Origin of the sequence: Paenibacillus sp. BR1-192 (assembly GCF_029542445.1) — a bacterium.
In the GTDB taxonomy this organism is placed as follows: domain Bacteria; phylum Bacillota; class Bacilli; order Paenibacillales; family Paenibacillaceae; genus Paenibacillus_AQ; species Paenibacillus_AQ lautus_A.
The window spans coordinates 824,726-882,396 of the sequence record NZ_CP120718.1; the positions used below are offsets into that span (position 1 = coordinate 824,726).

Consider the following 57,671-nt stretch of genomic DNA (forward strand, 5'->3'; position numbering starts at 1 on the left):
TGGACCAGCAAATATTTCGGAACGGACGAATTCATCCGCTTTTGCCGAGAGCTGCAGGTGGAGCCCCTGATTTGCGTGAACGACGGATCCGGCACCCCTGAAGAAGCCGCGCAGTGGATCGAATACTGCAACGGGAGCGCGGATACGCCGATGGGGGCTTTACGTGCCCGGAACGGCTTCCCTGAGCCGTATAACGTCAAGTACTGGGAGATCGGCAACGAAGTGTGGGGCCAATGGCAGGTCGGAACTTGCACGGCAGAGCGGTTTGCGGAGCGGACGATATCGTTTGCCAAGGCCATGAAGGAGGCGGACCCCTCCATCGTGCTGCTGGCCTGCGGTCATTACGAGCAGAACTGGAATAAGGCCGTGCTGGACAGGGCCGGCGAGAGCATCGATTATTTGACGCTGCATTTGTATCACGGCTACGGCCCTTTCGGCATGAACCGGGATACGCCGGCGGAGGATCGCTATAAGGCGATTGCCTCTTATCCCGAGTGGACCCGGCACCATGTCCGGCAGACGACGGAGCTGATCCGGTCCCGCCCGGAGCACAGCCATGTCAAGCTGGCGATCACCGAATACAACACGATGTATTATCCGAATACGGTGCGAAAAGGGCTGCCGAACGAGCACACGCTGGGAGCCGCGGTGGCCAATGCCGCCAACCTGAATGAAATGATGCGCTGCAGCGACATGGTGCACATCGGCAGCTTCTCTGACCTGGTGAATGGCTGGCTGGGCGGCTGCATACGCGTCGGGGACTATTATGCGGACCAGTACTGCGGCAAGCAGCCCGGCTGGAGCGGGCATCCCCTTACGATCTACGGGACGCCAACCTATGAAGTGCTGAAGCTTTACGCCAATCGGGACGTTCGGCGCGTCCTTCCCGTTCAAGCGGAATGCGGAACCTTCTCCGTGGCTTCGAGGAAGGAGACGCCTATGGCACTTGACGCGCTTCCAGACCTGGACATCGTGGCGGGGACGAATGACGACGGCAGCATCGTCACCGTGTTGATCGTAAATCGAAGCCTGGAGGCGGTTAGGGCCGTGCTGGATTTGAAGGCCTTCGAGGCTTCCGGGGAAACGACCCTTTACGAAATCACCGGCGATTCTTACGATGACATTAACTCCGTTTTCCAGCCGGAACGTATTATGTGCAAGGAAAGCAGGGTTCCGGCAGAGGCATGGAGCCAAGGCTACGACTTACGGCCTACATCCGTTTACGCGCTGGAATTCAGAGTGCAGGTGTGATGATATGAAGCTGTTCTTTTTAAAATGAATGTTTTCGTGCGAAAAAGTCGGACTGCGCTTGCAGTTCCGGCTTTTTTTTGCGCAGGGAACGGTTCCGTTCCGGCCTGAATCCATTCAGGAAGACCGTACGAATGGACACGAAATGTTACATGATTCATCGTTTAACTTATTTATGGGAAGTGTAATTAGAGACTAAATACAAGGATGGGGTGATTGAGATGGCAAACGGAACCGTTGTAAACCAGGAAGCGGTCGAAACCGTGAAGGAGATTATCAAGGATATCGAAACGGCCATGTTCTCCACGATATCGGAGGGCGGGATCAATGCCAGACCGATGCAGACGCAGGATATCGAATTCGACGGCGACTTGTGGTTCTTAACGAAGCGGGATACCAGCAAATACGAAGAAATCCTGGCGAATCCCAACGTGAATGTCGCTTATGTGGGCAAATCCTACGTATCGATCCGAGGCAAAGCCGAAGTCGTGGATGATCTGGAGAAGAAGAAGTCGCTCTGGAATGCGGCGTACGAAAAATTTCTGCAGACGTCCTACGACGATCCCAACATTATTCTGATCAAGGTGGACACGGACACCGCGGAGTATTGGGAAACCGGAAACAAAACGAAAACGGTGAAAGCCTTCTTCAAGAAAATGGTGGGCCAAGAGCCTAGGGGCGACTCGGATATAAACAAAACCGTAGATCTCCATTGATAACGAAATTCGTTCATTAGCAGTGGCAGAACCGCAGGATCCAGCATCACGATCCTGCGGTTTTTTATGTTGGCCGAACCCGCGCGCATATCCTTCAAGACGGATCCCGTGTTGGTTATGAATGGATGAGCACCGGATGGGGGGGCACTTTAATACATAACAGGGCATATTTAGCACCAAGAAGGAATATACCTCATCAAACAAGTGAGAATTATGTGAATTCGTGCTGGAATTCGCCTGCAAACCATAACGTGCAACTGGAGGGTTTGATTACAGTCATGATATAATTTTTTCATAAATATGAAAAATAGATTCCAGGAGAGGAGGTAGTACATTGGGAAGGCGTTATTGCAAATGGATCAAATTGCGGAATTAGGTTGTAATATTCTCTTCTGCGAACTACCTCTTTTTCATGGAAATATCGTATATAGAATGACCTGTTCAGATGCAAAAGCACATGGCCTTTAATTCAATCTGGAGGTGAATCCCTCTGAAGAGGGAAATCATTGGACATTATTACCATCACTAATTTAATCATACTTGCCATACTGATTGCGTTGACCGCTTTTTTCGTGGCGTCCGAGTTTGCCGTCGTTAAAATCCGCATGTCGCGGATCGATCAATTGATAACGGAAGGAAACAAGAAGGCGGTTGTTGCCAAAAAGGTAGCCGGCGATCTCGATTACTATCTCTCGGCCTGCCAGCTCGGCATTACGGTGACGGCGCTGGGGCTCGGGGCCATCGGCAAGCCGGCCGTTGAGCGTTTCATGTACCCGGTATTCGATTGGTTTGACGTATCGGCTTCGACGGCCTCGATTGCCTCTTACGCCATAGCGTTCATTCTCGTAACCTTTTTGCATGTCGTGGTAGGAGAGATGGCGCCCAAGACCTTGGCTATTCAATTCTCGGAAAAGACGACGCTGCTCCTTGCAGCCCCGCTGTATTGGTTCGGCAAGCCGATGTATCCGTTCATTTGGGCGTTGAATGGAGCCTCGCGCGTGCTGCTTCGTGCATTCGGCGTAAAACCTGCGCCGCATGAGCAGGCTTATACGGAGGAGGAACTGCGCATCGTCATGGCGCAGAGCTTTCAGGGCGGCGAGATCAATGGGACCAAGCTGGCTTACATGGAAAACGTGTTTTCGTTTGATGAGCGCGTGGCCAAAGACATCATGGTACCGAGAACGGATCTGATCACCCTGGATAAAAGCATGGAATACCCGGACATCGTCCGTATCCTGGATGAGCACAACTATACGCGGTACCCTGTCATCGAGGACGGCAGCAAGGATCGGGTGGTTGGCGTCGTCAACGTCAAGAAGATGCTGCCCCACATCGTGGCCGGACGAGACCGCAAGCTGGAAGAATTCGTTCGGGACCTCCCGGTCGTGCTTGAAATTACGCCGATCCAGGATGCCATGCTGAAGATGCAGCAGGAGCAGATGCATATGGCTTTGGTGATTGATGAATACGGCGGTACGGCGGGGATCCTGACCCTGGAGGATATTTTGGAAGAGATCGTAGGGGAAATTCGAGACGAATTCGATGAAGATGAAGTAGCGGATATCCGGAAGATCGGGGAACGCGAATACCTGATAAGCGGACGGGTTCTCTTGGAGGAGCTTGAGAAGCGCTTCGGCTTGGTATTCGAGGATAACGAGGAGATGGATACGATCGGCGGCTGGATACAGTACCAGAAAGGCACGACGGCTCAAGACGGCGATGAGATCCAGCATGGCGAGCATATATGGGCCGTAGCGGAAACCGATAATTTTCAGATCAAACACGTCATTCTCAGACACGGATGATCTAGGGCATGGCATGATCCCGTGTACATTCAGACCATAACTTTTTTGGAGGTGAATCCCTCGCAAGAGGGAAATCATTGGACGGAATAATCGCGTTGAATTTATTTTTGGTAGCCGTGTTCATCGGACTGACTGCATTTTTCGTAGGAGCCGAATTCGCCATCTTGAAGGTGCGGCTGTCCCGGATCGATCAATTGATCGCCGAAGGGAATAAACGGGCGGTCACGGCCAGGAAGGTAGCCCATGAACTGGATTACTATTTGTCAGCCTGCCAGCTTGGAATCACCATTACGGCTCTCGTGCTGGGCGCGCTGGGCGAACCGACCGTCGAAAGGATGCTGCATCCGCTGTTTGAACGATTCGACGTGCCGGCGGCGGTGGCAACGGTACTCTCTTATGCCGTTGCCCTCGGGATCATCACGTTCCTGCATGTCGTCATCGGGGAACTGGCGCCTAAAACATTGGCGATCCAATTTGCCGAGAAAATGACGCTGCTGCTGGCGTCTCCCTTGTATTGGTTCGGGAAGATCATGTATCCGTTCATCTATGCATTGAATGGAGCTTCGCGTCTCCTGCTTCGAGTATTCGGCGTAAAGCCGGCAGGGCATGAAACGGTCCATTCGGAGGAGGAACTGAAGTGGATCGTGGACCAGAGCTACGAGAGCGGCGAAATAAACCAGACCGAGATGGGATATTTGACCAATATATTTGCTTTTGAAGAGCGCACCTTGCGCGAAATCATGGTCCCGAGAGATCGGATCGTTACGGTAGAACGAGGGTGGCCGCTTGCCAATATCCTGGAGGTTCTGGGCGAGTACGACTATACCCGTTACCCGGTGACGGAATCGGGACGCGCGGAGGATTTTATCGGGTTTATCCATACGAAGGAGATGCTGACGGGCATAGCGGCGGGTAGAAACTGCAGCGTGAATGACTTTATTCACGACATGCCGCGTTTTCCGGAGTCGTCTTCGATCAAGGACGTCCTGATCAAGATGCAGCAAATCCGCGTGCATATGGCCGTCGTGACGGACGAATCCGGCACGGCGATCGGGCTGGTGACGATGGAGGACATTCTGGAGGAGATCGTGGGCGACATTCGGGACGAATCGGATCGCCGCGAGCTGCAGGGGGCGCACGCCTAAGCGATGGCGAACTAGCATCGGGCACGATTCAGGAATAGGGCTAAACGTCCTTGTGCCCACCCCTCCGTGGTGAGAGGGCATGGAATTGCCGAAACATAAAAAGAGCAGCTTCTACACGAAGCTGCTCTTTTTGCATGTGTCCTATCGAGTAGGTCAGCGTGCTAGCGTGCTGCCCCCATCGTAAAGCCGAAGCTGTACGTGCGGTTGGAGGGCAGCGTGAATTCTTCATGGATCGGCGCTCCCCAGCTGTCGTCGCCGCCGACGCCCATTTGCTTGTAATTGATGCGCAGGACGGTTTTATCGCTTGGCGGGAGCTTGTACGCATGGTCGCTGCCCTCCAGCTCCTCCGGCGTCCACGGCAGTGCGCATACCTCCATGAGGGAGGAACTCTCGAATTCCAGTCCGTCCCCTCCATTCTCCCCGGTTAGCAGTGCGAAGCGCACATCCGTTTTATTCCCGCACTCTTGAGGCCTTAGATAAGGGACGAACTGATCGGCGACCTTGCCCTCGTATCGGCCGATTTTGGCTCCTGTCTTCCGGTCCCAATAATTATCATGCGGTCCCCGCCCATACCAGCTGAGCGTATCGAGTCCATCATCAAGCAAGAACAGCATGCCGACTTCCGGAATGTCGGGCAGACCGGCGCCAGGGATCAAGGTTTCATGCACGCGGACGGTGCCGTCCGGATAGATTCGATATTCCAGCGTCAGGCTGGATGCGGGATTGGTCTCGATCCGATAGTGGCTGGATACCACGACGGCAGGGCCTTCCGCATGCCAGCGCAAAGTCAGCAGCTTTCTCCGATCATGGGCCGTTCTCCACACGCCGCTGCGTTCAGGGAGCCGGTTGCCCAGATCGTTGTCGGTGACGGCCCGCCAGAAATTCGGTCTTGCCGGCGCCAGCAGGCATTCCCTGCCGGACAGTGCGTAGGATGTCAGATCGCCGGTGCCAAGATGGAAACGCAACGAGACGGCAGAACCCCTGATGATAAGCTCTTCATCCGACTCGGCAGCTTCCAGAGCCTGCACGCTTGCAAGAGCGTCCGTTTCGGGCTGCTCGGCAATATACGGCGTCAGCACAAACTGCTCCCAAGCCTCCTCATGTCCCGCAGGCGCCCACTTGGTGCTCTCCTTCCGAACGAGGGAGACGGTGAGAATCGCTTCTTTTGCTTCGTCCTCCACGGGGGAGTACGGAACATGGATTTCCGTTTGCTCACCAGGCTGAAGCGAGAGCCCGAGCGTGCCGGATTGGCTGACTTTGCCGTTTAGCGTTACGTCCCATTGTACAAGATACGAATCGAGGCTGGTAAACAAGAAGCGGTTGCTGACCCGAATCCGGCTTGCGGCAGGATCCAGGCTTTCGAACTTGACGTTCTGGTAGCATTTTTTCACTTCGTCCAGCTTAGGGGTTTTGGTTCGGTCCGCGAAGATCAGGCCGTTCCCGCTGAAGTTGCCGTCATGCGGCGTTTCGTTGAAGTCCCCGCCGTACGCCAAATATGGTATTCCGTCCGCCGTTTGGGTGCGGATTGCTTGATCGATCCAATCCCATATAAAAGCCCCCTGCAAAATGTCGTACTTCTCAAACAGCTCCCAATACAGGTGAAGGCCGCCGCAGGAATTGCCCATCGCGTGACTGTACTCGCAAATGATATAAGGCTTGTCCGGATTGCTGTTGGCATACTTCTCCACATCCTGCGGCCTTGCATACATGGTGGATTCCATGTCGCTGGCCGCTTCGGATGCCCTGTAATGAAAGATTCCCTCGTAATGAACCAGCCGGGACGGGTCGGCTTCCTTCAGAAAATCGTGCATCGCAATGAAGTTGTCGCCTCCGAACGATTCGTTGCCAAGCGACCAGATGATGACCGAGGGGTGATTCTTGTCGCGTTGGAACATCGAATTGCAGCGGTCCAATACGTTGTCGCGCCACTCCAGCTTGCTGCCGGGCACCGTTTCTTCCAGCTCCTGCTGCCCATACGTCCAGGTTCCGTGCGTCTCCAAATTCGTTTCATCGATAACGTATAACCCGTATTCATCGCAGAGGTCATACCATACGGATTGATTCGGGTAATGGGAAGTCCGTACCGCATTAATGTTATGTGTCTTCATCAGCTCAATATCGGTGATCATGTCTTCACGGCTGAGGGCCCGCCCGGTATCCGGGGAGAATTCATGCCGGTTCACGCCTTTGAACAGAATGCGCTGACCGTTGATTCGCATGAGCCCGTCCTTCAGCTCGAAGCGGCGGAATCCCGTGCGGCAGCTTACGGCTCCGCGGCAAGCTCCGTCCGTATTCTTCAATGCCAGGACAACGGTGTACAAATAAGGCGATTCCGCGCTCCATTTCTCGGGTTCGGGGACGTTCATGCTCAGGGTAAAGCTGCCCTCGTCAATGATGTAATCCGCAATGGTGAGCGTTTGTTTCTGGACCAGCTGCCGGTCCTGATCGTAGAGAAGCGCCTCCAGCTGGAGCGTGTCCTTGTCGATGGTCTCGTTATAATAATTCGTGACGGCTGCATCGATTTGCAGCTCGGCATGCCGGTACTCGTCATCAAGAACCGGGCGCACGAAGAAATCGGAGATATGGACGGCAGGGACCGAATAGAGATAGACCTCGCGGAAGATCCCGCTAAGCCTCCAAAAATCCTGATCCTCAAGCCAGCTCGCATCGCACCATCGGTATACCTCAACGGCTAATTTGTTCTTGCCCTCAATCAGATAGGGGGTAAGGTCGAACTCGGCCGGCGTAAACGTATCCTCGCTATACCCGACCATCTCGCCGTTCACCCATACATAGAAAGCGGATTCAACACCTTGGAAGCTAATATAAACGGGCTGTTCCTTCCATGCTTCAGGTACCGTGAATTCACGGATGTAGGAGCCCACGGGATTGTATCGGGTCGGTGCGAAGGGGGCTTTCAATTCAGGCTCCGATTCGGCCCAGGGGTATCTTACATTCGTATATTGAGGATAGTCATAGCCTTGAAGCTGCCAATGGGAAGGGACGGGAAGATCGGCCCAGCTCCCGGAATCGTAATCGGCCTCGTAGAAGTTTTGAATGCGCTCTTCAGGCGTTTTGGCGAAAGCGAATTTCCAGGTCCCGTTTAATGACTGATACCAGGGGGACATGGCGTGGTCAAGGCTCAGCGCCTCGGACTCCGTCGGGAAATTCATCATGTAAGCATGGGCTCTGTGACGGTTCAACTGAAAAATATTCGGATTATTATTCCATTCGGGATAACCGTTTGCAGGTGCCTGGTAAATGAATTTGGTACGCAATGTGCTCAGCTCCTCCTAGATTATGGTTTCCTTCCTTCTACTGACAGTATAGAGGTTAATTCCGCCCAAGAGTATAAGGAAGTTGCGCTATTTCTATCAAACGATCAACAAAACAGCGATATTTCGATCACTTAGAAGGTCATTTGCATATCTTGCTGCCAGGGAAGCCGTTGGTTATGTCCAGCGCCATCAACATGACCAATATTACATTTACATGGAATAATGTTTATGAAATAATGGTTAGTAAATGATCATTCACTAACGATGGGAGGAACGCGCATGGTAAGGCCTCGCGAATTTCAAGACGAGGTGATCTTCCACGGCGTCTACCGGGCACTATGCAAAAAAGGGTACGGCCAGTTGGCCTTAACCGACATCACGCATGAAATGAACATCTCGCCGGCAGCCTTAATGAAGCGATTCGGGTCGAAGAAGAATCTGCTCCTGGCCTACAGCGATTATGTCATTGAATTAACCAAACAAGCCTTCCACGATGCGGACTTGTCCGGCCAATCCAGAATCGAGGCGCTTAAAACGGTGTTCAGGGATGCCGTCTCGCATATGAAGGATCCTGTGGAATTGGCCAATCATACCTCCTTCTATCTAGAAGGGACGAATGATCCGGATTTGCTGGAGAAGACCCGGTACCGGCTGCAGCTGATCGATGAGTTTACCCGAAAGATGCTGGATCAGGCGATCACGAACAAAGAGATCGTGCCATGTGACGTGGCACGGGTCAGCCGGGTGCTGCAAGCCGCGATCAGCGGCGCCATGCTGATCTGGGTCAAAGAGTCGGACCGAAGCTTGGACGAACTGTTTGACGAGTGCTTTCAGGTCATATTCGCCTCGCTCGTTCAAGGCGGTACGGAATAATGCCCATTTTATTATGGAGAGGTGGAGGGCTATGCCGGTTTACAAAGGAAGGGAAGTCGAATTGTATTATGAAGTGAAGGGAGAAGGGAAGCCGCTGGTATTTACGCACGGAGCTTCCTGGAATCATAAACAGTGGCAGCCTCAAGTCGATGCCTTCTCCCGTCGGTATCAAACCGTGGTGTGGGATATCCGGGGGCATGGCTTCTCTTCCTTGCCGAATGGCAAGGTGGATTCGGAGGATTTCAGCAGGGATTTGGCGGATTTGCTAAGCGAACTCGGCATTGAACAAGCGACGCTTTGCGGGCTGTCCCTGGGCGGTCATATTTCGCTGCAGACTGCCGTTCGCTATCCGGAGAAGGTTGCGGCCCTGGTACTGATCGGCACGCCGTTCACGAATGCGTTTAATTGGTTCGAGCGCATGTTCGTGCCGGTAAACCGTTTAACAAGTTATCTGATGCCGATGTCCTTATCCGGAAAAATACAAGGCAGGATGTTATCCAAATTTAATAAGAACAATCAAGCCTATATTGAGCAAGCTTTTGGCTCCATTGCTCATTCCGATTGGATTCGGATATGGGATGCGGTGACCCGAATGGACAGCACGCATGATCTGCACAAAATCCAGTGTCCGGTATTGCTGCTTCAAGGCGAAAGCGACACGATGATCCGAAGGCAGCAGGCATACATGCAGGAACAAATCGCGAACGCGCAGTTGAAAATCATTCGAAACGCTCATCACGCAACGAATTTGGATAACCCCGACGAGGTGAACGAGGCGATCGCTTCATTTCTGTCGGAGCACGCGATCTAGCGGTATCTGAGCTCTTTCATTGACACCCCAAAACAGGGTTGCTACAATTTTAGGCATATATCCATCGGAATACAAGGGTTATCAAGGAGGGGACGAACTTGAATCGATTCGGTTCCACAGATCCATTCATACGTAATGAACGCGAAGCGGTGATCGCGGCCCGGGCCGACAAGCTGGGAGCGATATTCGCGGAAAGAGCACCTCAGCACGATCTGGAGGGATCGTTTCCGTTCGAGAATTTCGATGATTTGAAGGAGTCCGGTTATTTGAAGCTGACCGTTCCGGCAGCCTTTGGAGGAGAAGAAGCCTCCGTATACGAAATGGTGCTTGCCCAGGAACGGCTCGCCCGAGGAGACGGGTCTACGGCGCTGGCCGTAGGCTGGCATATCGGGCAGATACTGCAGCTGCGCCTTTCCGGGGCTTGGCCGGAGCCGTTATTTGAGAGATTGTGCAGAGACGTTGTAGCAGAAGGCACGGTCATTAATGAACTGGCGAGCGAGCCTGCGACGGGGAGCCCCAGCCGGGGCGGAAGGCCGGAGACGACGGCACGGCGGGTGTCGGGCGGCTGGCGCATCGCCGGACGCAAAACCTTCAGCACGTTAAGCCCGATCTTGAAGCAATTCGTGGTTACGGCCGGAATCGAGCATAGCGAGAAGGTCGGCGCGTTCCTCGTTCGCAGCGGGCCAGGGGTCAAGGTTGAAGAGACCTGGAATATGATGGGCATGCGGGCAACGGGAAGCCATGACGTGATTCTGGAGGACGTATTCGTGCCGGACACGGGAGTCATTCGGGGACCCGATTATGAGAAGCCCGAGTTTCCCGTGCCTACGGAAGGCATTCTGCTCCATATCCCGGCATGTTATATGGGGATTGCTTATGCCGCGCGGAATTTCTCCATCGATTTTGCCCGTCGTCATCAACCGAACTCCTTGACGGTGCCCATTGCCGAATTGCCGAATGTCCAAAGGCAGATCGCCCAAATCGAAGTGGACCTGCTGACGGCCCGCAGTTACCTGTACCAAACCGCCGACCGCTGGGACAAGGAAGCGGAGAACCGCGCCGCGCTCAAACCCGAGCTTGGGCTTGCCAAGTACGTCGTGACCAATGCGGCGGTCCGGATTGTCGATCAGGCCATGCGGATCGTTGGGGGATTGAGTCTCTCCCGGAAGCTCCCGTTGGAGCGTATGTACCGGGATGTCCGGGCAGGTCTTCATAATCCGCCGATGGATGATGTCGTGCTGACGAATTTGGCCAAACGGGCCCTTTCGGAAGCGGAGGAGAAGGAAAATCAGGAGCCTTGATCTGATCGGACGAGAGAATAGGACACTTAGCAGGAAATTAGGCTAGAAACCGCGGGAGAGCTGGCTCCGGCGGTTTTTTGCGCTTCGCGCGCCGGACATTCCTTATTGCGGCTCCATTACATAATCGCGGCATCCTCAGCAGCCTCCGCTTCATATACATACACTTAGGTTAGGATGGCGGGCTAACGGGTATAAAACCTATCAGTACGTACTATACGAGTCGATCGAAATCCGCTCATGAGGAATTAGGATGACAGGAGGTATGTAACCATGGATTCTGTGCTGTATTTGGGCTTGGCCGCTATATATGCCGTGCTGTTTCTGTATGGGTGCGTGCTGCTGAGGCGGGATGCGTCACCGGGGCTTCGGTACTTGCTGCTGATCGTAACGGCCGGATTGGTCTGGGATAACGGCGTGATCGGCATCGGAAAATACATGGGGGAAGGAGATCTGCTGGAGGGGCTTAACGTTGCGCGTTTCTGGGTGCATGCGTTGGCCACGCCGCTGCTTGTGCTCGTGTCGTTCGACCTGATACGCAAGGCCGGGAGCCCTTGGACCAGCAGGCCGGCCGCCGCATGGGGGGCCTGGCTTTTCACCGCAGCGCTGATCGTGCTCGAGGTGGTGACGGAGACCTTGCCGCTCAAGCTCCAACCATCCATGGAGTACGGAGCGCTGCGTTACGTTTCGTCCGAATCCGGGGGGCCGCCGCTCATGGTGATCCTGATTTTGATCCCGCTGCTGACGGCAGGCATTATCGTATGGCGGAGAAAAAAGACGCCGCTGCTGTTCATCGGCACGGTGCTGATGGCTGCCGGGAGCGCCATACCGATCCCGATCGAAAGCTCGGCTGCCACAAACGTATTCGAGCTGCTGCTCCTCTTGTCCTTGTGGCTGACGGTACGCAAGCTGGCCTCCTCCCGTACGTTGTCTTTTCGCTAGTTCCTGCTGACACCGCGCTCGCCATCCAGATGTGCGCGGTTTTTTGGCATGTCCCGCCTTCTTTCGCTTGTTAGCTCCCGCACCCATTTCCGACTAGCATCTGGATGTACCCCGCAGCTTCATGATGTACGTAAGCCGATTGGCATAGCGCCACATTCAGCAAACCTTCAGCTTAGCCTAAGCCTGGCATAACCTTCCCCTAAGACTGCTTTCAGATTCCGTCCCTATACTTCAAATAGCAAGACAAACCATGATTCTAGAAGGAGAGATGACGATGAATCCGATAAGCAAAAAAGTATTAGTAAGCAGTATGGCGGCAGCGATCGTGCTGGGGGGAGCCGGGTATCTTCAGAACAAAACCTTTGCCGCGGCGAGCACGAATACGGCAGCCTCGGCAGCTCAGGACGGTCAGACGGGAACGGACACAACGGCTTCGGATGCAGCGAAGAACCGGGAAGGGAAGTGGATGGGTCATAAGGCGGGCGGACCTCGGGGCGGCAGCATCGTGAAGGAAACGGCCGAAATCCTTGGGCTGACGGAGGCCGATATCCGGACGGCGCTTGAAGCGGGCAGCACGTTTGCCGAAATTGCCGAAGGCAAGGGAATGGCCCAATCCGCGTTCGTTCAGAAGCTGATCGAGCTGGAAACCGCCAAGATCGATGAGCGTCTGAGCGATGGCGGCATTACGGAAACCGAAGCAGCCGAGTGGAAAGAGGGTCTGAGCGACCGTCTTACCCAAATCGTAGAGAGCAGCGACGCCGGTTTGGGGAAAGGTCATGGCAAAGGAGGACGAGGGTTCGGCAAATTCGGCAATCCGGAGGAAATCGCGGCATTGCTCGGAGTGTCGGAGGACGAGCTGAAGGCCGGAATGGAAGAAGGACAATCGTTGGCCGAGATCGCGGCGGCGAAGGGAGTGACGGAGGATCAACTGATTCAGAAGCTGAAAGATCAAATGACCGAGCCCTTGAAGCAATGGGTGAACGAGAAGCATACGGACGCTGATAAGTCGACTGCGGCTGCGGGAGAAACGGATGAGGATACGGAATAACGATTGAATCGAGATTGGATTGCTGAAGAGACTGGATGGTATTCTATTAAGAATACATTCAGTTTCTTTTTTTATATATAAGAAATTCAACATTTTTTTCTCACAAAGTGTTGACCTTAACGTTACGTAAAGGTGTACATTGAGTTTGTCAGGAGGTGAAACCATGGAATACACGGTGCAGAAGCTTGGGAAGTTGGCGGGAATAAGCACGCGAACCCTCCGTTATTACGATGAGATCGGGATTCTGAAGCCGGCCAGAATCAACTCGTCGGGGTATCGGATTTACGGGCAGGAGGAGGTTGACCAATTGCAGCAGATCTTGTTTTACCGGGAGCTTGGGCTGCAATTGGACGGTATCAAAGCGATTATGACCTCACCATCCTTCAATCGGACCAAGGCGCTCCAGGAACACCATGCGCAGCTCCTAGACAAGAGAAGGCAACTGGATTTGCTGATTACCAATGTGGAGAACACGATAGCCTCCGCCGAAGGGAGAAAAACGATGAGTGACCAAGAGAAATTCGAAGGATTCAAGCAGAAGCTGATTGATGATAATGAGAAGAAATACGGTAAGGAAATTCGCGAGAAGTATGGCGACGAAACTGTAAATCAATCCAATGCCAAGCTGAAAAATATGACGCAAGCGCAGCATGATGAAGTAACGCGTCTGGCGGAGGAGCTGTACGAAACGCTGGCCGAAGCGTTTAAGCAGGGCGATCCTGCCGGCGAGCTCGCCCAGAAGGCAGCCGATCTGCACAAGCGTTGGCTCACCTATTATTGGAATGATTACAGCAAAGAAGCCCATGCCGGCCTTGCCCAGATGTATGTTGACGATGAGCGGTTTACCGCCCATTATGACGAGAAGCAGCCTGGAACCGCCAAGTTCCTCCGCGATGCGATTCTGATTTACACGGGCACGAATCCTGCATCATTGTAAGCAAGCTGAGGCAAGCAGCCTTACGGATAAGACCCTTTCCTGCGCTCACCCGCGAGGAGAGGGTCTTTTTTTATAGGGGATCCATTGAAGGAGCTGGATCTGTTCACCCTGCCTCCCCTTCCACAATTAACCTCTTGTCTCCACGTAGGGAGTAATGGTTAGATGTAACATGGGCTATTTTTCACAAACCTACACCATGGGTGATGACATTTATATAGTGAGGGTAGAGAATGGATCAAATTGTACAGCAGGTAGTTACTATCTTTAACGATTTTCTATGGTCTAAACTGCTTATCGTATTGCTGATAGCGTTTGGCCTGTATTTTACGGTGGGCACCAAGTTCCTGCAGTTTCGCCTGATCGGCGAGATGTTCCGGGTCATCCGCGAACCCAAGAGCAAAACGAAGGGCAGCATTTCCCCGTTTCAGGCGTTTGCCATCAGCATGGCGGCCCGCGTCGGGACCGGGAACATTACCGGCGTTGCCCTGGCTATCTCGCTTGGGGGGCCGGGGGCCGTATTTTGGATGTGGATCATTGCGATCATCGGATCGGCCTCCAGCTTTATCGAGAGCACATTGGCGCAGATTTATAAGGTAAAGGATGGAGCGGGCGGATTTCGCGGAGGTCCCGCCTATTACATGCAGCAAGGTTTAAAAAAGCGGTGGATGGGCGTGCTGTTTGCGATCCTGATCACCTTGTCCTTCGGTCTTGTGTTTAACGCGGTTCAATCCAACACGATTACGATTGCTTTCCAGAATTCCTTCGGCACGGATCGTTTAACCCTCGGAATCATCATGGCGGTTGTTTTTGCGGCCATCATCTTTGGCGGAGTGAAGCGAATTGCCAAAATGTCGGAGCTGATCGTCGTGATTCTGGCTGTGCTGTATGTCGGTGCCGCGTTGTTTATCGTATTGGCGAACATCACCAAGCTGCCGGAGGTTTTTGCGCTAATCGTCAAAAGCGCGTTCGGTTATGAGCAGGTGGTCGGCGGATCGATCGGTGCCGCGCTCATGAACGGGATCAAAAGAGGCTTGTTCTCCAACGAAGCCGGCATGGGGAGCGCACCGAACGCAGCGGCGACCGCAACGACAAGCCATCCGGCGAAGCAGGGACTGGTTCAGGCGCTGGGCGTCCTGATCGATACGCCGGTCATATGTACAAGCACGGCATTCATTATTCTGTTTACCGGCGCATACCAGCAGACCGGACTTGATGGAATCGCCCTGACGCAGGCTGCCCTGGCCATGGAGATGGGCGCGTGGGCATCCGACTTCCTGGCGGTCATGATTTTCCTGTTTGCGTTCAGTACCTTGATCGGTAACTATTACTACGGGGAAACCAACATCGAATTTTTGAAGTCGAATCGGGTTTGGGTATGGATCTATCGGGTTTCCGTGCTGGCCATGGTCATCTTCGGCTCGGTGACCAGCGTGAAGCTGGTGTGGGATTTGGCCGACCTCTTCATGGGATTGATGGTAATCGTGAATCTCATTGCCATCGCGCTGCTATCCCGAACGGCCTTTGCCGCACTGAATGACTACTTGAAGCAGAAGCGGGCAGGCCTCGATCCGGTCTTCACTAAAGACAGCATCAAGGGGCTTCAGGATGTGGAGTGCTGGGATGGACATGACGGCCCAACCACGAAAAGCGCCATAATCGAATAACGTGGACGGAATCGCTACGGTAGCTGTTGTTCTAGCTGCTGTAGCGATTTTTGATTTTACCGTAACCTTTGCGGAATCAAACCGTTGTCTAAGTGAGAAGGGGGAGAAAATACGAATGCTGCATGTTAATCGGATGACCTGGCGGACAAGGGCAAGGCTGCTCTTCAATGCTTTATTGGCTGCTTTGGCCGTGTTTCTTACTTATGTCATGTATTATATAGCCGTCCAAATTTATTATGAAAAAAATGGCCTGAACGATAAATTTATAAGGTCTGTCATGACGACGGTTGAATTGCATGAGAGTGGACTTATGGTAGATAAACGCGGCTTGTCTTCGGTAGAAGTGACGCCCTTCCTCACACAGAAGAAATCGCTGAAAGTGTATAAGGATGTGGGGGAATGGCAGTTGATTGTCGGAGAGCTTCACGCGAAGAAGAGGTTATGGGGAGAACTGACCTATTCCGTTGAAGAACAGGGGCCTTACCTGAACCGCGAAGTAAGGGACCCTTATGTTCTGCATTCTGCGCTTCTGGATGGTGGGAAGATTACAGACTCCTCTCATCCGAATGGTGCAATGAACCAGTTAGAGAAACTGGAGGACGGCAACGTAGCGGAATTATTCTTCTCGCTTCGAGCGTTGAAGTCACCGGAGCAGGTTTTGGAGCTCCTGTCGGATTATGATGTTAGAGCGACCAATATGGCTGTTTATGCTGGTGAACTGAGGGAAATCAAACTGGGTACTTATAGCTCTAGCGGCGCTGGTCACACGATCCCCCATCTTACATTGAGGCCCAGAATTATGTTTGACGATAACCATTTCCTTTCTGCATGGCATACTTTTTTCTCATTGGAGGCAGGAATATCGGACGATGTGCAGCAGCTGATCGTCGACGTTGAATGGATGACCAACAATATCAAATACAACGGTGTAGATGATGACAAACAACGGCTGGCCTACTTGAAGAAAAATGGAGTTCAAGTTTATGGGGCAACCGTCACGGGACCTGTGCGGGAGCTGGAGAAGCTGAAGGAGGAGTCGGAATTCTGGGGATTCCGTTTGGGCCGCATCGAGGTGTGGAATTGGAGCTAAGCCAGCTTGAGCTGTCATCCTTTGCATATGTCCCCAAATTTCTTCCATGCTTTGAACCATTCCGAGAAATTGGGAGCAACATTGGGAGGAACCATTCGTACACGGAGCGTCTCCTAACAGAAAAAGGGGTTCCCGTCAGATCTAAGATCTTTTGGGTCCCCCTTTTGTTTAAGAATAAGTAATACTTGTCCATGCCGCTAAGCAGCTTATCTATATTACGTTAAATATTTATCCCGCAAAATATTCATATGATGAAGCTCATGCCCTGCAATGACATAGGCGGCCGCCCGGGCGGAGAGCGGGTAGTTGTTGAACGTGCCCTGACGCAGCAGCGCTTCCTCCGTCAAGCTTCCAACCAGCGTAATGGTGGACTGCCTGACGGCAGCGTAATCTTTAAGGGCTTCCCGCAGAGGAAGCTGGCCGAAGGGAGAATTCTGGACAAAAATCTCCCGGTCGTACCCTGAAAATTCACGGGCATCCCCGCGCGAAATGTAGAGAATGCGATAGCTCCATAAACGCTCTACATCGGCGATATGGCCGATCACCTGCTTGAGACTCCATTTTCCTTCCGCATAGCGGAAATTAGCTTGTTCTTCCGTCAGATCGCTCAGCGATCTTAACGTCTCGTCATGCTGCCGCTGCAAGATCTCGGCAATATGGCCTTCAGGGACAAGCGATACGTATTTTTCGCCGAGGGGCAAATATTCGTTAGCATTAGGCCTTGTGTTCATAACAAGTTCCTCCATATCCATGATTAAGAGCTCATATTAAAATTATGCCGCCAGGTCCAAATGAATGTATGTATGAACGGTCAGGTTGCTTGGGCCCAGATCAGATGGATGATGCCGTTCCAATAGCGTTCCGTCTTGACGATGTTCAGATCCGAGGCATTCACGATATCGATCATGTCCCGGTTATAATGACACCCGGATATCCGCCGTGCCGCGGGGTTGACGAAATGCTGCACGGCGCCGAGCAGCCGGTTCGTGCTCATGCCGTGCTCCAGCAAATAAATGCGGCCGCCGGGTTTGGCCCAGCGGTTGATGTTGTTCAATGCCTTTACCGGATCTTCATAGCCGCATAGCGACAGGGTGGAAACCACGCAGTCGTAGGAACGTTCCGGCAGCTCCAGGGTCTCGATGTCCCGTTCCAGGAAAGTGGCCCGAATGCCAAGCTCGGATGCCATTTGGCGCGCCCGGGTTAACATCTCGGGACTGAAATCGACTGCCGTTACGTCCACCTTATCAGGATGATAGAAGGGGAAGTTGGCGCCGGCGCCGACAGCTACCTCGAGCACTTTGCCCTCCACTCCATGGAGCAGCCGCTGTCTCCATTCTCCGAGTCTGCGCTGTCTGGTGTTCCTTTCATATATAGGAGCTTGTTTATTGAACTTTCGGATGAGGGAATTCTTATTCACGCGGAATTCTCCGGGCAACCCCTGTCTTGACCGCTGCTTTCACGACAAGCTCACGAATGGCCTTTACGACGTTCTGGTTGAACACGCTCGGAATGATATACGACGGGTTGCGTTCCTCGTCCGATACGGCGGATGCAATGGCTTCGGCTGCGGCCAGCTTCATTTCCTCATTAATCGTAGTTGCTCTACAGTCTAGGGCTGCACGGAAAATACCAGGGAAGCAGAGGACGTTATTGATCTGGTTCGGATAATCCGAACGTCCCGTCGCAATAACGCCCACAATATCTTCGACCTCTTCGGGTCTGATCTCCGGCGTAGGGTTGGCCATTGCGAATACGATCGGTTGATCAGCCATGGCTTGTACGTCTTCGCGGCGAAGCAGGCCGCCTGCGGAAAGACCGATGAACACGTCGGCACCTTGGATCACTTGGCGCAGGGAACCTTCGACTTTGTTCGGGTTCGTATGCTCTGCGTACCATTGCCACATACTATTGCTGTATTCTTTTCCAGCAACCAGCGCACCTTCGCGGTCGACGCCAATGATGTCCTTAACGCCGGCCGACAGGAGGATTTTACTGCATGCCACCCCGGCAGCCCCGATTCCGCACACAACGACCCGAACGTTATCGATGGATTTTCCGACGATTTTAAGGGCATTGATCAACGCCGCGTACAGAACGACCGCCGTACCGTGCTGATCATCGTGGAATACAGGGATGTCCAGCTCGTCGCGCAGTCTCTGTTCAATCTCGAAGCAGCGCGGAGAGGAAATGTCCTCCAGGTTAATGCCGCCAAATGCCGGCGCCATCGCTTTGATGCAGGCTATAATCTCTTCCGTGTCCTGGGTGTCAAGGCAAATCGGGAAGGAGTCTACGCCGGCCAGCTGTTTGAAGAGCATCGACTTCCCTTCCATGACCGGCATGGCCGCATATGGGCCGATATTGCCCAAACCGAGCACGGCGCTTCCGTCCGAAATAACGGCCACCGTATTTCTTTTAATCGTGAGCGTGTAGGCTTTTTTCGGATCCTCCTGAATGGCCGAGCATACGCGGGCGACATCAGGCGTATAGACGCGAGATAGGTCATCGCGGTTTTGGATGGGGATTTTGGGCTGGGTTTCGATCTTGCCGCCGAGATGCAGCAGGAAGGTGCGGTCCGAAACATTGACGAGCCGAACGCCTTTTAAATGTTTTACTGTATTTGTAATTTTTTCGATATCGACGCTGTCGGTGACCGTAATGGTAATATCGCGTACGGTAATGTGGCCGCTGGCTTGAATGACGTCGATGGCAACCATGTCTCCCCCGGCTTCAAATATGGCGGATGCAACTTCACCGAATTTGATCTCTTGAGTATTCATTTCTAGTCTGAGGATAATGCTCTTTCCTCCGAGTCCGTTGTTTTCCATTGTTACCTCCAAATGTTTGATCGATTTCGTCATTCTCAGTGTATGTAGTTATGCAAAATGTTAACGTTATCATAGTTCGCTGAGCAGTGGTCAATTTCCTGTTTCACCGTAAAGAAACCGTGATATATATAAGAAGAATTTATTGGAAAAGGGGATTCCAAGGAAGTATAATCGAAAGCATCTTATTGCGAAGGAGAGAGCTGCCATGAATGCCAGAATCGAGGAGCTTGAAAAACGTTTGACCACCCAGCATCATAAGGATCTGTTCCTTCAAATGAAACATACGCTGCAGGCCGTCGACGATTTGGCCGAACAGCACCGGGTTTACCAGGCCGTTCAGGCACTTAGTGGCACACGCATCGTTGGAGCGGAGGAGAACGTGTACTTTGACACGTTGAATCAGGTCAAGGAACAGATTATTCATACCCTGGAGCTAACGATCGAGGATTTGGAGCATAAAGGGGATAAACATTACCAGAAGCATTTTAGGGACGGCGTGGAATAGAGCTGCTGCGCGGTCTGAACGGATCGAACAGCATGGATGAAAGCATGATTCCCCCAGGGGAGGCATGCTTTTTTTGCGATTTTTTTCTGCAAGTTCCGTGTGTTTTCATAACATTTCAGGTTACATATTTATCCAATTTCATTGAAATGTGTAACAAATCGTTGATTAGTGTTATGGGATACGACTTCCAGATGCTTTAAAATAATGATAGTACTGGTAAAGCTTGGACGATGATTGTGGAAGATTTCCAAGTTCAGTCAAGTTATCTGTAAGTTAAGAGGGCAACTACTGTATCAAAGAAGGGGAGGTGGCCTGAGCAGCCGGAGGTTGTGTAAACGCTTTATTTATTATCTTTTATATTAAAGGAGGATTAATTGTATGACTTTAAGTTTGCCGAACAAAGCTTGGCTCAAGAATTTGATCATTGCTGGTTCCACGATGTTGTTGATGACCTTGTTCATGGTTTTATTTGCGGATAAAGCTTCTGCCCACGGATATGTCGATTCTCCAGGAAGCCGCGCCATTCTGTGTAAGCAGGGGCAAAACACCGATTGCGGTGCCATCGTGTATGAGCCGCAGAGCTTGGAAGCTCCTAAAGGCTGGCCGAACGCAGGTCCCGCCGATGGCAAAATCGCGAGTGCAGGCGGCGCGTTCCCTAAACTCGATGAGCAGTCCGCAACTCGCTGGAGCAAAGTAAGCATTTCCCCGGGAACCACGACGTTCCAATGGCATTTGACGGCCAACCATGCGACGGCAAGCTGGAAATACTACATTACGAAAGACGGCTGGGATCAAAATGCTCCGCTGAGCAGAGCTTCGTTCGATCTGACGCCTTTCTGCTCCATTAACTACGGCGGCGTAAAACCTCCGACAAACTATGCATCCACATGTAACGTTCCTGCCAAGTCCGGTTACCATGTCATTCTGGCGGTATGGGAAGTAGCTGACACGGCTAACGCTTTCTATAACGTCATCGATGTAGACTTCGGCGGTGGCGGAACTCCGAACCCAGGCGTTCCTGCACCGACAGGACTTACTTCCCCATCCCAAACAAGCAGCAGCGTATCCTTGGCATGGACAGCTTCCACCGGGGCTTCCAGTTATGAAATCTACCGTAACGGATCCCTTGTGGGTACATCGACTTCAACCTCTTATACCAACACGGGGCTAACCGCAGGAACGTCCTATACGTACACTGTGGTAGCCGTCAGCAGCTCAGGCAGTAAATCATCCGCATCGGCTCCGCTTACGGTTTCAACATTCGGAAGTTCCACGACCTATCCGGCATGGAGCGCAACAGCCGTTTATTTAGGCGGCAGCAAAGTCAGCCACAATGGCGTGAACTATGAAGCAAAATGGTGGACTCAAGGCGAAACACCTGGATCTGCCGAAGTTTGGAAGGTTATCCCTTAAATCGATCGTTTGACCGGATCCGGCGTCTAATGACTGCCGGATTTTTCTTAGGCTTTAGCCAGTTGCGTGCGTGAACCGCGCGAAACAAAGAACCACCCGCTATGCGGATGGAGGGAATGAGAGAGTGGGCGGTGGTATATTTCCTTTTTTTCACCTCCACTAATAAGTACAGAGGAGATAGCTTCTAATAAGCGTAGAGAAGATAGCTTCCGTCGGCTGCGCATTGACCCTGATAGCTTGGATTTACCTAAAGAAATATTGTGGGTTCACTGACTGTCGATGTTCTTCCTTCTGTATGATTTCATGGCTTTTGCCAACTTAAACGGACCCTAGTTCCGTTATTCAAGATCATAACCCGATTTTTCACAATGTACCGGACTCCAGATCCGCTATTATGAGAAATAAGGGGGCAAATACCGATTAAAACAGCAAATAAGGTCCGCTGGGTCCGCTAAAGTTACTAAAAGGGTTGTTTTCGATGAAATAAGGTATTCTGAGTCCGTTAGGAAGTCCTTATACCAAAGAACAAGTACATCGTGCGCACTGCTCCCTGTGCACCCTGTGCACCCTGTGCACCCTGCGTGCACGGTGTGTGGTCCGGGGCATGCTTGGATTGGCTGTCGACCGTTGAGTTTTGGACATATTGAATGACATGGCGATTGTGTCTATAGACGTTCAGTGAATTTCTGCTGTTTGCTCTTTTGGTCTAAGCCGGTGATCGCGAAAAAAAGCGAGTATGGATGGTAAACATAGCAGTGGAATATAAATAAGCAAGCCGCTGGCGAGCAGCAGCTTGAAAAAGGCACCCCCGGGGTGCCTTTTGTGCTTTCTACAAGAAGTATGTTCAGGCATGCCAAGGTATGCAAAGGTACGAAGGTATGCAAAAATATGCCGGTACGCCAAGGTACGCAAAGGTGCAAAGGTATGCAAAGGCATGCCAAGGTCCGCCAAGTTCCGCAAAGGTACGAAAGTATGCAAAGGCATGCCGGTACGCCAAGGTACGCAAAGGTGCCAAGGTCCGCAAAGGCATGCAAAGATTGCTAGCCTCAAACCCTGTAAACGGTGATGCCCCGATCCTGAAAAGGCTTGACATCCGAGTCGGAAGCCTCGCTGCCGGTAACGAGTGTATGAATGGCGCTGTTGGGAGCGACCGTATGCAGGGACAGCTTGCCGATCTTGCTGTGGTCGGTGACTACGACAATTTCGCCGGCGGCCTGAATCATGTTCTGCTTGGCCGGGACGAGCAGCGCCTCCGGGTGCATGAGGCCATGCTGGGGATGCAGGGCAGGGGTGCCGATGAACGCTTTCTCAACATGCAGGGATTTCAGCACATGGTCGGTAAACATGCCGTTTAGCATATAGCTCGAGGGGTACAGCTCCCCGCCGGTCAGGATGACTTTGATGCCCGGAGCATCGCGAAGTTCGACGGCAACGTTCATATCGTTGGTTATGACGGTAATGTCCGAGCGGTGCACAAGATGCGTAGCAATATGAAGGGTGGTTGTCCCCGAATCGATGATGATATTTTCCCCGTCTTCCACGAGTGAAGCCGCGAGCTGGCCGATGCGTATTTTTTCGTCCCGATGAAAGTTGGTCCGTTCATTAAAGGATGGCTCGTTATGCGTCCATTGCTCCATGATGACCCCGCCATGCGTGCGCTTCAAAGCGCCTTCCTGTTCAATCTCCGCCAGATCGCGGCGAATGGTGGCCGTGTGGACGCCGAATTCGGATGCCAGGGCGGCAACCGTTGCCGTACGGTATTGCCTTACGTAATCAATGATCCTTTTCTTTCGTTCGTGTGCCAGCAATCGATAATTTCTCCCTTCCTAATTGGACAATGAGCAGCAGAGTGCGTTTGTACATACAATGCGCACTTTTGCTTTTTTATGCTTATGGGCTCCATATCTATCTAGTGTACTCCCGTTATGTTAATGCCATGTTAAATCCCTTGCTGCGAAGCGAATTTACACAATCCGTACGAAGGCCTAACACTCTCCTAATATTGCAGATCTACAATCGAATTAAATAAAAATGAACAAAAGTGATCATTACATGTGCATTTGATGCGTACTTATTATCAGGTGCATGTAAGGGATTTCATGTTATGGAATCGTTCATTTTTTCGCTTGTCATGACAGCATCATTACACATTGGTGAGGGGGATCGCTCTTGGCATCCATTGAATTTGTGAAAGTGAGCAAGTCGTTTGATCGTCAAACCGTCATACAGGACTTGGATCTTACCATCGAGGACGGAAAATTCACCGTGCTGGTCGGCCCTTCAGGGTGCGGGAAAACAACGCTCCTAAGGATGATTGCGGGCATAGACCCTCAAACCTCTGGTTCCGTTCTGATCGACGGCAAGGATGTCACGCGCATCGCACCGGGGAAGCGCGGCGTGGCCATGGTGTTTCAGAACTACGCCATTTACCCGACGATGTCGGTCCGCGAGAATATCGAATTCGGCCTCGTGAACAATAAGGTTCCCAAAGCCGAGCGTAAGCGATTGGTGGAAACCATAGGGGCAACCGTGGGACTGAACGATTATTTAGACCGCAAGCCCTCCACCTTGTCCGGCGGACAACGGCAGCGGGTGGCTTTAGCCCGGGCCATGGTTAAGGATCCGTCCGTCTTCCTGATGGATGAACCGTTGTCCAATCTGGACGCCAAGCTGAGGGTTCAGATGCGGATCGAGCTGATCGAGCTGCACAAGAAGCTCGGGACGACCTTTGTTTACGTGACCCATGACCAAATCGAGGCTATGTCGATGGCGGATACCATCGTGCTGATGAACAAAGGGGTCATTCAGCAGGAGGCGCCGCCCGAAGTGGTGTACCGCAAGCCCAGCAATCTGTTTGCGGCCCAGTTCATCGGGGTTCCTCCCATGAACATTGCGCCGCTGGGGGACGATCGCGCGACGTTCGGGTTCCGTCCGGAAAGCGTTGTGATCGGCACGGAACCGGAATCGTTTCACTACACGGCCAAGGGCGAGATCATCACGCGAGAAATGCTGGGCTCCGAGACGATTTATCAGGTGAAGACGACCGATGGTCATGCATTCATGGTGAAATGTCCGGATGACAGATACCATGTCGATCAGCAGGTCTGTCTCGGCGTGCCGGCCGACCAATTGTTTTTCTTCGGTCCGGATGAGAACCGGGTGGACGAGAAGGACAACCGCCACAGGGAGTTCATGGAGCGGCTGAGAGGGCTGGCCCATGGATAAGAGGAGGATCTGGGAAGGGATCAGGCCCTATGTGCTGATCGCGCCAGCCATGGCGGGTATCCTGCTGTTCGTGATGTATCCGGTAGGTTATTTGATTTACTTAAGCTTGTTCAAATACAACCTGATGAACAAAGACAAGAGCAAGTTTGTCGGATTGGACAATTTCACGCAGATTCTGGGGCGCGGGGATTTCTACAAAGCACTCTGGAACACCTCCGTCTATACGGCCGGGGTCGTCATTTTGACCATGCTGCTGTCCCTGCTGATCGCCGTATGGCTGAACAAGAAAGGCCGTTTCAATTCGATCGTCCAGGCCGGGATTTTCACGCCGCACGTCGTATCCATCGTATCGATCTCGCTGGTCTGGCTGTGGCTGATGGAGCCGAATCAAGGACTGCTCAATTATCTGCTCAAGCTGGTTGGACTCCCGCCGTCGGCATGGCTTCAAAGCTCCAAGACCGCGCTGATATCGGTCATTATCGTGTCGGTCTGGCAGGCCATCGGCTATTATACCCTGATTATCGTGGCAGCCTTGCAGAGCATATCGCCGAGCATTTATGAAGCGGCCGCGCTGGATAATGCGAGCAAGTTCAAGGTGTTTTACAAAATCACACTGCCGATGATCTCGCCGCAGCTGTTTTTTATTCTCATCATCATGACGATCGGCTCCTTCAAGGTATTCGATACCGTTCAGGTGATGACAGGCGGAGGACCAAACAATGCAACGACGACGCTTGTGTATTACATATACGGATTCCGAACGACCAATATCGGTTATTCGGCGGCGACAGGCGTTGTGCTCATGGCCATTATCGGATTGCTCACGTTCATCTATTTCCGGCTGTTATCCAAGAAGGTCCACTATCAATAAGGCTATAAGGCTTTGGCCACGAAGAAAGGAGGCACGGTTTGAAGACCTTTGACTTAAAAATCGTATGGACGGCGCTGGGCTATTTGCTGAAGGCTGCAGTGCTCATGATTTTCATCTTTCCGTTCCTGTGGATGATCTCCACATCGCTCCAGACATTCCGGGAGACGATGACGTTTCCGCCGACGTGGATTCCGGCTTCGCCGCAGTGGGGGAATTTCGCGGAAGCGATGAATGCGGGGCCTTTCCTGACCTATTTCAGGAACTCTGTTGTCGTCACCGGTTCCATCATCGTACTGCAGTTCCTGATTATGATTCCGGCGGCGTATGCTTTTGCCAAGTATAAATTCCCGGGAAAAACGCTGCTGTTCGGCATGATCCTGCTGGCCTTCATGATCCCGGGGCAGGTTACGTTCATTCCGGTTTATCTGATGATGGCGGATTGGGGATTGGTCAAAACCCTGCTCCCGCAGATCATTCCGTTCGTTTCGAATGCCTTCGGCATCTTCCTGCTGCGGCAATACTTCATGCAGATTCCGGAGGAAATCATCGAAGCGGCCCGTCTGGATAACGCCAGCGAGTTCAAAATCATCCGGAAGATCATGATCCCCATGTCGAAGCCGGCACTCGCCACCATTGCGCTGTTCAGCTTCGTCAGTCATTGGAACGACTATTTCTGGCCGCTTGTCATGACCGATTCGGCAGCCGTCCGGCCGCTGACCTTGGGGATCGCCATGCTGCGGGAGACCGAGGGCATCAGCAACTGGCATATCATCATGGCCGGCAACGTGATTCTGGTGGTGCCCATCCTGCTTGTATATTTGTTCTGTTCGAAGCACATCGTGAAGGCTTTTGTTTATTCGGGCATTAAATAATTACAGGAAATGACAGGTTTCAGCCATTCATAATCGAATAATTAATGGAGGAATGAATCACATGAAATCCAAATGGTATACACGCCTATCCGTCATCCTGCTGTTCAGTTTGCTTGCCGCATGCGGTGGAGGAGGTTCGGCCGAGCCCGGCGAAGCACCGGGAAGCGGGGGAACCGAAGCCCCGTCCGGAGACAAGGGGAAAACCACGGTGCAGTTCTGGCACTCGCTGGGAGGCAAGAACGGGGAATACATGGATGCGCTCATTCAGCGCTTTAATGCATCCCATGAGGATATCGAAGTCGTAGGCACCTTCCAGGGCAGCTACGACGAAACGGTAACCAAGCTGCAGCAGGCGATTGCATCCGGCACCGGCCCGGATGTCAGCATGCTCGAGCGAGCCTACATCCAGATGTTCGCCGATTCGGAGGTCCTTGAGGATCTGACGCCTTTTCTTGAAGGCTCCGGCATCAGCCCAGACGACTTCACTGCCGGTTTAATGGGACACTCCACCTTCAATGATCAATTGGTGTCGCTGCCGCTGAACCGTTCCACCCCGATCCTGCACGTGAACAAAACCTTGCTGGATGAGCTCGGGCTTCAAATCCCGACGACATGGGAGGAAATGAAGGAGGTCGCGAACGCGCTGGTCGTCAAGGAAGGCAGCGAGTATAAGCGATACGGCGTCACGATGCCCTACGACACATGGTATCCGATTGCCATGATTTCGCAAGCCGGCGGCACGTTCTTCAATGACGACAATACGTCGATCGGCTTTTCGGATAACGGTGCCGGAGCCAAAATGTTCACTTACCTGAAAGACCTGCAAAGCACGGGCGCTTTGTATTATCCGCCTGCTCAGGATTCCGGCAACATCGTAAACAGCATGTTTGTGGAAGGCAAAGTCGGGATGATGTACCAATCCACGGGATCGATCGGCGGATTGTCCAGCGCGGTGGATTTCGATTACGTGACGGCATTCCTGCCTAAGGACGAAGTATATGCGAATCCGACCGGAGGCGCGAACGTCACGATGCTGTCTTCTTCCAAGAACAAGGAAGCGGCATGGGAGTTCATTCGGTGGATGGAGATGGAAGAGGAAGGCGCTCTTGAATTTATTTTGCAATCCGGTTACCTGCCTTTCACGAAGAAGATGGTGGAGTCGGAGAAGATCCAAGAACTGTGGGCCAAAGAACCGAACCGCAAAGTCGCTTATGATCAGCTGGAATTCGCTATGGATACCAATAAGGATGTGGCATGGCCTGAGATTATGCATGAGTTCTTCTCGGCCATGGAAGCGATCATGTATGACAGCAAGGATATCCCGGCGACGCTGGATACCTTCAAGAAAGAGACGGAACGGATTTTGGCCCAATAACAACAGGTAAAGGAGTGGCAGGACATATGATCGAACGACTACGGGAGCCATCCTCTATGATGGTGGCTGCACATCGCGGGTATAAATCGGCTTATCCGGAAAATACGCTGCTGGCCTTTCGCAAGGCACTGGAGTTAGGCGTTGACATGCTGGAGTTTGATCTTCGGCTGACGAAGGATAAGGAGGTGGTGGTTATCCATGATACAACGGTTCAGCGTACGACCAATGGCGCCGGCGAGGTAAGGGATTACACGCTTGCGGAGCTGAAGGCTTTGGATGCGGGCGGCTGGTTTGCCCTGGAATTCGAAGGCTTGAAGATCCCGACGCTTGCGGAGCTTTGCGAACTGCTTCGGGAATACCCCGAGGTTCTGTGCAACGTGGAGATTAAGCCCAGTCCCGATGCCCAAGAGGCCGCCGACCTGGCGATTGACATGCTGAACCGGTACGGGTACCTGCCGCGCTGCGTATTCACCTGCTTCGATGCTCAGGTTCTGACCTATATCCATGAAACGCATGGCCAGAAGACTCAGGGGTTTCCGGGCGAGAAAATGTCCGGCTTTGACTTCGGGGAGGAGGGCACCTACGCCAAAATGTGGGGGATCGGCGTGGAGATGTCACTGCTTACGCCGGAACTCGTTGCCCGGTTCCAGGCACAGGGGCTGCTGGTCTGGAGCTATTGCCCGGACGATGAGCAGGGCGTCCGGTATTCGCTGGAGTGCGGGGTTACCGGCATGACCTGCAATGACCCGCTGCCGGCGATGGCGGTAACCGGAAAGAAGGGTACGCGGATATGACCTCCATTTTATCGAATGTCCGGAGTCTAGCGGCGGATTTACCGGCCCATCAGCTTGCGAATCTGGACGAAGTAGAGCTGGTTCAGATCCAGCACGGAGCGTTAGACGAGGTGGCGGGCTACCTTGAGACGAAACGGTGGACCTCGGTGGTCATGGTCGTGGACGATAATACCTATGGCCAGGCGGGCCGGAGGCTTTCGAATCTCCTCGCGAAATCATCGATTGGGGTCCAGGTCACCCGGCTGCTTCCGGACCGGAAGGGAGATGTCATCGCGGATGAAGTATCCCTGGTCCAGGTCATATTGGATATCCAGCATAGCGGGGCGAAGGCGGTGCTGGCGGTAGGCGGAGGGACGATTCACGATATTAGCCGGTACGCCGCCTATACCGCGGGCGTTCCGTTCATCTCCGTACCTACGGCCGCATCGGTGGATGGATTTAATTCCAAGGGAGCGCCGATCATTATACGGGGCGAGAAGATAACGATTCCGGCCATCGGACCGAGCGCGATATTCGCGGACGTCGATATTCTTATGGCTGCTCCCTCCCAGTTAACCGCCGCCGGATTCGGGGATATGCTGGGCAAGTACACATCGCTGTTCGACTGGAGGTTTGGCAGTTTGGTGGCCGACGAGCCATATTTGCAAATTTCGGCGGAGATAACGAAATCCGCGCTCAGCCAGTGCGTGAACGCGGTGGAACAGATTGCGAAGCGGAGCGAGGAGGGCGTACGCATCTTGATGGGGGCGCTCGTCGAATCCGGCCTGGCGATGCTGCTGTTCGGTCGATCCCATCCGGCTTCGGGTTCGGAGCATCACCTGTCCCATTATTGGGAGATGGAGTTTATCCGTCTAGGGAAGAAACAGCTGCTGCACGGTGCCAAAGTTGGAGCCGCTTGCGTGGAAATCTCGAAGCTGTATCATCGTATCGGAGAGCAGGGGATCGAGCTGAACGGAGGCTCCTCCCCGGGTGCGGAAGATATAGAACGGCGAATGGCGCTGCACTGGAACGACATCCGGTCTCATATTACGCATCTCCCGGAGCCGGAAGTGCTGGGCGATCTGATGCGCATGGTAGGCGGACCGGCCGGGGTGTCGGAGCTTCCGATCGGAGATGGGCTGCTGGAACGGAGCCTGGCTGAGGCCCACAAGGTTCGATACAGCCGCTACACGCTGCTCCATGCTTACAACGAACAAAGATCCTTATTTGTCCATTAAGGCAGGTTAAAGGTCGACGAGTGAAATAAGGCTGTCCCTCAAGCAGATCCTTCTGCTTCAATGGGGCAGCCTTTTTGGCTTTTCTGCAGCTGTGCTTTGATTCCGTCCGGCCTTACGAAGACGGCCAGCGCCCCAAAGACTGAGGGGGTGCCGCCGCTGCCGATCGCCAACAAGGTCTAAAGATATATGTAATTTATTTCATTTGAATAGGCATTTAGAACTATTACCCATCTATTTTTACATAAACGACCTAAAAGTCGAATTATGTAAAAAGTTTCGCCAAACTCTCAAATATTGGACAAATGCTACCGATAACTTATAAAGCGGAGTCTTATCTCCCCATTTTACACCAACATTTTTCGACATTGCCTGTTCGTTTTTGTATGTAGAGAGAAAGTCCTTACAGAAAAAAGAGCACTTGCAAAAATTTTGGACGAATGATCGGATAGGACCAAAGCGCTACTTATTGGGGGAGGATTTACAGCATGCTAAAGAGTCTTAAGCAAAAGATGATTACAATGATTTGTTTGCTCTTGCTAGTCAGTCTTGGATCCGTTTTTGCCGTAACTTACAGTCGGTCATCTGACTTGCTGCAGGAGAGCTTGGACAAGGAAGCTCAGCTTAGCGCGGAGAAGCTTGCGCTTCAGATCGACCAATTTCTTGATGTGGAGATTGCCAAGGTGGAAAGCATCGGGAAATTCATTACGGGCAACAAAGAGCAGGATCTGCAGTTGATTCAGGCTGCGCAGGAAGTGAACAAGGAATTTGAGACCTTCTTCTTCTCGTACGATTTGACGGGGAAGAACGTCATTAACTTTCTGGGCGAGGTGACCGACGTGTCCGACCGCGTCCATTATCAGGAAGCCGGGAAGGGCGAAGGCAAGCTGGTCGTGTCGGAGCCGGTGCTTTCCAAACGGACGGGCAATAACATCGTTACGATGATCATTCCGCTGATGAAGGATGGAAAACAGTACGGCTACATGGGCTCCACCCTTCCGATCAACGAAGTTCAGAAAACAGTATCGTCCCAAACGTTCGGAGACACCGGATATGCCTTTCTTCTGAGCAAATCGGGGACGTTCATGTGGTATCCGCAAGAGGAACTTGTACTTCAATCCAACGTGAAGGACGTTGACAGCGCCGGATTAACGAAGGCCTACGAAGAGGTCAGCCAGGGCAGACCAGGCGAGTTCGATTATGTATTGGAAGGTACCGAGTATTCGGCGGCTTATGCACCGTCCAACTTGAACTGGGGGGTCTTCGTGACGGCACCGACCCATGAGCTGAATGCTCCAATCAAGGAGATGTCGTTTACGTTAGTCATTATCTCGGTTGCGGCCCTGGTCGTATCCGCCGCTGCAGCAATTTGGTTCACGGCCCAGATCGTCCGGCCGATCCGCAGGCTCAACACGGCTGTGAAGGAAGTCGCAGCAGGCGATTTGACCAAGACCATTCAGGTTAGCGGCAAGGATGAGGTGGCCGTTCTTTCCAGCGATTTCAACCAGACGGTATCGCATCTGAAGCATCTGGTCCTCGGCGTGAACGATTCCTCCCGCCAGGTCATGTCGGTGACGGAAACCGTCTCGAGCGGGGTCGATACGGCCATGGACAGCGTGGACCGAATCGGATCCTCCATTCGCCAAATTGCCAGCGGAGCACAAGCTCACGCCTCAAGCTCCAACGAAATCGCTACGTCCATGAGCGACATGGCCAGCGGGATCGTCAAAATCGCCGAGACGTCCTCGATGGTGTCCGAAGCCGCGCAGGAAGCTGCCAGCCAAGCGGAGACCGGATCGGTTGTCGTTGAGCAAGCCGTGAAACAGATCGGCAACATCGGCGAGGGTACATCCAAAGTCGGCACGGCGATCGAGCGTTTGAATGAGCGTTCCTCGGAAATCGAGCAAATTTTGAGCTTTATCACGGAAGTCACCTCCCGGATTCGACTGCTGTCCCTGAACGCTTCCATCGAGGCTGCCAGAGCGGGCGAGCATGGACGCGGCTTTGCGGTCGTGGCTGAAGAAGTCAAGAAGCTGGCGGGACAGTCGGAGGTTTCGACCGATCAGATAGCGAAGCTGATTACGGAAATTCGCGAGGACACAATCAACGCCGTACAGGTCATGGACGTCAGCCGTAAGGATGTACAGGACGGCATTGCTTTGATTGAAGATGTGCGCGAGAAATTCGATAACATTCTGAATGCGACCCGCAACGTGGCGGATCACATTCTGGAAGTATCGGCGGCATCCGAAGAAATGTCCGCTGGATCGGAACAGGTCAGCGCTTCGGTTGAAGAGCTGAAATCCATTGCGGATCTGACTTCCAATGATGCACAGAACGTGACGGCTGCCATGGAAGATCAGATTGCAACCATCAAGGAGATTTCAAACTCCGTAAAACAACTGGAGACGGTCGCCCAGGAGCTCAGCAAAGAGCTCGGCAAATTCAGTCTCTAACATTCCCTGGATCTTACGGACCGCGCGTAACGGTACTTGAGAGGGGGGATGCCTGGAAGGAAAACGGCTCAAATCGCAAGCGTGCAAGGCAGTAAGTCAGAGGAAGTACCGGCAAGAAGAGGTTTGACGTTTCAAGGCAGATCGATGCCGCTGCCCACTAAGGGGCATCACGAAGTACAACTAGAAGAAAACTGGAGGAAACGAAATCATGGCTAAAAATTGGAAAAAGGTATTACTGGCAGGGGTAGTCAGCTTATCATTGGTAGCAACGGGCTTTGCGGCAAACGAGGTCCTCACATCACCGGAGGTATCGGCTAAATCCGCCTCGACCAATGCACCTGGTCAACTGAAGAAGCAAGCGGCTTCCCAGCTTGACGAAATTATCGAAAGAGGCTACATCCGGGTTGGTATGACAGGGGATTACAAACCGTTTACATATTTGAATCCTGCTACAAAAGAGTATGAAGGTTATGACGTTGACGCCATGGAAGAGCTCGGTAAAGACCTTGGCGTGGAAGTACGCTACGTCAACACGACTTGGTCCAACATGATGAAGGACTTGCAAGCTGATAAGTTCGACATCGCAGTGGGCGGCGTTACCCGCAACACGGCTAGACAAAAAACGGCTTATGTATCCCAAGGGTACATTTCCTTCGGCAAAGCTCCATTGATCCGTGCAGAAGACAAAGACAAATACCTGACGGTTGAAGATATCAATAAACCTTCCGTTCGCATCGGCGTGAATCCGGGCGGAACGAACGAAGTATTCGTGCGCGAGCACTTGACCAAAGCGAATGTGACGGTTGTACCGAACAACCTGGATATCCCGCATTTGGTAGCAGACGGTACGTATGACGTGATGATCACCGATACAATCGAAGCGATCACGTATGCGAAGGCGGATTCCAGACTGTATGCCGCTTTGACGGACAAGCCGTTCACGAACAGCGAAAAAGGCTACATGATCCCTCGCGGCGACTTTGAATATGCAAGCTATCTGGAAATGTGGATCGACGAAATGAAGCTGCAAGGCAAGTTTGCGGACATTCATAAAAAATGGCTGGAGTAGGTTGGATCAGGCTATAAACAGATAGCCAATCCCTGCCAGCAGATCAGGTTGAAGAACCTGATCTGCTGGCTTTTTTGTTGTGTTCAATAAGGGGAAGAGAGCGCCGCCTCGGCGTCCGGGAGGTTTACCAACCAAGCAAATAGGGTAGTAAATTAACATGGACATCGACCATATAACATCAGGATAGGAAACGGGGGGCAGACCATGAAGCTAGCTAAATGGATTGCGGCGTGTTTGATGACCGTATGGATGCTGACCGCTTGCGGCGCTCAAGAGGACTCAGGACGCGTGCAGATTGAGTTTTTTCAGAACAAGCCTGAAGCGAAAGGCTCCTTTGATGCACTCATCGAGAAATTTAACGAATCCCAGTCCGAGATCAAGGTGGTTCAGGTAAATCCGCCGGATGCGGAGACGGTGCTCAAGACAAGAGTCGTCAAGAATGACATTCCCGACATTATCGGCATGGGTGCAACCGATACGTATTCATTGCTGGCCCAAAGCGGCATATTTACGGATTTGACGGATAACCCGCTGCTGAGCCGGGTGGATGAGACTTATGTCCAGATGCTGAAGGACGTAGCTGGCATGGACGAGGTTACGGGCATTCCCTATTCCACTAACGCTAACGGCGTCATGTACAATAAGGAAATTTTCAAGGAGCTGGGGCTCAGCGTTCCCAAGACCTGGGACGAGCTGCTGGCTACGGCGCAGAAGGCCAAGGATGCGGGGAGAATCCCGTTTTATTTCACATATAAAGACGATTGGCAGACGGTGCTGCCGTTTAACGCATTGGCTTCCAACCTGGAAGGCATTGAATTTTACATGGATCGGCGGGAAGGCACCGTAACGTTTGCCGAGAAATACCGGGAGATTGCGGAGAAACAGCTCGCGCTGATGGATTATGGCCATGGGGACAACTTCGGCAAAAACTATGCGGACGGGAACCGGGATTTCGCGAGGGGAGAATCCGCCATGTATATCCAAGGAACCTGGGCCATACCGGAAATCCGGAAGGCGAATCCGGATGCGCCGATCGGCTTCTTTCCGCTGCCGACCGGCGATCGTCCGGAGGAGTATAAACTGATTTCGGGCGTAGATACCTTACTGGCTATTTCCGAGGATTCGAAGCATAAAGAGGAGGCTCAGCGTTTCATTCAATTTTTGCTGGAGCCTGAGAATAGCAAGCAATATATAACGGAGCAAACGCTGTTCTCCACCGTGGAGGGCGTGAAGCAGGAGGATCCCGCCGTCGCAGAGCTGCTGCCTTACCTGGAGCGGGGCCAGGTCATCGATTTTGCCGACCACTACATTCCCGCAGCGGTGCAGCTGAACTCGGTGATCCAATCCTTCCTCCAGAACCGGGATATCGACGGGTATCTGAAGAAGCTGGACACCGAATGGGACAAGGTAGCTGACAGGCGTTAACGGGCGGAAGGCGGTATTTTCTTCACACGATATCCAAGAAGCATTGAGGAGGACCCAACATGAACAAGCGGCTTATGCCTTATTACTTGATGACCGTGCCGGCGGTCGTGCTGTTCTTCGTATTTCTGACGTTGCCGGCTTTGCAGGGGGTGTATTACTCCTTCACGAACTGGAACGGATTCGGCGATAACTTCGACTTCATCGGTTTCAAGAATTACGTCAATCTGTTTAAGGATGGCAACGTGGGCAATGCGTACTGGTTCACATTCAAATTCGCGGTCGTGGTCACCATCCTCATCAACATCTTCAGTCTGCTGATTGCCATGGGACTGAACGCCAGAATCAAGGCGAGGAATTTCTTTCGGGGCATCTATTTTCTTCCGAATATTCTGAGCGTGCTGATTGTAGGTTACATATTCAACTATCTGTTCTCGAATGTGTTCACCATTTGGGGACAGAACCTGGGGATCGGGTGGCTGTCGACCAATATCCTGGGCAGTGAACAGCATGCTTGGATCGGCATCGTGGTGGTCGCGGTATGGCAGGGCATTGCCTACAACACGATTCTGTATCTTGCCGGACTCCAGACCATTCCCGGTACGCTTTACGAGGCTTCCAACCTCGATGGAGCGAACCGCTGGCAGGAGTTCTGGAAAATAACGTTTCCTCTGATCGCGCCGTTCTTTACGATCAACATGGTGCTGGCGATGAAGAATTCCCTGATGGTCTTTGATCAGATCGTAGCCCTCACCAACGGCGGCCCGGGGCGGGCAACGCAGTCCATCTCCCACCTGATTTATACCGGCGGCTTCGAGGGAGGCGAGTTTGCTTACCAATCGGCTAACTCCGTGATCTACTTCATCCTGATTGCCACGATATCGATTGTGCAGATTCGGTTCCTGCAGAGAAGAGAGGGGGACATGTAATGCGGACGAAAACCAACTGGACGGTGATGATTCTCATCACATTGGGTACGATATTGATCCTGTTTCCGCTGTATATGACGATCACGATTGCGCTCAAAACGCCGGAGGACATGCTGGCATCGGTGTTCGGCCTGCCGAAAGACCTGCATTTCGAGAATTTCGCCAACGCCATAAAAATGACGAATTTCTTCCATGCGCTGGGCAACAGCGCCATGGTGACAACGGCAACGGTGGTGCTGACCCTGTTGACGAATTCGCTCGTCGCTTATGCCATTGCCCGCAATATGAACCGGAAGTTCTTCAAAGGCTTGTACTTCTATTTCATCAGCGCGATGTTTATTCCGTTCCCGATCATTATGCTGCCGCTGGTCAAGCTGACGGCCGGGTTCCATATGACGAATCTGGTCGGGCTCACCATCCTGCATACCGTCTATGCCTTGGCGTTTAACGTATTTGTGTACGTAGGTTATATCAAATCCATCCCGGTTGCGCTGGAGGAAGCGGCCCGAGTGGACGGCACGTCGACTTGGGGAACATTCTGGAGAATCATATTCCCGATTATGGCACCGATCAATGCGACGGTAGGCATTCTGATCTGCCTCTCGACCTACAATGACTTCCTGCTGCCGCTCATCATCATCAGCGATACGAATTCCTACACGCTGCCGCTGGTGCAGTATATATTCCAAGGGCAGTTCAATACGGACTTCAATCTGGCCTTTGCCTCCTATCTGATGGCGATGCTGCCGATGATCATCATCTATCTGTTTGCGCAAAAGTGGATCATCAACGGCATTACGCAGGGGGCTGTAAAATAAGGCAGCTTTGCATTTCCTAGGAGCACTTAGTCCTCTCAGCCCTTCGCTGCAGCAGGGGGCTGCGGAGCCCGCAATCAGCAGCATGTCCTTGTGCGACCCATCATAACGAAAAGCTGTATTCCGGCATGATGTCATGCCTGGAATACAGCTTTTTTGCTGCCGCCAGGGTTCCAATCGGCGAAGGATCCCCTGGTTTATGGCGTGTCCTTATTATAATTTCAGCATGTTCCGCTTCTCCGCATCCGGGTCCTCGATGATCCTGCTGTCGTTGTTGAATATCATCGTTGAACGCAAAGCCGGATCATAAGCTGGCCACGGCAGCGCCTCGGTATCCGGCGAGCCGTTCCGCGCAAATGCAATCCAGGCATCCTGGATCCGGTCCGACAGGGCTTGCGTAGCCGCATCGACTTGAACGCCGATGTTCTCAAACAGCGCCAGCGTGTTGAATACAAACGGGATTTCCAGGGCATGCATCGCTTTGCCGAGCACCGGATGGTCCGGCAAGGTCCAATCGAACCGGTACATCCATACCGGCGCGTGTTTGCTCTGTGCGGAAGCGAATTGCAGGGCCGAGCGCCAGAAGTACAGATCGGTCATAATCTGGGCATGTCCGTCGATGCTGTACGGGTATTCCTTGGTGATGGGGGCGGCATTCTCAATGCCGGTCATCATCTCCACGGTGCGGACTAGAACGTCTTCCTTCACAAGCGGCATGTCCGGCCGGAAGAACAAAGCTCCTTCATCGAGATTCGTCCCGATCAGGATCGGCACGTCCTTGGCCCATCCCGATTGGATGGCCTGCAGCGGATCATGCGGCAAAGTGCCCGGATCCAGAACCGGCTGAAAGATCATGTTGACGCCGGGTCCGATCTGCTTCTTCAGCCGTTCCCCGGCTTCGAATATCGACTCGCCTGTCAGGGAATCCAGCTGATGGATGTTGTCTGGCGTAATGGCCAGCTCTTTAAGCAGGCCGGCCGTTATCATTCGTGCCTGTTCCGGAACCATGACCTGGGCAGCGCCGCTCTCCATGATCGCCCGGTGGAACAGTCCCTTGGCTGCAGGCATCGCCAGTAACGCCGCAATGCTCATGCTGCCCGCTGATTCCCCGAATACCGTAACCCGCTCCGGATCGCCGCCGAAGGCCGCGATATTGTCCCGCACCCATTCCAGGGCAGCGATCTGGTCCAATAAACCGGTATTGGAGGAATAGGCTTCGCCGTATGGAGAGAGATGGAGAAAGCCGAGGGGGCCCAGCCGGTAATTGAGGGTAACCACGATCACGTCTCCTCGGAGAACGAAGGGCGCGCCGTTATAGCTTGGCAAGCTGCCCGAGCCTGTGACAAAAGCGCCCCCGTGAATCCATACCATGACGGGCAGCGGCTCCGCCGGCATGTTCCGGGGTGCCCACACATTGAGATATAGGCAATCCTCGGATACCGTCTTGGTCACGCCGCCGCCAAGCATGCTGGATGTGGATTCAAGCGGCTGAAGGCACATGGGACTGAAAGCGGTGGTTTCTCTAATCCCGTCCCATGAATCGGGGGGCACAGGAGAACGGAACCGCAGCGGGCCAACCGGTGGCTTCGCATAGGGAATTCCCTTCCATACGCGCACTCCGTTTTCCGTAAGGCCTTGAATGCGCCCGTCTTTCGTTTGTACGACAAGTTCTGACATGTTCTCGCTACACCCTTTCTCTCTGCTCTATATATACACTTTACCAAGTTAGCGGCATAAGTTCAAAAAAGCACGAATCCTGAGGAATACAGGCAGGAATGTCATGTTACATGAAGAATGTAACAGGGTGGGCGGTATCGCGGACGGCGGATACGGCATCACCTGATGATCCATGTCATTATAGGCATACTGGAGGGATAAGCATGAACATAGCGATATTGGGCTGCGGCACGATGGGGACGGCCTATGCGCACAATTTGGCGAAAATGCCGGGAGTAACGGTGACGGGCGTGGTCGATATAAACGCCGAACGAGCGGAGCGCGCTGCAGCTTTGACCGGGGCGAAGGCATACACGGATGTAGAGTCGCTGTTTGAACAAAAAGATTTGGAAACGGTTGCGGTGTGTCTGCCCACCTATCTCCACAAACCGTTTGTACTGAAACTGGCCGAAAAAGGGCTGCACGTCATCTGCGAAAAGCCGGCAGCATTAACGCTGGAGGATGCGCAGGAGATGAAGGCGGCCTGCGAGAAGCACGGAGTCCGGTTGTTTATCGGACATGTCGTCCGGTTCTTCCCGAACTATCACGATGCCTATCGGCAGGCCCGCTCGGGGAATATCGGAACGCCGAAGATGGCTCACTTGAAGCGGTACGGTTCCTACCCGCAGGGAATGGATGGATGGTACAACGACCCTGGCAAGAGCGGCGGCGTCATCATGGATCTGATGATTCATGACATCGATTTTGCCTGCTGGCTGTTCGGGGAAGTGGAGTCGGTATATGCTTCGACCGTGAAGCGGACCGAGCCGCAGATGGAGTACGCCCAGCTTACGCTTCATTTTAAAAATAGCGCCATCGCGAGTCTAACCGGATATTGGGGGTATCCCGGTCCATTTACGACGCAGTTCGAGATCTCGGGAGACCAAGGCATCGTACGATTCGACAGCAATCAGGTACAGTCCCTGGACTTGAAATTGGCTAGCGCCGAGGCCGGGGAGGGAGCCGCTGTGCAGGTTCCTTCCAGTCCGAGCCTCCATGACCCTTATTATAACGAGGTGCAGCATTTTATCGAGTGCATCCGAAACGGCAGCGAGCCGCTCGTCAGCATCAAGGATGCTTGCTACGCCGTTGAAATCGCTCAGGCAGCGGAGCAATCGGCACAAACTGGACAGCCCGTGATGATCGGAGGGACGGTTTCATGAAAAAGGTGAAAGTAGGGTTTATCAGCTTTGCCCATATGCATGCGGCAAGCTATCTCTTCGGCATGCTGAAGCGGGATGACGTCGAGGTGATCGGAATCGCGGACGAAGACGCGGAGCGCGTTCGCCCTTACTCCGTGGATCGGGGGATTCCGTATTATGCCGACTATAATGAATTGCTGGCACAAGAACTGGATGCCGTAGTCATCTGTTCGGAGAACGCGCGTCATGCGGAAATTACCAAACGCGCCGCTGCGGCGGGCAAGCATGTGCTGTGCGAGAAGCCGCTGGGCCTATCGGAAGCCGAGATGCTGGAGATGATTCAGGCATGCAAGGATAACGGCGTTCAGCTCATGACCGCTTTTCCTTGCCGATATATTTCGTCCGTACGCCAGGCGAAGGAAGCGATTGACGCAGGGCAGATCGGTGACATTTTGGCTATGAAGGGAACCAACCGGGGAACCATGCCGGGCGGCTGGTTTATTGAACGGGAGAAATCGGGCGGCGGCGCCGTATTGGATCATACCGTCCATGTGATGGACCTGATGCACTGGTTTACCGGCAGCAAGGCCGAGGAAGTGTACGCCCATGCGGAAACGCTGTTCAACGATACCGAGATTGACGACGCCGGCATGGTCCACGTCAAATTCGCGAACGGCGTCGTGGCCGTGCTGGACCCAAGCTGGTCCCGCAACCGCACCTTCCCGACATGGGGGGACGTAACGCTTGAGATCATCGGCACCAAAGGCGTGCTGAACATTGATTCTTTTGCCCAGAAGAACGATGTATACAGCGATGTGACCGGTAAAGCGTCGTGGAGCTTCTGGGGCGATGATATGGACGAAGGCCTCGTCAACAGCTTTGTCGAAAGCATCCGCGACGGCAAGCCGGTCGAAATTACCGGGGAAGACGGCTACCTCTCCGCCCGGGTTGCCATTGCAGCGTACGAGTCTGCAAGCACCAAGCGCACCGTTCAGCTGAAGCCGCAGGGATAGTGCGGTTTTGCCGATAAAGCCGGGGAGCGGGAAATTCCCGTTATGTAATGTGAGCGTGCAGGGATTCGTCCTTGAAGAATAAGCAGCAGCGCAATCGTCTTTAGGATGACACTTCTGCCTCCGGCCGGAAGCGCCGATGCCTGCGAAGTGCGGGTCTATGCCTTTGTTAGACGCAGTCCGGCCTCTTTAGGATATGAAGTCATTCCATCTTGAGGATGGAGTGATGGCAGAGAACCTTGCAATTTAAGCCCCTTCGATTTTCGAAATCGAGGGGGCTTTTTTATATGAGAACAATGGGACTTCAAGGGACTTCAAAGGATGAGCGTCCCTGAATCGCAAGCAAGGGTCTCCGCTATCTCCGCAATTTTCCGGCAAGACCTCCGAGAATATGCGCGGACCGACGGTTTTCTTAAATTGGCAAAAAAGATCAAAAACGCTTTGCTCCCTTTTGGTATCCTTAATAACAAAGGAGGGCCTGACCTTGAGTACCCAGCGTATTATCCAAAAGAGCATCGCGTACATGGAGCAGCATCTGGAGGAGCGGCTGACCCTCGCGGATATTGCATCCTATGCCTTACTTAAGAGCCCTCACGTCGATGGAGGATGGCGCTTTTGCAACCATGATGCAGCAGTTCAAAGCCGGCAAGTATGCGGGCAAGCGGATGCGCTTCTCCGGGTTCGTCAAAACCGACAACGTGAAGGACTATTGCGGACTGTGGATGCGCGTCGACAATCACGCCGAAGACGTGCTCCAGTTCGATAACGCGGTCAGTTTAAAGATTGTTGCACGCTCCATGGGTTTAAGGCGCCAATACATATTTAAGCCGATATGATGCGCGTGCTGCCTTCGGTCACGGTGCGAGGAAGATCGTGATCTTCTGCAGGAGAATGGATTAATAGTTGATGTAGCTTATATGGGATTGTTGCACGCTCATCAGGTACCAATAAGGGAAATAAAATGGAGTATAACCTTAAAGTAACTAAATAATCGATGGTTTGTACTTTAAAGTAACCGTATCTTTGATCATAACGTACCAAAATAGCGGAATATCTCACATTGCGCATCGCTAGCGGACACAGCGGACCTTATTTGATGAGAAATAAGGGGATTCGTAAATGTTTCGGACATGAGATCCGTTATTCTCTGAAAACAGGCGGATATCGAACCGGAATTCGTAACATAACGGATCTGGTGTCCGCTTTTTATTGAAATTCAGGCGAATTATTGAAAATAACGGATCTCTGGTCCGGATCGGCCGCATCATGCGCACTGCTCCCTGGCCCACAGTGCGTGGTCCCGGGCATGCTGCTTGGATGTCTGTCGTCTAGCCGCTCGCCTTATACCATCCGTTTTCACTCCTTCGTCGCCAACTCAGCCAAAAACAGTTGAGATACCCGCATCCGTGTCAACAGGCTGTTCCGCTATGCCACCGTGGCAAAACCAATCGGCCTGTGCGGTCATGCAACCGTAGACTAAACCAAACGGCCTGTGCTGTCATGCCGCCGTAGACTAAACCAATCGGCTCCGGGTCGAAACCACAGCAGGTGTCACGACTAATAACGAGCGTGCAGCAACGCCGATAACAAAAGGCAGGTCAAGATATGAAATCTTGACCTGCCTTTTTTACCCCAAACACAGCTGCTATTATGAAGTGCCGCTCAGCTCGAAGCAGCGGAGCGTCTCCCAAACTCTAATGGTGCTGTAGGCTGAGCTACTAATTACAGATAAAGCACCAACGCAATAATGGCAGCGAGCACGATCCGATAGATCGCAAACGGCACCAGCTTGATCCGGTTGATCAGCTTCAGGAAGAAGCGGATGGAGATCAAAGCGAAGACGAAAGCCGCCACGAATCCGGCGATAAAGAACGGAAGAGCCTCCAGCGTGAAGTATTCCCAGTTCTTCAGCAGCGACAGGAAGCTGGCCCCGAACATGATCGGCACGGCCATGATGAACGTAAAGTCCGCCGCCGCGCGGTGGCTCATGCCCAGCATAACGCCTCCGGAGATGGTGGAGCCGGAGCGGGAGAAGCCTGGCCAGAGCGACAGACACTGAATCAGCCCGACGCTGAATGCCTGCCTGTACGTAATTTGATCGACAGACACCACTTTCGGCTCTTTTTTCGAGCTGACCTTGTCGGCAACGATCATGAAGATGGCTCCGATCACAAGACCGATCAGCACCGTTTCGGTAGAAAATAAATGCTCGTCAATGAGGTCCTCGAACAAGACGCCCAGAACGCCGGCCGGAATCAAACCGACGATCACCTGGCTGAGTCTCAGTCTGCCCGTACCGGCCGGTACGCCGGCTTCGGGCTTTTTGCGTTTGAGTCCCAAGAGATCTAGGAAGCGGTCCTTGAACACCACGATGACGGCGAGAATGGAGCCGAGCTGAATCACGACCTTGAACGTGTTGGCTACGTATTTCGTCAGAAACTCCTCGGATTTCAGCCACATGTCATCCACGATGATCATATGGCCGGTAGAGGATACAGGAGCGAACTCGGTCAGTCCCTCGACGATTCCCAGAATAATTGCTTTGAGGATGGTTAAAAAATCCATGACCTGCGGTCTCTCCCTTACTTAAAAATGTAAAATGTAATGATATGAATGATGCATGGCATGAAATGCGTGGTTCCAGCTTAAGCCGATTTTCTCCGCTTGCGGAAGAAGAAGAACAGGAATGCGATCACGGCCACGGCTATTACAGCATAAGCGATATTGGAATAGACGTCCATGAAGGCGACGATATTTTCCCATGAATCGCCGACGGCGGCTCCGACGGATACCAGAATGACGTTCCAGATCAAGGTACCGATGGTCGTAAAGAGCAGGAACATGCCGAACTTCATGTTGGACATCCCCGCCGGGATGGAGATCAGGCTCCGGATCAGCGGAATCATGCGGCAGAACAGCACGGTCCAGTAGCCGTATTTATCGAACCAGGCATCCGCCTTGCGGATGTCTTCTTTTTTGACGCGGAGGATATGCCCCCAACGGTCCACGATTTTCTCCAGCCGTTCGACATCGAGCAGGCGTCCGATCCCGTACAGGATGACGGCACCGACCACGGAGCCGATGGTAGCTGCGATAATGACGCCGGGCACCGTCAGTTTCGTGTAGGTTGTCATGAATCCGCCGAAGGTCAGAATGACCTCGGAGGGAATCGGCGGGAACACGTTTTCCAGGGCAATCATCAGCAGGATGCCGACATAGCCGAACTTCTCCATAATGTCCGTAATCCAGTTTTCCAAAAGTTACACCTCTTTCAAAAGATAAGGAGGCCTTTGCCATCCTTTATATAAGGGTCTGCTTCAGCTTGCGCAGATATTGGCTGCGGATGAAGAAAAAGTACAGGACCTGCATCATCAGGAAGCTGATCAGCACGATGCCCATTTCAGCCGCAATGGATAAATAGAAATAGCTTTGCAGCGCGATGAAGGCAAAGATGCTGTGCACGATCGCAAGTCCGATCGGTACAAAAAACAGCAGCGCGAGCTGTCCTGTAACGATTCGCCTGAACTCCCTGTCCGTCATGCCGAGCCGGGATATCGTGGCATAATGCCTGCGGTCAAAATCCAGATCGGCATAGAGGCGGAAGTACAGGAAACTTCCTGCCGCGATAAAGAACACCGTGCCCACAAGCAATGCCGCGAAGAGCAGCATGTTGTACAGGCTGTCCCGAAGGGCGAACAGCGTTCCGCTGACCGCCAGCGCAAAGGTCCGGTCCATCTCATAGCGCACGGCACCGCCCGGAGCCAAATGGGGAACGATCCCCTCCGTCTCCGTAAAATCGTCCACGTAAAAGCCGGTGTACCGTTCCTGACGGACCGGATCCGTGACGGCGGCAAAGATGTCGTCGCTGACGACAAGACCGCCGAAACGGGAATCGTCATCCATCTCCGGCAGCAAGTATTCCGGCACGCCGACATGATCGGAATAACCGATTTCACGCAGCCGGATGCCGGAATCCCGAAGCCGGTAAGAAGCGTAATCCCGGTTGCGGGTATAAGCTCTGTCGTTTTGCGAAGCAATGAGGACAAGGGCCTCCTCGCCGCTCGGCGGCTGTTCGTCAAACGGCAGTCCCGCCATCACGACGGCCGCCTTATAGTCGGAGAACGCGATCAGCGTCAACGGAATCTCCGATGGACCGGCCTGTGCGGATGCTGGTTCGGCATCCGTATATTTAACGCGAAACGATAGCGTTTCAAACGGTATTTTCCTCGACTCCAGCTCCTGCCGGATTTCGTTCAAATGCTGCTCTTCGGAGGTATCCCCCGTTTTGGCGAGATAACCGATGGCGGCCGGGAAGTCCTCGTTGAACTGCTTCGTGAGCACCGGAATGGAGGCGAATACGCCTACCGAGCAAAAAGACACGGCCAGCACGATCGTCACCATCGAAAACATCTGGGCATGATCCTTCAACCGGTACTGCAGGCTGGATAGCGAGATCAGCTTGGTTCTTCTCCAGGTGAACCGGCGGCTTTCTTTCAGCCTGCGGACGAGAGCAACCCCTAACTGCGAATAAATCAGATAAGTGCCGATCATCGTCATCAAGGTAACCGGGAACATGCGCAGCGCGAGGGTCGATGCGCTTGTCGTGGCTGCCAGGCCGTAGCTGACAAGCAGCAGGACAGCCGCCAATATGGATAACCACGGCGATGTTCTGGGCGCGGTTTTCGGCCGCTGTCCGGACTGGAATAAGTCGATGAGCGCTTTGGGCCGCAGCAGCCAGGACGTGCACAGCGAGATGATGAGGAACAGCAGCGCGTAACTGGCGATCGTCAGCCCGAGCGCTCGCAGACTCAGCCGGAACGGCAGGGGCGGGACTCCGAGAAAGGCCGAGCCTGCCATTAGGAACAGCTTGCCTGTAATGATGCCGAACAGGATGCCCGTGGCGATCGCGCTTACGCCGATGATCATATTTTCAAGAAACACCATCTTGTTAAACTGGCGGTCCGTCATGCCGTGCATGAACAGAATGCCGAACTCGCGCTTGCGGGTCTTCAAGAAAGCCCCGACGGAATACAGCACGAAGAAAAACGAGAATACGTACATAATCAGCTCAGCGCCAACCATCGCCTGGATCACGACCGGATAGAACACCTCGTCCGTGATGGAGGGGTGAAACAGGAACAGCGCGCACACAAAGAAAATCATGACGGAGAATGCGCTGCTTAAGAAATAGGCCGCGTAGGTCCGCTTGTTCCTCAGGACATTCCTAAAAGCGAATTGTCGAAAGGTCATGACTTCCTCCTCCCAGCAGCGCCAGCATGTCGATGATTTTCTGGAAAAAGGCTTGGCGGTTGTCACCGCAATACATTTCATTATATAGTTGACCGTCCTTGATGAACAAGACGCGGTCACAGTAGCTGGCTGCCACCGGATCGTGAGTGACCATGAGAATCGTTGCGGAAGCTTCTTTGCTGGAAGCGGAAAGCGTCTGCATCACTTCTTTGGAGGCTCTGGAGTCCAGGTTCCCCGTCGGCTCGTCAGCCAAAATCAGGGAGGGCTCCTGAATGAGCGCCCTCGCGATGGCGGTGCGCTGCATCTGCCCGCCGGAAATCTCATAGGTGTGCTTGTGCAGAATGGACCCGATCCCGAGCCGGTCTGCGATCCGGTTCAGCCGGATGCCCATTTCGTCCAGCGGCATGCCCTCCAGCGTCAGCGGCAGGACGATGTTTTCCTCAACGGTCAGCGTATCCAGCAGATTGAAATGCTGGAAGACGAAGCCCAGCTCCCTGCGCCGAAACAGAGCCGTATCGCTCCTGCCGAGCAGATGGGGATTGCGTCCGCCTATGATCACTTCCCCGGCCGTGGGCTGATCAATGGTCGCAATCAGATTGAGGAGCGTCGTTTTTCCGCTGCCGGAAGGTCCCATAATACCGACGAATTCGCCTTTGGAGACGTTGAAGTGAATATTGTTCAGCGCTTGGAACGCCACTTTGCCCTCATAGATTTTGGATAGATGCTTGACGCTCAGGATGGGCATATCTTCACTCCTCTATAACGATGTTATCATTGTAAAAGATTCGTTTGCGTCCATGCCATATTCGTAACTTACAGTTACCTTACAACCTTGTAAGGTTTCTTTTGCCCGCGTAAGCAGATCGGGAATAAGCCGCAGCGGACTTAAATAGCTTGTACTGCCGAACCCTGCCATCTGCCGGTGGAATTCATTGTGCGATATGGCCTGCAGCATCCGCAAAAATGATGCGGACCGTCGTTCCTTCATCGACCTTGGATTCGATTTCGAAGGCATGTCCAAGCTTGTCGCATATTTGTTTGACCAGAAACAGGCCCATGCCTGTCGATTCCTGGAATCGGCGCCCGTTCTCTCCGGTGAAATAAGGATCGAACACCCGCGGGAGATCGCTTTGGGGAATGCCGATGCCTTCGTCCCTTATCTCAAGCACGACTTGATTCTCCCGGGTGTAGCCGTTGAAAAAGAGGGTGCCTTGTTCCTTCAGCGTATATCGAACCGCGTTGGTCAGCAGCTGCGTCAGCACAAAAGAGAGCCATTTCTCGTCCGTGGCCACCGTTAATCCGGAATCGATCCGGATGGACGGGTACATTCTCCGCCGGATAAACAGCCGCTTTTGCTCGGACGTGACATTTCGGACGATTCGCTGAAGCGGCAGGTTTTCCACATGGAAATCGCGCTCGAACGTATCGAGCCTGGCGGTATACAGCACGAGATCGAGCCCTTTTTTGAGGCGGTCCAGCTCGTCGCCGATCGCGGCAAAACGGGGGTCGTCATCATCCTGGAGAATCAGGTGAATGACCGAAATCGGCGTTTTCATCTGGTGGGCCCATTGGTTGATGAACTGCAGATGGCCTTCAATTTTATGCTTATAGTTATGCAGATCCGTGGTGTAATGCCGGAACTGGGTTTTCAGCAGCTGATGAAGCGCTTCGGCGAGCGGGGTGTGGGAGGATTCTGCCGAGGATTCGCCGGTGAGGGATTCTCCCGGAAGCGGCTGCTCCAACCGTTTATAGAAGGAACGGTTGGCAATGAAACGGAAGGCGAGATAGCCGACGAGCAGCAGCAAGCTGATGATGCCCGCGTACAGGCTGACCGTCAAATTGCGATAACCGTCCAGCCTATAGATCAGGGTAACGACAAGAAGCTGGGCGATGTAGACAATCATTAAGGGACGCTGTTCTTGCAAAAATAGTCTCATGCTTCGTCCCTCCAGCTCGGTACCAGTCGGTAGCCGCGCCCCCGCACGGTTTGAAGGCCATCCTCGATTCCGAGGGCGGCGAGTTTCTTACGGACGCGGGTGATGTACACATTCAGCGTATTATCGTCCACAAAGGCCTGATCATCCCATATTTTCTCCAGAAGCCGGTCCCTGCTGACGATCTGCTCGGGCTTCTTCATTAACTCGTCCAATATTTTGGCTTCGGTATGGCTGAGCTCCGCTTGGGTCGGTCCGAGCGAAACGGAGAGACGCTCAACGTCAAGCGTGAGTCCGGCGATGCTGAGGACCCGCTCATTCTGACCGGCAGCATAGGACCCGTAGGCCCGCCGGAGCTGGCTCTTGATTTTGGCCATGACGATCTCGTAGTCAAAGGGTTTGGTTATATAATCATCGGCACCGTTCTCCAGCGCCATCACCTGATCCATTTTCCCGTCGCGGGCCGAGATGAAGATGATCGGGCAGGTGGAGAGGCTGCGGAACTGCCGGCACCAATAATAGCCGTCGAATTTAGGCAGATTGATATCCAGAAGCACAAGATGAGGGTCATACGATTCAAATTGATCGCGCACCGTCTCGAAATCATGAACGGACTGCGTCGCATAACCGAATTTATGAAGATATTCTTTCAGCAGGCCGACCAGCCCGGCATCGTCTTCGACAATGAAAATTTTGAACATATCGATCATAGTCCCTTCATTTGACATTCTCGTACCGTCTGTATTGTACCAAATTGTCAGGATATAAGGAAAAATTGCGTGAGCGAAGACAGCGGGGCTTGTCTCGCTTTGTTAAGCGATCCCTCCGAAAAATAATCTTGACGCTTGTGCCATCAGCTGATAATATACTTGATAATTCCAATCGAATAACTATGATAAATAAATTTGAATCGACCAGTCTGCTGGAGATCATGAGCATCCTTCATGATCTCCTTTTTGTCGTACGGACCTCGATTTACTATCAACCAAGGAGCGGGGGGATCAACGATTGCGTGCACAGGATGAATTGAAACTGACGGCGGATGTCCTCGTCATTGGCGGCGGTCCCGCAGGGGCTTGGGCAGCCTGGAGCGCGGCGTCCCAAGGTGCCAAAGTCATATTGGCCGATAAAGGGTTTCTGGGCTCCAGCGGGGCAACGGCACCCGGAGGAACCAATCTGCTATATTTGCCCCCTGACCATAAGCTGCGCGATGAAGCCGTGGCCCAGCGGATGAAGGAGGGCGGTTATTTATCGGAACCGGATTGGATCCATCGCGTGCTGGATCAGGTATACATCAACCTGGAACGCGTGGAGGAATGGGGATACCTGTTTCGCCGCGATGAGAACGGGGTCCCCATGCGAGACCATTTGCAGGGCCCGGAATATATGAAGCTGATGCGAAGCGCGGTCAACCGGGCGGGCGTACGGATCATGGATCAGTCCCCGGCGCTCGAGCTGCTTGCCGACGAGCATGGGGTCGGAGGAGCACGAGGCATATGCAGGCAGAAGAACAAGAATTGGGAGGTACGGGCACAGTCGGTTGTCATAGCTACCGGCGGCTGCGCCTTTCTGAGCAAGGGCCTTGGCTGCAACGTGCTCACAGGCGAAGGACTGCTCATGGCGGCGGAGCTTGGCGCCGAGCTATCCGGTATGGAATTCAGCCGCCAATATGCGCCGAGCGCGGCGTTTGGCACGGTGACCCGGGGGCGGCTTCTCAACTGGGCGACGTATTATGACGAAGACGGGAATACGCTGTACAGCCCCGGAGGGCCCAGGCCGCATGATTTTCTGCCGACGATGCTCCGCAAAGGACCGGTATACGCCATGCTGAATCATGCCGACACGGAAGAGAAACGGCGCATTTTAAGGCAATCGCACGCCATCTTCTTTGTTCCGTATGATCGGGCGGGAATCGATCCCTTTAAGGAGCGTTTTCCCTTGACCCTCCGCTATGAAGGGACGGTCCGCGGAACCGGAGGCATCCGGATCACCGGCGAAGATTGCGCGACGACGGTACCGGGTCTGTACGCCGCCGGCGATGCCGCAACCCGGGAGCGGGTGACCGGTGCCAAGTCGGGCGGAGGGGCTTTTAATGCCTCTTGGGCGATTTGCTCGGGAACGTGGGCTGGCGAATCGGCGGCGAAGCATGCGTTGAGTACGCGTTCTTCTGCGGACGGCCGTCGCCTGCAAGGTGCGGGGCGGGCCGGAATGTCCGATCCATCCGCAGCGCATGGGCAGGGAATGGATGCATCCGGCCTGATTCAATCGGTACAGCGGGAGGTGTTTCCGCTGGATATCAATTATTTTCGCAGCGAACCGGTCCTGCAGCAATCGCTCGAACGGCTGAACGGGCTATGGCCGGAAGTGTACGCGAAGGTAACCGGGGGTTCGCGCGAGCGGATCAAGGCAAGGGAAGCGGCGGCCATGGCGGCAACGGCAAGATGGATGTATGCGGCTGCGCTGACCCGGCGGGAAACCAGAGGGATGCATACCCTTCTGGAATACCCGGATCCGAATCCGGACCAGCAGCATCGTCTGACCGTAAGGGGGATCGATCATATCCAGGTATATCCTGAGGGGCGGCCGCCCCGGCAGGCAAGCCGAGGTACCATGGACGCTTGCCGACACTATGGTGGTTCAAGAAATAGGAGCAGTGAAGCCGTGGGGGCTGCTGCCTGGATCGCGGCAGCGGCCGGGGAGGTGGAAGGCTCATGATCGAGGTTGTCAGTCAGCAGCGGTGCATCGAGTGCGGCCTGTGCGTCAAGGTCTGTCCGACCAATGTATTCGACCGGACGGAGACGGGGCTTCCGGTCATTGCCCGTCAGGAGGATTGCCAGACCTGCTTTATATGCGAGGCTTATTGTCCTGCCGATGCTCTGTATGTTTCTCCCTTTGCGGATATGGAGCAGAAGGTGACGGAAGAAGAACTGATCGCGGTAGGGATCATCGGAAGCTGGAGGGAGACGGTCGGCTGGGGACGCGGGCGGACCCGGCTGGCCGAGATCGACGAGACCCCGTTCATCGATCGGATTCTCCCCCGGCGAAGTTAAAGCAGGAACTAAACCAATAGCATTCATACTGTCAACCATTCTAATGGAGACATTCCTTCGGTATTTCGAAGAATGTCTTCTTTTGTATTCGAGGAGAGAGGTGCGCTTATGAAACGGGTTTGGCTGATGTTCAGGTTAGATGATGAAAGCTTTGCGTTTCCCGAGCCGGAGCGTGATCGCAATGAGTGACCATGCACGATTGTACCGGCACGACCCTCCGGCTCCGGTCCACGGCAGCGAGTCGCTGGTACCGGAGCCCGCCGCCGGGCAGCGGCAGATGCTCTCCCCGGGCGAAGCAGGTGCCGGGATATGGAGGAAGTCGCTGGGCACCTTTGCTGCGGGCGCGGTTCTTCCCGTGTCGCTGCTGGTTTTATGGCAGGTGCTCGGCGACCTTGGTTACATCTCGGAGCTGCTCTTCCCGACGCCGCTTCGCATTGCGGAGGCTTTTGTCCACTTGGCGGGCTCGGGTGACCTTGGCGGTCATGTGCGGATCAGTTTGGTTCGTGCCGCGGCGGGTTTCGCCCTTGGAGGGGCTCTCGGCCTAGCCTTCGGTATTCTGGTCGGGGTATTCCGCATATCCGAGCGGGTGCTCGATCCATCCATTCAGATGGTCCGCATGATTCCGCATTTAGCGGTTGCGCCGCTGTTCGTGCTTTGGTTCGGAATCGGGGAGTCGTCCAAAATACTGCTGATCGCCAAAGGGGCTTTCTTTCCGCTCTATATCCAAACCTATCTGGGCATCCGCGGCGTGGATAACAAATGGTTCGAAGTAACAAGGGTTCTGGGTTTCACGCGTATCCAGCAAATCTTCAAGCTGGTCATTCCGTCCTCCCTGCCGCATATCTTCCTCGGGATCCGGCTGTCTCTCGGGCTGGCCTGGCTCGGGCTGGTCGTTGCCGAGACCATGGGCTCCACGTCCGGCATCGGCTATTTGATGACGGATGCCAGACAGTTCAGCAAAACCGCAACCGTGTTCGTGTGCATCGTCCTGTTTGCCGTCATCGGCAAAGCAGCAGACGCCGCGGTTAGGCTGATGGAGCGCAGGCTGCTGAAATGGAACGACAGCTATGAGGGCTAAAGCACGGCTTCTGATTCCAAGAGAGAGGAGGAGACACGATGAATAACGCGAACGAACTTGCGCTGCCTGCGGCGGGGCAGCCACCCGCTGTATCGCAGCCGCCCAATCCTGCTGCCGCGCGTTCCAATCGCCGGCGTGCATCCTTACTACGGGCCATTGCGCTCGGATCGGCCCTTCCGGTTCTGGTGCTGGCCATATGGCAGCTGGCAGGCAATCTTGGCTGGATCGATGCGTTCTTCCTGCCGACGCCGGCGGCGATTTTCGAATCCCTCTGGAATCTGATCGCCTCGGGCAAGATGGCGACCCATCTGGGCATAAGCATCGGCCGCGCCGCTGCGGGCTTCGCCCTGGGAGGCAGCCTGGGCTTGATATTCGGCCTGCTGACGGGCTTCTCGCGCAAGTCGGAAATATTCCTGGATCCGACGGTGCAGATGCTGCGGATGATCCCGCATTTGGCGATCGCCCCGCTTATTATTTTGTGGTTCGGATTCGGAGAAACGTCGAAGGTGCTGATCATTGCGAAGGGAGCTTTTTTTCCGCTGTACGTCAATACGTTTCTCGGCATCCGGAGCGTCGACAAAAAGCTGTTCGAGGTATCGAGGGTGCTGCAGTACAGCCGGGTTCAGCAGATCATCAAGCTGATCATCCCGTCTTCGCTGCCTAACCTGTTAATGGGACTCCGCTTATCGTTGGCGGTATCCTGGCTCGGGCTCGTCGTTGCGGAGCTGATCGGTTCGCAGTCGGGGGTCGGGTTTCTCATCAATCTTGCCAAGCAATCCTCGTTAACGGAGCAAATTTTTGTGGGTGTATTGGTTTTTGCCGTCGTCGGCATGATGGTGGATCTGTTCGTCCGTTCTCTGGAACGCCGCTTGCTGAAGTGGCGGGATAGCTACAAGGGATGATCCGGCTTCGTGAATGAGAGAACAGAGGGACAATGATGATTAGGAGGGGAACATGCATGAGTTCACGTATTCAAGGCAGCACGCTTCAGTTGGAAACGGATGTGCTGGTCATTGGCGGTGGCCCGGCCGGAGCCTGGGCGGCTTTAACGGCCGCGGCGAAAGGCAGCAATGTCGTGCTGGCGGATAAGGGCTTCTGCGGATCAAGCGGGGCAACTGCGCCGTCGGGCACGGGCGTATGGTACGTGGAGCCTGAAGGGCGGCAGCGCCAGGAAGCGAAGATGAGCCGGTATTTTATGGGCGGACGCTTAGCCGAGAATGAGTGGATGGATCGGGTCCTGGATCAAACCTACGAGAATATGAACCGCCTTGGCGGCTGGGGGTACTCGTTCCCGGTCGATCCGGATGGCGGCATATTCCGGCGCGGCTTGCAGGGACCGGAGTATATGCGTCTCATGCGCAAGCTGGTGAAAAGAGCCGGCGTCAAAATACTCGACCACAGCCCTGCGCTGGAACTTCTGGCGGATGAACACGGAGTGGGGGGCGCCGCTGGCGTAAGCACGCAGGGCGGCGATCCCTGGAGAGTCACGGCGGGTGCCGTAGTCATCGCAACCGGCGGCTGCGCCTTTCTGAGCAAAGCGCTGGGATGCAACGTGTTGACCGGTGACGGCTATCTGATGGCGGCCGAGGCCGGGGCCGAAATGTCGGGCATGGAGTTCTCCAACGCCTACGCCATATCGCCAACGTTCTCCTCGGTGACCAAAACGGCGTATTACCGTTATGCAAGCTTTTACTACGAGGACGGCACGGTGGTAGAGGGAGCGGGCTCGACCAAAGGACGTTCCGTCATTGCCAAAAAACTGCTGGAGAACCGACAGGTATATGCCCGATTGGATCAGGCGCCCGCCGATCTGCAGCCGCTGCTCCGGGTGGGGCAGACGAATTTTTTCCTGCCGTTTGACCGCATGGGCATCGACCCGTTCAAGGATATGTTCCCGGTCACGCTTCGGCTCGAAGGGACGGTGCGCGGGACCGGTGGCATTCATATCGTGGACGAAACGTGCGCCACGAAGGTCCCCGGCTTGTATGCCGCCGGAGACGCCGCAACGCGGGAGCTGATCTGCGGCGGATTCACCGGAGGCGGCAGCCACAATGCCGCCTGGGCGATGTCTTCCGGCAGCTTTGCGGGCGAAGGCGCGGCGGACTATGCCAAATCGCTGGGACGGCATGCCGCTAGACGCGAGGTGCACGGATTGTCTTCGGCTCCGCTCGTGTCATCCGGTACCTACGGATCGCTGCAGGAAAAGCCGCCGATTGCCGCGGAGGAATACATTCGGGCGGTGCAGGAAGAGGTCATGCCTTATGACCGGAACCTGTTCCGTACGGATGAGGGACTTCGGGATTCGTTGCAACGGCTCGACGGCGTATGGAAATCGATCCGGCAGGAACCCATCCATCTTGATTATCAGGCGGTGAAGAAACGCGAGGCAGCGGCCATGGCTGCAACGGCCCGCTGGATGTACCGCTCGGCGCAGGCCAGGACGGAAACGCGGGGAATGCATAAACGGGTTGATTATCCGGAGCTGGACGAGACGCAGCATTACCGCCTGATTACATCCGGGTTGGATGAAATCAGCGTCCGGGCGCAGCGCGTGAGCGAGGAGGCGGTTTCCCTTTGATTGAGCTGATCAGCGATGCCAGATGCGTGCAGTGCAATCTGTGCGTCTCCGTATGTCCGACCAACGTATTTGATAAAGTCGATAACGATGTGCCTGTCATTGCGCGCCAGAACGATTGCCAAACCTGTTTTATGTGCGAGCTCTATTGTCCGGCGGACGCGATGTACGTCGCGCCTCATCCGGACCGGCTCAGCGGGCTAAGCGAGGCGGAGCTGGAGCAGGCCGAGCTGTTGGGGGGCTACCGCGAGAAGGTGGGATGGGGACCCGGCCGAACGTCCATATCCAGCCATGCGTTTCTGGCTCAGCTCGCGAAGCGTTCTGTTCCTTGATCGTCAGTCTCCCCCTTTTTCAGGCAGCTCCACTTTTCCCGTCTGCATGGGAAGCACGATCTGCGGGCTCATTGATGCCAGGGTTTGCCGGGGATTCCATGAAGCCCCGTAAGAAGCAAGAGGCGTAAGAAGCGAAAGCGAGGCAATGTCATATCGAGATGGGATCTGTGAGGGGAGAGAAATCGAATGGAGAATCGAAACGTTAAAAAACACAAGCGAAAGCGATACGCGATTTTATTGACGCTGGTGGCGGCGGCGCTTGCTTTTTCACAGGGCTGCGGGACCAAAGATCAAATAACGGAAGCATCAAGCTCCGGCGTGCCGAAGACGCTCAATTACGGATATATAGGAACCAATGCCCTGAATGTGCCTGGAGGCGCCGAGGGCTGGGGGTTCCATAAGGGCATTATTCAGGAAGAGCTCAAGAAGCACGGGATTGAAACGGTAAACCTGACCGCCTTTCCGAACGGTCCGGATTTGAGCGAATCGCTGATCAGCGGTCGCCTGGACTTTGGCAGTTTGGGCGATACGCCGGCCATCCTGTCACGCTCAACGGGAGCGAAGACCAAGGTGATTACCCAAGGCTCGACCGACAGCATCGGGTACCTCGTGGCGAAGAAGGGTGGCCCGGCTTCCCTGGAAGAGTTAAAGGGAAAAACGGTAGCCACTCAAAAAGGTTCCTTCCACCACCGATACTTGGCCGGTCTTTTGAAGAAAGAGGGGCTGGCTGAGGATGTGAAGGTCATCCACCTGCTTCGCGTGGATGCGGAGGCTGCCCTGGCCCGCGGGGAAATCGACGCGATGACCAATACCGGCGTCTATACGCTCAAACAAATCGATGAAGGCTATACGCTGCTGGACGATGCCACCAAGCATCCCGAGCTGTATGGAACCAGCGTAACCGTAGTGTCGGAGGATTATCTGGCGAAATATCCGGATTTCGCCAAGGCGTGGAATGAAGCCCGTTCCAAGGCGCTAGAGGATTTAAAGCAGCATGAGGAAGAGTACTATGCGTTTCTGGCCGAATTGCAGAGCACGAAGGTGGAGTACGTGAAGAAGGTTAGCCCGATCGAGCTGATCAAAGAGGTTCCTTTTACCGAACAAGGGCTGCAGCTGCTGGAAGGAACGAAGGCCTTTCTGATCGAAGAGAAGCTGGCGGAAACCGATTTTGAATTGGACGATTGGCTGATCAAGCCTTAAACCAAGCCTTAGACCAAGCCGTATTACAATAACCCGCAAAGGGTAAGGAGAGATGATCGTATGACCAGACCTGATCCAACCGTAATCGTATCAGCCCTGTCGAAGAAGACGGTGGCGGAACAAACGCGCCGTCCCGAATATCCGGTGCATGCCCACTTTGTGAATCGATGGTCGTCGAGGGCCTTTGACTCCCGTCCGGTCGAAGCGGATGTGCTGTATACCGTCTTGGAGGCGGCCCGTTGGGCACCCTCCTCGGGCAACGGGCAGCCGTGGCGGTTTATCGTTGCCCGAACAGAGGAGGAGCGGGAGCGATTCCGGTCTTTTATCCGTCCCGGAAACCGCGTGTGGAGCGATCGTGCGCCGGCGCTTGTCCTCCTCGTTTCCTACACGCTGAATGCCAATGGGGAACCGAGCGGCAGCCACGCGTTTGATGCGGGGGCTGCTTGGGGAACAATCGCTTCGCAGGCTGCTTTGCTTGGGCTGAATACCCGCGCGATTGGCGGCTTCGACCATGAGCTTGCCCGCGAAGCCCTGCATATTCCGGAAGAATATGATCTGCATGCGGTCATAACGCTTGGATACCACGGGGATAAATCGGCGCTGCCGGAGACGCTGCAGGAACGGGAGGTCCCTACGGACCGACGATCCTTGAATGAACTGGTGCATGAAGGAGTATTTCAGGCTAAGGAATGATGCCCGGCCACTCTGCACGAAAAACCGTTCCTTGGTTAACCGTGCTGTCCACGCTCATTTGGCCGCCATGCGCGTTCATGATGGACTGGGTGATGGACAATCCAAGACCTGCACCGCCGTGCTGCCGGGTCCGGGATTCATCGATGCGGTAGAACCGCTCGAACAGATGGGGCAGATGCTCCTTTGAAATCCCGGCTCCATTGTCGCTGACCAGCAGTACGGCATGGTCCTTGGTTTTATCCACCGTAACGGTAATCCGCCCTGTGTCGGAATCAGTATGCTGTACCGCATTATGAAACAGGTTGTAGATGACCTGCTTGATCTTGTCGGAGTCACACCGGCACAGCACGGCTGCCGCTTGAATCGTTATGTTTCTGCCTTGAGCCAGCATCCTGAGATGAGGCTCCATCTCAAGCAGCAGCCGATCCAGCCGGGTATCCTGCAGATGAAGCTCCGGCTTACGGTCAAGTTTGGCCAACAGAAGCAAATCCTCGACCAATTTCTTCATGCGCTTCGATTCGCCGTGCATGCTGGACAGTGCTGCATGGAGCTGCTCCTTGTTGTCGGCGGCACCGCGGCCGAGCACCTCCAGAAAGCCGTGAATCGAAGTAAGCGGCGTGCGCAGCTCATGGGAAGCATCGGCAATAAACCTCCGCATCTGCTCTTTCGCCTCGCGTTCCGCTTCAAACGCTTCCTCAAGCCTTTTCAGCATGCCGTTAAACGATTGGGCCAAGCGGTCAATCTCCTGCTGACCCTGCATGGCCGGAAATCGCTCCGCCAAGTTTCCGGCATCCGTTCGTTCCACTGTTTCGACCATTCGGCTTAGCGGGTTAAGCGTCCTGCGCAGCAAAGGCAGGTACAATGCGATCCCGCCAGCCATGGCAAGCAAAGCCAGCACGGCAAATATCAGCAGCTGCCGCAGCAGAACGGCATAGAGCGGCTGCGTATCCATTCCAAGCTGCAGTATACCGGAAGGGCTGTTAGGGCTGCCGTAAGGGCGAAAGACAACGATCTGCTCGGTACCTTGGGCATCGTCAGTCACTTCGTACGG

Annotated in this window: 48 protein-coding genes and 1 pseudogene (2 of these 49 running past the window's edge); 36 read left to right on the forward strand and 13 right to left on the reverse strand. The window is 53.8% G+C overall.

Translation table 11 applies throughout. The features are described from left to right. The 4 genes from P0X86_RS03625 to P0X86_RS03640 form a co-directional block, all read left to right on the forward strand. Positions 1 to 1,251, forward strand: the 3' portion of a protein-coding gene (locus P0X86_RS03625; RefSeq protein WP_277747800.1) for an alpha-L-arabinofuranosidase C-terminal domain-containing protein. 765 nt of this gene lie to the left of the window's left edge; 1,251 of the gene's 2,016 nt are visible here — the last part of the coding sequence; its start codon lies beyond the left edge, outside the window; its stop codon occupies positions 1,249 to 1,251. Positions 1,252 to 1,469: 218 nt separating this feature from the next. Next, positions 1,470 to 1,964, forward strand: coding sequence for a pyridoxamine 5'-phosphate oxidase family protein (locus P0X86_RS03630; protein ID WP_096777071.1), 495 nt, complete (start codon positions 1,470 to 1,472; stop codon positions 1,962 to 1,964). Between the two features lie 506 nt (positions 1,965 to 2,470). Further along, positions 2,471 to 3,769: a hemolysin family protein gene (locus P0X86_RS03635; RefSeq protein ID WP_277747801.1), complete on the forward strand. Its 1,299-nt coding sequence runs from the start codon at positions 2,471 to 2,473 to the stop codon at positions 3,767 to 3,769. A 77-nt stretch (positions 3,770 to 3,846) separates the two neighbouring features. After that, on the forward strand, positions 3,847 to 4,914 hold the full coding sequence (locus P0X86_RS03640; RefSeq protein ID WP_277747802.1) for a hemolysin family protein: 1,068 nt from the start codon (positions 3,847 to 3,849) through the stop codon (positions 4,912 to 4,914). Positions 4,915 to 5,075: 161 nt separating this feature from the next. Here P0X86_RS03640 and lacZ read toward each other — a convergent pair whose 3' ends face one another. Beyond that, positions 5,076 to 8,192, reverse strand: a complete 3,117-nt coding sequence (lacZ, locus tag P0X86_RS03645; protein ID WP_277747803.1) for a beta-galactosidase, LacZ type — start codon at positions 8,190 to 8,192, stop codon at positions 5,076 to 5,078. Between the two features lie 279 nt (positions 8,193 to 8,471). On the opposite strand from lacZ, the gene P0X86_RS03650 reads away from it, so the two are divergent. The 8 genes from P0X86_RS03650 (at position 8,472) to P0X86_RS03685 (ending at position 16,855) form a co-directional block, all read left to right on the forward strand. After that, positions 8,472 to 9,065, forward strand: a complete 594-nt coding sequence (locus tag P0X86_RS03650) for a TetR/AcrR family transcriptional regulator (RefSeq protein WP_096777068.1) — start codon at positions 8,472 to 8,474, stop codon at positions 9,063 to 9,065. Between the two features lie 31 nt (positions 9,066 to 9,096). Then, positions 9,097 to 9,876 (forward strand): alpha/beta fold hydrolase, encoded by a 780-nt coding sequence (locus P0X86_RS03655; RefSeq protein WP_277747804.1) that lies wholly within the window; start codon positions 9,097 to 9,099, stop codon positions 9,874 to 9,876. A gap of 98 nt (positions 9,877 to 9,974) precedes the next feature. After that, the gene (locus P0X86_RS03660) at positions 9,975 to 11,177 is read left to right on the forward strand and encodes an acyl-CoA dehydrogenase family protein (protein ID WP_277747805.1); all 1,203 of its coding nucleotides are present in this window, start codon (positions 9,975 to 9,977) and stop codon (positions 11,175 to 11,177) included. Between the two features lie 270 nt (positions 11,178 to 11,447). Next, positions 11,448 to 12,116: a hypothetical protein gene (locus P0X86_RS03665; protein ID WP_277747806.1), complete on the forward strand. Its 669-nt coding sequence runs from the start codon at positions 11,448 to 11,450 to the stop codon at positions 12,114 to 12,116. A gap of 274 nt (positions 12,117 to 12,390) precedes the next feature. Next, positions 12,391 to 13,164: a hypothetical protein gene (locus tag P0X86_RS03670; RefSeq protein ID WP_277747807.1), complete on the forward strand. Its 774-nt coding sequence runs from the start codon at positions 12,391 to 12,393 to the stop codon at positions 13,162 to 13,164. A gap of 163 nt (positions 13,165 to 13,327) precedes the next feature. Next, on the forward strand, positions 13,328 to 14,101 hold the full coding sequence (locus tag P0X86_RS03675) for a MerR family transcriptional regulator (RefSeq protein ID WP_213580178.1): 774 nt from the start codon (positions 13,328 to 13,330) through the stop codon (positions 14,099 to 14,101). A gap of 230 nt (positions 14,102 to 14,331) precedes the next feature. After that, positions 14,332 to 15,765: an alanine/glycine:cation symporter family protein gene (locus tag P0X86_RS03680; protein WP_277747808.1), complete on the forward strand. Its 1,434-nt coding sequence runs from the start codon at positions 14,332 to 14,334 to the stop codon at positions 15,763 to 15,765. A 115-nt stretch (positions 15,766 to 15,880) separates the two neighbouring features. Continuing rightward, a complete protein-coding gene (locus P0X86_RS03685; protein ID WP_277747809.1) occupies positions 15,881 to 16,855 on the forward strand; it encodes an anti sigma factor C-terminal domain-containing protein in 975 nt (324 codons plus the stop codon). 215 nt (positions 16,856 to 17,070) lie between these two features. Here P0X86_RS03685 and P0X86_RS03690 read toward each other — a convergent pair whose 3' ends face one another. The 3 genes from P0X86_RS03690 to P0X86_RS03700 form a co-directional block, all read right to left on the reverse strand. Beyond that, positions 17,071 to 17,586, reverse strand: coding sequence for a DinB family protein (locus tag P0X86_RS03690; protein WP_096777061.1), 516 nt, complete (start codon positions 17,584 to 17,586; stop codon positions 17,071 to 17,073). An 80-nt stretch (positions 17,587 to 17,666) separates the two neighbouring features. After that, the gene (locus P0X86_RS03695) at positions 17,667 to 18,272 is read right to left on the reverse strand and encodes a class I SAM-dependent methyltransferase (protein WP_096777060.1); all 606 of its coding nucleotides are present in this window, start codon (positions 18,270 to 18,272) and stop codon (positions 17,667 to 17,669) included. Next, the gene (locus P0X86_RS03700; RefSeq protein WP_090912644.1) at positions 18,265 to 19,680 is read right to left on the reverse strand and encodes an NAD-dependent malic enzyme; all 1,416 of its coding nucleotides are present in this window, start codon (positions 19,678 to 19,680) and stop codon (positions 18,265 to 18,267) included. Before P0X86_RS03700 ends, P0X86_RS03695 begins: the two co-directional genes overlap by 8 nt. Before the next feature lie 205 nt (positions 19,681 to 19,885). On the opposite strand from P0X86_RS03700, the gene P0X86_RS03705 reads away from it, so the two are divergent. Both P0X86_RS03705 and P0X86_RS03710 read left to right on the forward strand, forming a co-directional pair. Continuing rightward, complete coding sequence (locus P0X86_RS03705; protein ID WP_096777059.1) at positions 19,886 to 20,185, forward strand: hypothetical protein; 300 nt, start codon at positions 19,886 to 19,888, stop codon at positions 20,183 to 20,185. A 378-nt stretch (positions 20,186 to 20,563) separates the two neighbouring features. Beyond that, entirely contained in the window at positions 20,564 to 21,598 is a 1,035-nt protein-coding gene (locus tag P0X86_RS03710) for a lytic polysaccharide monooxygenase (protein ID WP_277747810.1), read from the forward strand. Positions 21,599 to 22,644: 1,046 nt separating this feature from the next. Here the strand turns inward: P0X86_RS03710 and P0X86_RS03715 are convergent. Continuing rightward, complete coding sequence (locus P0X86_RS03715; protein WP_012818956.1) at positions 22,645 to 23,406, reverse strand: DeoR/GlpR family DNA-binding transcription regulator; 762 nt, start codon at positions 23,404 to 23,406, stop codon at positions 22,645 to 22,647. A gap of 361 nt (positions 23,407 to 23,767) precedes the next feature. Here P0X86_RS03715 and P0X86_RS03720 point away from each other — a divergent pair, with 361 nt between their 5' ends. The 11 genes from P0X86_RS03720 (at position 23,768) to P0X86_RS03770 (ending at position 36,643) form a co-directional block, all read left to right on the forward strand. Next, positions 23,768 to 24,823 (forward strand): ABC transporter ATP-binding protein, encoded by a 1,056-nt coding sequence (locus P0X86_RS03720; RefSeq protein WP_277747811.1) that lies wholly within the window; start codon positions 23,768 to 23,770, stop codon positions 24,821 to 24,823. Further along, complete coding sequence (locus P0X86_RS03725) at positions 24,816 to 25,694, forward strand: carbohydrate ABC transporter permease (RefSeq protein ID WP_096777055.1); 879 nt, start codon at positions 24,816 to 24,818, stop codon at positions 25,692 to 25,694. The genes P0X86_RS03720 and P0X86_RS03725 overlap by 8 nt, the downstream gene beginning before the upstream one ends. A 38-nt stretch (positions 25,695 to 25,732) precedes the next feature. Further along, positions 25,733 to 26,566 carry a carbohydrate ABC transporter permease gene (locus P0X86_RS03730; protein WP_277747812.1) on the forward strand — a complete coding sequence of 278 codons (834 nt, stop codon included), beginning with the start codon at positions 25,733 to 25,735 and terminating at the stop codon, positions 26,564 to 26,566. 61 nt (positions 26,567 to 26,627) lie between these two features. Next, positions 26,628 to 27,941 (forward strand): ABC transporter substrate-binding protein, encoded by a 1,314-nt coding sequence (locus tag P0X86_RS03735; RefSeq protein WP_277747813.1) that lies wholly within the window; start codon positions 26,628 to 26,630, stop codon positions 27,939 to 27,941. A gap of 26 nt (positions 27,942 to 27,967) precedes the next feature. Next, positions 27,968 to 28,735 (forward strand): glycerophosphodiester phosphodiesterase family protein, encoded by a 768-nt coding sequence (locus tag P0X86_RS03740; protein ID WP_277747814.1) that lies wholly within the window; start codon positions 27,968 to 27,970, stop codon positions 28,733 to 28,735. Further along, entirely contained in the window at positions 28,732 to 29,952 is a 1,221-nt protein-coding gene (locus P0X86_RS03745; protein ID WP_277747815.1) for a sn-glycerol-1-phosphate dehydrogenase, read from the forward strand. The genes P0X86_RS03740 and P0X86_RS03745 overlap by 4 nt, the downstream gene beginning before the upstream one ends. Positions 29,953 to 30,437: 485 nt before the next feature. After that, a complete protein-coding gene (locus P0X86_RS03750; protein ID WP_096777050.1) occupies positions 30,438 to 32,405 on the forward strand; it encodes a methyl-accepting chemotaxis protein in 1,968 nt (655 codons plus the stop codon). Positions 32,406 to 32,613: 208 nt separating this feature from the next. Continuing rightward, positions 32,614 to 33,474: a transporter substrate-binding domain-containing protein gene (locus P0X86_RS03755; RefSeq protein WP_090912662.1), complete on the forward strand. Its 861-nt coding sequence runs from the start codon at positions 32,614 to 32,616 to the stop codon at positions 33,472 to 33,474. A 204-nt stretch (positions 33,475 to 33,678) separates the two neighbouring features. Beyond that, on the forward strand, positions 33,679 to 34,899 hold the full coding sequence (locus P0X86_RS03760; protein ID WP_277747816.1) for an ABC transporter substrate-binding protein: 1,221 nt from the start codon (positions 33,679 to 33,681) through the stop codon (positions 34,897 to 34,899). Between the two features lie 59 nt (positions 34,900 to 34,958). Then, positions 34,959 to 35,825: a carbohydrate ABC transporter permease gene (locus tag P0X86_RS03765; RefSeq protein ID WP_009590746.1), complete on the forward strand. Its 867-nt coding sequence runs from the start codon at positions 34,959 to 34,961 to the stop codon at positions 35,823 to 35,825. Then, positions 35,825 to 36,643 carry a carbohydrate ABC transporter permease gene (locus tag P0X86_RS03770; protein ID WP_012818967.1) on the forward strand — a complete coding sequence of 273 codons (819 nt, stop codon included), beginning with the start codon at positions 35,825 to 35,827 and terminating at the stop codon, positions 36,641 to 36,643. The genes P0X86_RS03765 and P0X86_RS03770 overlap by 1 nt, the downstream gene beginning before the upstream one ends. A 210-nt stretch (positions 36,644 to 36,853) precedes the next feature. Here P0X86_RS03770 and P0X86_RS03775 read toward each other — a convergent pair whose 3' ends face one another. Continuing rightward, on the reverse strand, positions 36,854 to 38,317 hold the full coding sequence (locus P0X86_RS03775) for a carboxylesterase/lipase family protein (RefSeq protein ID WP_277747817.1): 1,464 nt from the start codon (positions 38,315 to 38,317) through the stop codon (positions 36,854 to 36,856). Between the two features lie 203 nt (positions 38,318 to 38,520). Here P0X86_RS03775 and P0X86_RS03780 point away from each other — a divergent pair, with 203 nt between their 5' ends. The 3 genes and pseudogenes from P0X86_RS03780 to P0X86_RS03790 form a co-directional block, all read left to right on the forward strand. After that, entirely contained in the window at positions 38,521 to 39,519 is a 999-nt protein-coding gene (locus tag P0X86_RS03780) for a Gfo/Idh/MocA family protein (RefSeq protein WP_145040821.1), read from the forward strand. Beyond that, on the forward strand, positions 39,516 to 40,511 hold the full coding sequence (locus tag P0X86_RS03785; protein WP_192569766.1) for a Gfo/Idh/MocA family protein: 996 nt from the start codon (positions 39,516 to 39,518) through the stop codon (positions 40,509 to 40,511). Before P0X86_RS03780 ends, P0X86_RS03785 begins: the two co-directional genes overlap by 4 nt. Positions 40,512 to 41,086: 575 nt before the next feature. Then, positions 41,087 to 41,296: pseudogene (locus P0X86_RS03790) on the forward strand (AraC family transcriptional regulator); the annotation flags it as partial. 934 nt (positions 41,297 to 42,230) lie between these two features. On the opposite strand, the gene P0X86_RS03795 reads toward P0X86_RS03790, so the two are convergent. The 6 genes from P0X86_RS03795 to P0X86_RS03820 form a co-directional block, all read right to left on the reverse strand. Further along, entirely contained in the window at positions 42,231 to 43,073 is an 843-nt protein-coding gene (locus P0X86_RS03795; RefSeq protein ID WP_036664481.1) for an undecaprenyl-diphosphate phosphatase, read from the reverse strand. Positions 43,074 to 43,153: 80 nt separating this feature from the next. Next, positions 43,154 to 43,765: a DedA family protein gene (locus P0X86_RS03800; RefSeq protein ID WP_009594880.1), complete on the reverse strand. Its 612-nt coding sequence runs from the start codon at positions 43,763 to 43,765 to the stop codon at positions 43,154 to 43,156. A 43-nt stretch (positions 43,766 to 43,808) separates the two neighbouring features. Next, on the reverse strand, positions 43,809 to 45,758 hold the full coding sequence (locus P0X86_RS03805; protein WP_192569764.1) for an ABC transporter permease: 1,950 nt from the start codon (positions 45,756 to 45,758) through the stop codon (positions 43,809 to 43,811). Then, the gene (locus P0X86_RS03810; protein WP_192569763.1) at positions 45,733 to 46,503 is read right to left on the reverse strand and encodes an ABC transporter ATP-binding protein; all 771 of its coding nucleotides are present in this window, start codon (positions 46,501 to 46,503) and stop codon (positions 45,733 to 45,735) included. Before P0X86_RS03810 ends, P0X86_RS03805 begins: the two co-directional genes overlap by 26 nt. 184 nt (positions 46,504 to 46,687) lie before the next feature. After that, positions 46,688 to 47,695 (reverse strand): HAMP domain-containing histidine kinase, encoded by a 1,008-nt coding sequence (locus P0X86_RS03815; RefSeq protein WP_012818977.1) that lies wholly within the window; start codon positions 47,693 to 47,695, stop codon positions 46,688 to 46,690. Next, on the reverse strand, positions 47,692 to 48,393 hold the full coding sequence (locus tag P0X86_RS03820; protein ID WP_036664555.1) for a response regulator transcription factor: 702 nt from the start codon (positions 48,391 to 48,393) through the stop codon (positions 47,692 to 47,694). The genes P0X86_RS03815 and P0X86_RS03820 overlap by 4 nt, the downstream gene beginning before the upstream one ends. Before the next feature lie 307 nt (positions 48,394 to 48,700). Here P0X86_RS03820 and P0X86_RS03825 point away from each other — a divergent pair, with 307 nt between their 5' ends. The 8 genes from P0X86_RS03825 (at position 48,701) to P0X86_RS03860 (ending at position 56,620) form a co-directional block, all read left to right on the forward strand. Continuing rightward, positions 48,701 to 50,407: an FAD-dependent oxidoreductase gene (locus P0X86_RS03825; protein WP_277747819.1), complete on the forward strand. Its 1,707-nt coding sequence runs from the start codon at positions 48,701 to 48,703 to the stop codon at positions 50,405 to 50,407. Next, entirely contained in the window at positions 50,404 to 50,742 is a 339-nt protein-coding gene (locus P0X86_RS03830) for a 4Fe-4S dicluster domain-containing protein (RefSeq protein ID WP_012818980.1), read from the forward strand. Before P0X86_RS03825 ends, P0X86_RS03830 begins: the two co-directional genes overlap by 4 nt. A gap of 181 nt (positions 50,743 to 50,923) precedes the next feature. Continuing rightward, entirely contained in the window at positions 50,924 to 51,820 is an 897-nt protein-coding gene (locus tag P0X86_RS03835) for an ABC transporter permease (RefSeq protein ID WP_277747820.1), read from the forward strand. A 38-nt stretch (positions 51,821 to 51,858) separates the two neighbouring features. Then, positions 51,859 to 52,722, forward strand: a complete 864-nt coding sequence (locus tag P0X86_RS03840; protein ID WP_012818982.1) for an ABC transporter permease — start codon at positions 51,859 to 51,861, stop codon at positions 52,720 to 52,722. Between the two features lie 56 nt (positions 52,723 to 52,778). Continuing rightward, positions 52,779 to 54,398 carry an FAD-dependent oxidoreductase gene (locus P0X86_RS03845; protein ID WP_192569759.1) on the forward strand — a complete coding sequence of 540 codons (1,620 nt, stop codon included), beginning with the start codon at positions 52,779 to 52,781 and terminating at the stop codon, positions 54,396 to 54,398. Next, positions 54,395 to 54,727 (forward strand): 4Fe-4S binding protein, encoded by a 333-nt coding sequence (locus tag P0X86_RS03850; protein ID WP_009594932.1) that lies wholly within the window; start codon positions 54,395 to 54,397, stop codon positions 54,725 to 54,727. Before P0X86_RS03845 ends, P0X86_RS03850 begins: the two co-directional genes overlap by 4 nt. A 186-nt stretch (positions 54,728 to 54,913) precedes the next feature. Next, on the forward strand, positions 54,914 to 55,927 hold the full coding sequence (locus P0X86_RS03855; RefSeq protein ID WP_277747821.1) for an ABC transporter substrate-binding protein: 1,014 nt from the start codon (positions 54,914 to 54,916) through the stop codon (positions 55,925 to 55,927). 60 nt (positions 55,928 to 55,987) lie between these two features. Next, positions 55,988 to 56,620 carry a nitroreductase family protein gene (locus tag P0X86_RS03860; protein ID WP_096777037.1) on the forward strand — a complete coding sequence of 211 codons (633 nt, stop codon included), beginning with the start codon at positions 55,988 to 55,990 and terminating at the stop codon, positions 56,618 to 56,620. Here the strand turns inward: P0X86_RS03860 and P0X86_RS03865 are convergent. Next, a protein-coding gene (locus P0X86_RS03865) for a sensor histidine kinase (RefSeq protein WP_277747822.1) crosses the window boundary here: on the reverse strand, positions 56,610 to 57,671 show its 3' portion. Its footprint extends 432 nt past the window's final position; the window shows 1,062 of its 1,494 coding nt (coding positions 433–1,494); its start codon lies off the right edge, out of view; it ends in the stop codon at positions 56,610 to 56,612. The two genes, P0X86_RS03860 and P0X86_RS03865, sit on opposite strands and share 11 nt — an antisense overlap.

What these genes read in the sequence shown, in the direction of transcription:
- P0X86_RS03655 (WP_277747804.1), top strand. Translation starts at nt 9,097, where the DNA reads ATGCCGGTTTACAAAGGAAGGGAAGTCGAATTGTATTATGAAGTGAAG.
- P0X86_RS03675 (WP_213580178.1), top strand. Translation starts at nt 13,328, where the DNA reads ATGGAATACACGGTGCAGAAGCTTGGGAAGTTGGCGGGAATAAGCACG.
- P0X86_RS03740 (WP_277747814.1), top strand. Translation starts at nt 27,968, where the DNA reads ATGATCGAACGACTACGGGAGCCATCCTCTATGATGGTGGCTGCACAT.
- P0X86_RS03820 (WP_036664555.1), bottom strand. Translation starts at nt 48,393, where the DNA reads ATGTTCAAAATTTTCATTGTCGAAGACGATGCCGGGCTGGTCGGCCTG.
- P0X86_RS03795 (WP_036664481.1), bottom strand. Translation starts at nt 43,073, where the DNA reads ATGGATTTTTTAACCATCCTCAAAGCAATTATTCTGGGAATCGTCGAG.
- P0X86_RS03755 (WP_090912662.1), top strand. Translation starts at nt 32,614, where the DNA reads ATGGCTAAAAATTGGAAAAAGGTATTACTGGCAGGGGTAGTCAGCTTA.
- P0X86_RS03805 (WP_192569764.1), bottom strand. Translation starts at nt 45,758, where the DNA reads ATGACCTTTCGACAATTCGCTTTTAGGAATGTCCTGAGGAACAAGCGG.
- P0X86_RS03785 (WP_192569766.1), top strand. Translation starts at nt 39,516, where the DNA reads ATGAAAAAGGTGAAAGTAGGGTTTATCAGCTTTGCCCATATGCATGCG.
- P0X86_RS03830 (WP_012818980.1), top strand. Translation starts at nt 50,404, where the DNA reads ATGATCGAGGTTGTCAGTCAGCAGCGGTGCATCGAGTGCGGCCTGTGC.
- P0X86_RS03710 (WP_277747810.1), top strand. Translation starts at nt 20,564, where the DNA reads ATGACTTTAAGTTTGCCGAACAAAGCTTGGCTCAAGAATTTGATCATT.
- P0X86_RS03745 (WP_277747815.1), top strand. Translation starts at nt 28,732, where the DNA reads ATGACCTCCATTTTATCGAATGTCCGGAGTCTAGCGGCGGATTTACCG.
- P0X86_RS03725 (WP_096777055.1), top strand. Translation starts at nt 24,816, where the DNA reads ATGGATAAGAGGAGGATCTGGGAAGGGATCAGGCCCTATGTGCTGATC.
- P0X86_RS03690 (WP_096777061.1), bottom strand. Translation starts at nt 17,586, where the DNA reads ATGAACACAAGGCCTAATGCTAACGAATATTTGCCCCTCGGCGAAAAA.
- P0X86_RS03815 (WP_012818977.1), bottom strand. Translation starts at nt 47,695, where the DNA reads ATGAGACTATTTTTGCAAGAACAGCGTCCCTTAATGATTGTCTACATC.
- P0X86_RS03775 (WP_277747817.1), bottom strand. Translation starts at nt 38,317, where the DNA reads ATGTCAGAACTTGTCGTACAAACGAAAGACGGGCGCATTCAAGGCCTT.
- P0X86_RS03860 (WP_096777037.1), top strand. Translation starts at nt 55,988, where the DNA reads ATGACCAGACCTGATCCAACCGTAATCGTATCAGCCCTGTCGAAGAAG.
- P0X86_RS03770 (WP_012818967.1), top strand. Translation starts at nt 35,825, where the DNA reads ATGCGGACGAAAACCAACTGGACGGTGATGATTCTCATCACATTGGGT.
- P0X86_RS03650 (WP_096777068.1), top strand. Translation starts at nt 8,472, where the DNA reads ATGGTAAGGCCTCGCGAATTTCAAGACGAGGTGATCTTCCACGGCGTC.
- P0X86_RS03630 (WP_096777071.1), top strand. Translation starts at nt 1,470, where the DNA reads ATGGCAAACGGAACCGTTGTAAACCAGGAAGCGGTCGAAACCGTGAAG.
- P0X86_RS03840 (WP_012818982.1), top strand. Translation starts at nt 51,859, where the DNA reads ATGAATAACGCGAACGAACTTGCGCTGCCTGCGGCGGGGCAGCCACCC.
- P0X86_RS03750 (WP_096777050.1), top strand. Translation starts at nt 30,438, where the DNA reads ATGCTAAAGAGTCTTAAGCAAAAGATGATTACAATGATTTGTTTGCTC.
- P0X86_RS03665 (WP_277747806.1), top strand. Translation starts at nt 11,448, where the DNA reads ATGGATTCTGTGCTGTATTTGGGCTTGGCCGCTATATATGCCGTGCTG.
- P0X86_RS03845 (WP_192569759.1), top strand. Translation starts at nt 52,779, where the DNA reads ATGAGTTCACGTATTCAAGGCAGCACGCTTCAGTTGGAAACGGATGTG.
- P0X86_RS03705 (WP_096777059.1), top strand. Translation starts at nt 19,886, where the DNA reads ATGAATGCCAGAATCGAGGAGCTTGAAAAACGTTTGACCACCCAGCAT.
- P0X86_RS03760 (WP_277747816.1), top strand. Translation starts at nt 33,679, where the DNA reads ATGAAGCTAGCTAAATGGATTGCGGCGTGTTTGATGACCGTATGGATG.
- P0X86_RS03685 (WP_277747809.1), top strand. Translation starts at nt 15,881, where the DNA reads ATGCTGCATGTTAATCGGATGACCTGGCGGACAAGGGCAAGGCTGCTC.
- P0X86_RS03810 (WP_192569763.1), bottom strand. Translation starts at nt 46,503, where the DNA reads ATGCCCATCCTGAGCGTCAAGCATCTATCCAAAATCTATGAGGGCAAA.
- P0X86_RS03700 (WP_090912644.1), bottom strand. Translation starts at nt 19,680, where the DNA reads ATGGAAAACAACGGACTCGGAGGAAAGAGCATTATCCTCAGACTAGAA.
- P0X86_RS03835 (WP_277747820.1), top strand. Translation starts at nt 50,924, where the DNA reads ATGAGTGACCATGCACGATTGTACCGGCACGACCCTCCGGCTCCGGTC.
- P0X86_RS03735 (WP_277747813.1), top strand. Translation starts at nt 26,628, where the DNA reads ATGAAATCCAAATGGTATACACGCCTATCCGTCATCCTGCTGTTCAGT.
- P0X86_RS03855 (WP_277747821.1), top strand. Translation starts at nt 54,914, where the DNA reads ATGGAGAATCGAAACGTTAAAAAACACAAGCGAAAGCGATACGCGATT.
- P0X86_RS03780 (WP_145040821.1), top strand. Translation starts at nt 38,521, where the DNA reads ATGAACATAGCGATATTGGGCTGCGGCACGATGGGGACGGCCTATGCG.
- P0X86_RS03680 (WP_277747808.1), top strand. Translation starts at nt 14,332, where the DNA reads ATGGATCAAATTGTACAGCAGGTAGTTACTATCTTTAACGATTTTCTA.
- P0X86_RS03765 (WP_009590746.1), top strand. Translation starts at nt 34,959, where the DNA reads ATGAACAAGCGGCTTATGCCTTATTACTTGATGACCGTGCCGGCGGTC.
- P0X86_RS03670 (WP_277747807.1), top strand. Translation starts at nt 12,391, where the DNA reads ATGAATCCGATAAGCAAAAAAGTATTAGTAAGCAGTATGGCGGCAGCG.